The organism is Vibrio sp. 2-1-2a, from assembly GCF_032648565.1.
Lineage (GTDB): Bacteria > Pseudomonadota > Gammaproteobacteria > Enterobacterales > Vibrionaceae > Vibrio > Vibrio diabolicus.
This window is the reverse complement of record NZ_WBOH01000002.1, coordinates 1-57,671: the sequence shown is the minus strand read 5'-3', so window position 1 is coordinate 57,671 and position 57,671 is coordinate 1. Positions and strand designations below refer to the sequence as shown.

Below are 57,671 nucleotides of genomic sequence, written 5' to 3'. Positions count from 1 at the left end.
ACAACGTTGAGTTTGGTTGGCGTACTCATGCTGCGTACTTTCATTCTCTATGCTGGTCAAATGACCATCGTGTAAGGAGGCAAAATGGAGGCTGAGCTCGGTTTCTTTTTGTTGATATTGGTGGCTGTCGCATCGACATGTGCGACGCTGCTGCATTGGGTTTGCTTTACGCTGCGGAAGAAGGGAGTGTTGCCACACCAAACCGCAACGTCTCACATTATCAGCTTAGCCTCCTTAGTTTGTTTGGCGCTTTTGATAGTCTGTTTTATTCAGGATAATTTTGCGCTTGAGTATGTGGTTACACACTCGAACAGCCAGTTACCTATCGCGTTTAAGATTGCAGCTGCTTGGGGCGGCCATCAAGGGTCTATGTTGTTTTGGGTGGTTACGTTGAGCTTATGGGCCTCTTTTATTGCTATCAAGTCGCCAGTTTGCACTCAATATACAGGCGATTGCTTGGGTATCATGAACTTACTTATTGCTATTTTCGCTTGGTTTACCCTCACCACGTCCAATCCTTTTGAGTATGCTCAGACGCTAGCGTTGGAGGGACGAGATCTCAATCCGATGTTGCAAGATATCGGGCTTATTATTCATCCACCGCTGTTGTATTTGGGTTACGTTGGTTATGCCGCGATACTGGCGTTCGCTTTAGCTGCGTTATTAGCGAAGCGACCTATAAATGAATGGTATGGTGTTGCCCGTAGTGCCGCTTTCTTTGCTTGGGGTACGCTAACAATTGGAATTTTGATCGGTGCTTGGTGGGCATACAATGAATTAGGTTGGGGCGGGTGGTGGTTTTGGGACCCGGTAGAAAACGCGTCTTTGCTGCCTTGGTTAATGGGTACTGCATTACTGCATAGTGGTGTGTTGTCGAAGCGTAATAAAGGAGCAATTTGGAGCACCTACGCATTGGCTTTTGCGACGTTCAGTTTGAGTATTCTCGGCACATTTGTGGTGAGATCAGGTGTATTAACCTCAGTACACGCGTTTGCGGTTGATCCAACCAAAGGTGTAGTACTTCTTGCTGTTCTCAGCGTTTTGGTGGTTGTCACTTTTGGTGTGCTCATTGTGCGAGGGCTACATATTCCTCGTTTTACGCTCGATTCGTTAATAAGTCGTGCCTACATGGTATACATCGCTATTGGACTTCTCGTTGTTTGTATGGCGATTGTTTTCCTCGGTACCTTTTACCCAATGCTCTATCAACTGCTTGGCTTGGGTAATATATCCGTTGGGGCACCTTACTTTAACAGCCTCGTTTTTCCCCTTACATTACTTGCTCTGACCTTTCTCGCCTTTATGCCCGTGTTGAAGTGGACGAAAGGAGCCAGTCCTCATGCCGTTAAAACCATTGGGTTTGTCGGTATTCATGTTATTGCGGTTAGTACTATTTTCGTTTTTACTACAAAAGAGCTTCATATAACGACTTTGATTACTCTGGTATTAGCGACGTGGGTAGTGGTTTCTCATTTGCTTTTGCTGTTTTGTGCAGAAAACAAGAGCAAATTAATGCCTATGCTTCTTGCTCATATTGGCTTTGCGTTGGCTGCAAGCGGAGCAGTATTTAATAGTGACTATTCGTATGAATACAACTTACGGGCAGAGCCTGGTAGCTCGTATCAAAAAGCGGGTATCACCGTTGATTATCATGGAATTGAATGGTTAGTTGGGCCGAACTACACCGCAGAACAGGGAAGTGTTGATCTTTATTTGGAGAGCGGTAAGGCGTTGAACTTTCAACCCGAGAAACGGCATTACCCTGTACGCGTGATGAATATGACCGAGCCCGCTATTCGATCACTATGGCATGGAGACTACTACATCACTTTGGGTGACAAGCTCGACAACAGCGCCTACGCAATTAAAGTGCAATATCGCGCGGGCATATGGTGGATATGGTTTGGTGGCGCTTTAATCGTAATAAGTGCTTTGGGGAGTATGATGAATCTAAGGGGAAAAGGTAGTGAGATCGAAAAATACGCTTAAACTGATCGTTCTCATATTGCTAGTTGCGATTTTTTTTGTCACCGCGACAATGGCATTATCCGATAGACCAAACGTAGAAATACAACAAAATCGTATGTTATCTATCCCAGATTTTACCGCTTACTCACTCATTTCAGGCAATCGAATCACCGATGCAGTACTAGAAAATCAAGGTTATGTGCTATTGAATGTTTGGGCGTCTTGGTGCGGGGGTTGTAAACAAGAACATGATGATTTGCTCAACTTAGCTCGACAAGGTGTGCCCATCTTTGGTCTTAACTATCGAGATAAAGAGAGCGCGGCTAAACGCTATTTGAGCTCTTCACACAATCCATATACCGAAGTTATATCCGATCCTAATGGGCAACTGGCGGTTGAACTTGGTGTAATAGGAACGCCGGAAACTTACTTAATTGATCAAAATGGCAATGTTTTGATCAAATATAGAGGTAAGTTAACAATAGACAAATGGAACTCGTTATTTTCGGGGTATTTTAATGTCTCACTTTAAATATGCTTACTTCATTATTGTTTTGTTTTCTTTGTGTTCTTCTTGGGTCAAAGCAGAGCAAATTACGCAGCATGTTGATCTGTTTGAATTTCATTCCGTTGAACTGCAACAAAGAGCAAATGCATTAGCTAAGGCTTTGCGATGCCCACAATGTCAAAACCAAAACCTTGTTGAATCTAATGCACAAGCCGCTAAAGATTTAAGATTGAAAGTGTACTCGATGGTAAACGAAGGAAGTACGGATCAAGAGGTAAAAGATTATTTGGTTCAGAGATATGGGAATATCGTTTTGTATCAGCCACCATTTAATTATTCGACAGCAGCGTTGTGGATCTTTCCTCTATTACTTTTGATCTTTTTTATCCTATTTTCGATCAAAATGATAAAGCGTCAATAATGTGACCACTATTCCACTATGGGAAATAAATCGTGCAGATAACAAACAGAATGTTATCATTTTCCGAATTTATGAAGATTCCAGTATAAAGAAAATCAACGATTTGAGCTGGAGAAGTAATAAAAGAACTAAGTAGGTGCACGCAGTGGATTCAGTTATATTACAGTTAAAAAAAGACTTTTATTCGCAGATTCGTGCATTGCAAACCTCGAAACTGCCTCAAGTTACATCGTCTCTTGCCGTATTAACCGAAGAAGAAATTCAAGAACTCGAAGCGGTATGGATAGAGCTTACGGTTTGGAAACGTAGCCAAACACATTAAATCATCACCCCTACATACAACTCATTATCAACCCCAGACAAAATTTGTCTGGGGTTTTTTATTGTAGTTTTTCAAAATTGTTATACTATAACAATTCGTCAGCGCGGGGAGTTGTTCTCTTTGGCTGTCTTTAGGGGATAACTGCTCTCAATTGTGATCTCTATATTGAAAAATGCGGTATCAATCCCCATAGTTGAAGAGCAATGAGTGAATCCCATGAATGCAATAACGAAAACGCATCAAGCGCATCAAGCAATAAATCGAGTGAGTATAGATATGGCGGAAGTACGTGCCAGAGTAGATTTTAAAGTCGGGGCTAAAAGTAATATCGATGCTGAAATCCTGTCTTTTCGTGGCCTGAAGACAGATAAAGAGCATGTGGCAGTTATCTTTAGGCAAGCGGATCAAACGCAAGAAACGCCTTTGGTGCGTATGCATTCAGAATGTCTTACTGGTGATGTTTTTCACTCATCCCGTTGTGATTGCGGCGAGCAATTAGAAGAAACCATTCAACGCATGGGCGAATCTGGCGGTATTATTTTGTACCTACGTCAGGAAGGTCGTGGTATTGGTCTATACAACAAGATTGATGCGTACCGTTTGCAAAGCCAAGGTATGAACACCTATGAAGCAAACAACCATTTGGGCTTTGACGATGACCTTCGTGATTTCACTGAAGCAGCGCAAATGCTCGAAGCATTAGGTGTAAGTAAAATTCGCCTTGTGACCAACAACCCTAAGAAAATCCGTGAATTAGCAGAGTACGGCATCGAGATTGTTGAGGTTGTCAATACATCTGCACATATTAAAGATGGTAATGAAAGCTACCTAAAAGCAAAAGTTTCTCATGGTAAGCACAATCTAAAATTCTGATTTTATTTATTAAATTATCAGTTTTGCATGTTAAAAGCCTCACAATGATGAGGCTTTTTTTGTATCTAGAGTTGAAAATAAATTGTAAATTTGTATTATCTCGTGACTAATAGTGCAAATAAGAATAATTAGCACTACGAATAAAACAAATAAATTGCTCAACAAGGATGCTTCAGATGAATGCAAAAACAGTTTTAGTCCAATCTATTGCTGCATCACTCCTCATTGCCAGTGGTTCTACCGTTGCTGCCCAAGTAACGAAACAACAAGTCGTTGAACATTATGCAGACGTTGCACATGCAGTCTTTGCTGACTCAGTGACAACGGCGAAAACGCTCGACGTAAAAATCGACGAATTTCTAAAATCGCCATCAGCGGATAAGCTTGAAGAAGTAAAACAAGCGTGGCTAGACTCTCGCGTTCCGTACCAACAATCTGAAGTATTCCGTTTTGGTAACGCGATTGTTGATGACTGGGAAGGGCAGTTAAATGCCTGGCCACTTGATGAAGGCCTAATTGACTACGTGGCGACAGATTACCAATATGAACTCGGTAACGAAGGCGCAGCTGCAAACATCATCGCAAACACCAGTTTACAGATTGGTGCTTCTAAACTAGACGTTGCAAAAATTACTCCAGAATTGCTAGCGGATCTCAACGAAGTAGGTGGTTCTGAGGCAAACGTTGCGTCAGGTTACCACGCGATTGAATTCTTACTTTGGGGTCAAGACCTAAACGGCACAAACGCAGGCGCAGGTCAGCGCGCTTACACAGACTTCGTTGTCGGTCCTGAGTGTACGAATGGTCACTGTGACCGTCGTGGTGAGTACCTAAAAGCGGCAGCCGATCTACTGGTTCAAGATCTTGAGTGGATGGAAAAACAGTGGTCTGCGGAAGTGAAAGGCAACTACCGTGAAACGCTTCTTAATGATTCTGCGGATAATGGCCTACGTAAAATGTTGTTCGGTATGGGGTCATTGTCTTTAGGTGAGCTTGCTGGTGAGCGCATGAAGGTGGCGTTGGAAGCAAACTCGACAGAAGATGAGCACGATTGTTTCTCAGACAATACGCACAACTCTCATTACTACAACGAGCAGGGCATCTATAACGTTTACACAGGTCTTTACAAGCGTGAAGACGGCACATTGCTTTCTGGTCCGAGTATTGCTGACCTAGTGGCTCAAAAAGACAAACAAGCAGCTAAAGAGATCCAGAAGCAGTTTGATGTTACGCGTAATCAAGTTGGTAAATTGGTTACGTCTGCGGAGAAGAACAACCAACACTTCGACCAGTTAATTGCAGCGGGTAATGCACAAGGCAACACGTTAGTGAATGACACCATCATGTCATTGGTTGCTCAAACCGGTTCAATTGAACGTGCTGCGGGTATCATTGGCATTGATAGCCTAAGCCCTGATACTGCTGACCACGAGTTTTAATCAAAGTACAAAAAATAATTGAAAGGGCTCGTTTGAGCCCTTTACCGTTTTAACTCGCTGTTATCCCACCCCTCTTGTTGTGTTTTAGAGCAATGATATGAAGCCTTACTTAATTTCGGCCTTGGCCGTGATCTTTTCTTCTACTGCTATCGCGTATGATGTGAAATCTGGTGGACAAACGAGCGTCAAAAAAGAAGGCGCCAACGCGTATTCTCTTCCTGCCGCGAACCTTCCTATGAGTAAACGTCTTGATTTTAGCGTGGGCAATAGTTTTTTCCGCAACCCTTGGGTACAAGCGCCAGCGTCTACCGATGCCAGAGATGGTTTGGGACCTCTTTTCAATACAAATGGTTGTCAAAACTGCCACATCAAAGATGGTCGTGGTCATCCTCCAGAGCAAAATGATTTGCATGCGGTGTCCATGTTAGTGCGTTTGAGCATCCCTGCGATGACGCCAGAACAAAAGACAGCGTACATCAAAGATGGCGTTATACCTGAGCCGACTTATGGTGGTCAGCTTCAAGATTTCGCCCTGCAAGATCAAACGCCAGAAGGCAAAATCGAAATTACTTACACCGATGTGCCAGTAAAATTTAAAGACGGCACGACGGTGACACTAAGAAAACCTTATTTGAACATTACTGATCTGGGTTACGGCGATATGCACCCAGATACGGAATTTTCAGCGCGTGTTGCACCGCCAATGATCGGCCTTGGTTTGTTAGAGAGTATTCCTGACGAAACGCTACTTGCATGGGCTGATGCACAAGATGCAAATAAAGACGGTATCTCAGGTAAAGTAAACAAGGTTTGGGATATTGAGAAGGACGACTTCTCGATTGGTCGTTTTGGCTGGAAAGCCGGACAACCGACGTTAATGCAGCAAAATGCAGCAGCATTCAATGGTGATGTGGGTCTGACGAGCCATTTATTCCCCAATGAAAACTGTACCTCGAAACAAAGTATTTGTGACGACATGCCAAATGGCGGTAAACCAGAAGTGAGTGAAAATATTCTCGACTTCGTTGAGTTTTACAGCCAGCACTTAGCCGTACCTATTCGCCGAAATATGAACGATCCTAGCGTGAAACTCGGTCAGAAAATCTTTGCGGCTTCTGGCTGTGAAAGCTGCCATAAGACCAGTGTCAAAACGGCGAAGCGACCAGAGTTACCAGCGCTTTCTGAGCAGCTTATCCATCCATATACAGACATGCTTCTGCATGACATGGGGGAAGGTTTAGCCGATAACCGTCCTGAGTACTTAGCAAACGGCCGTGAATGGCGAACGGCACCCCTATGGGGCATTGGTTATACCGAAGAAGTAAACGGGCATAGTTACTTCTTACATGATGGCCGCGCCCGTAATCTGATGGAAGCGGTATTGTGGCACGGCGGTGAAGCGGAAACGGCCAAACAAAACGTGCTAGCACTGAACAAAAAAGAACGTGATGCATTGATTGCGTTTCTGAATTCTCTATAAGGAAGCAACCATGAAAAAAACACTGTTAGTGAGTGCGATTGCCGCAACGTTCAGTTTGGTTGGTTGTCAATCGACAGTCGGTTCTCGCTCTGCCAAGCCTGAGAGTACAAGTCATATTTCTCAAGCGGTCTATGAAGTTGAGTTTCAATCTGCGCAGACGTTTTTAGCGCAAACCACAGGACTAGAACAAAGCTTCGCGGATAACTGCACATCAGAGACGAAAGATGATGCGCAAGTAAAACAGCAATGGCACCAAACGATGCTGACGTGGATGGCATTACAAGGTCAAGAGCGTGGCCCTGCTACGGCGTTGGAGCAAAGTTGGAATGTCCAGTTTTGGCCAGATAAAAAGAACACCACTGGCCGAAAAATGTCTGTGCTGACGAAATCTGACCAAGTTTGGAGTGCGGAAAAGATCTCCACGCAAAGTGTTACTGTGCAAGGCCTAGGTGCACTAGAATGGCTGCTTTACGATAAAGCGTCGACCTTATCTAACAACAGCAATACCTGTGCGGCAGGTGTCGCAATTGCTGAAAACCTAGAGAACAAAGCGCAGATCATCGCAGATTCTTGGGCACAAAATCCTTGGAAGTCGTTAGAGATGACGGAATGGAAATCCGAATACATTTCGCTGCTCTCTAATCAGCTTGACTACAGTATGAAAAAGCTGAGCAGACCGTTAGCTAAAATTGGTCAGCCTCGTCCTTACTTTTCTGAATCTTGGCGTTCAGAGACGTCGCTTTCAAACTTAAAAGCAAACCTTGAAGCAATGGAAGCGCTGTATCTTGCCAACGGTAATGGTCTAGATACTCTACTAAGAGAGCAAGGCCATGCAGGTCTCGCAGACCGTGTTGTTCACCAGTTTGAAATGGCGTTGGAAACATGGCCGGAAGATAAGAGTTTGTTCACGGCTTTACAAAGTAAAGAAGGCTACCGCATGGTACTCGCTCAATACAATAAGCTAGAGCAATTGAAGTACTTGATCCATGAAGAGGTGGCGATCGAGCTTGGCGTGGTTATAGGATTTAATGCAACCGATGGTGACTGATCAAACCCGCCGAACCTTACTGAAAGCCGCACTCTTTGGTGCGGCCGCACCTATGATGCCATTTGGTTGTGCTTCAACACGTTCACGTCAACCAGCGTTGATTGGCTGCTCAATCATCGGCCGAGATAAATACGCAGCGGTAGTGGCCGATGAGCATGGTATGCCGCTATCTTCGTTGCCGATTCCTGAGCGTGGTCATGGTGTGGCGACCAACCCACAAGGTCACGCAGTGGTCTTTGGTCGTCGACCAGGAACTTTCTTCATGGTGTTTGATTATCGCTCAGAGCAGATGATCAAGCTGCAGCTAGCAAAACCGGATCGCCATTTCTATGGTCATGGTGTTTACTCCCATGACGGTATGTTGCTATTTGCTACAGAAGGGGAAAGGGGCACAAGCCGTGGGATCATCGGTGTTTATGATGTGCAAAAGCAATATCAAAAGATCGATGAGTTAACAGGTTTTGGCCTCGGCCCTCATGAAGTGATCATGATGCCTGATGGCGCATTAGCGATTGGCGTCGGTGGCGTACACACCAACGGCCGTGAACCGCTCAATCTAGATAGCATGAGACCAAGCCTGAGTTACCTTTCACAAGAAGGTGAGCTGTTGGATCAAGTCTCTTTACCAGATCATAAGTTGAGCATCCGTCATTTAGCGCATGATGGTGCAGAGACGGTACTGTGTGGTCAACAATATCGTGGAGAGCCGGATGAATACCCAGCTTTACTTGCGATGCACATTCGTGGAGGTGTAATGCAATCTTTGCATGCGGAACCCGAAGAGTGGGCGAGATTTAATCACTATGTCGCGAGTATCGCGGCGACGGATGAATGGATCCTTGCGACTTCTCCTCCGGGCAGTTGTTATGGGATATGGTCCAAAGCTACAGGGAAGTTGGTTGAGTTAAGTGCTTTGCCAGATGCATCGGGAGTGGTGACATATGGAAAGGAATTCAGGGTCAGCTCTGGTGCTGGCAAAGTGATTGAGCAAAGGCCAACGACACATAAAAGCGCTTCTTTTAGTGGTGTTCAATGGGATAACCATTGGTCAAAGATTGTTTGAACCCAAATAGATAAAGAAACTTGATGTTAATTTAGACATCAGATTCTTAATTTTAAACCTGCAAGCTGTGAGATATTTGCCATACTTTTCATTATGGCAAGTAGCGCAAGGATCGTTTCAGTGTTTGCTAGGGTTTTAATCATGACGGCACTTATGGTGCCGTTTTTCAGCTTTTCTACCGTCGTTTCTCTCGAAGCTTCTGCACAAACAGAGCAAGAGGGAGCGGTACAAAAGCTGTCTGTCGAAAAAATGATCCATTATCCAGAGGTGATTGACCAGCTTTATCAAAGTACCAATTACCGTTTGAACTGGGAAAATGAAAGCGATATTGAGCAGTTTCTTTTTCAAGTAAACTTGGTTGCTCTTGCTGGCGTCACGGACGAATTCGAGAATCAACTCCATCGTATAAACCAAGTTCGATGGCAGGGAGATAACCTCGACTTTGATTTGGTGATGACAGATTCACTGTTGATGTATCTCAGTTATCTCGAGCAGCTCCCTGAAGAAGGCATCAACTGGTTATTTGCTAACAAAACCCACGTGATTTTACCTGCTCCTAGTATCGATACTTTGTCCGTACTGAGTAACGAAATTACGGTTGGCAAACTTGGTCAATTCTTAGCAAGCCTTCGCTCTCCTTTACAAACGGACGAAGCTTTTTATTCCGCTTACTCCTCTTTATCCGAGCACGCTCAGTATCAATATCCAATCTATGAACAAACGGGCCTTGCCCGTGTCGGTGACCAATTAGAAAATAAACCGCTTCTGATTGAGCGTATGGAAGTGGTCGGTGTGGATGTATCGTATTTAGATATCACGACCCAACAGTATGATGAAGAATTAGAGTTAGCGGTGAAAGAGTTTCAGCGTATTCATGGCTTGAAAGAGGATGGGGTGATTGGCCCGAATACCATTCGATGGATCAACTTTTCTCCTCAAGAACGATTGCATCTATTGGCGCTGAACTCAGAACGTTCAAGGATTTGGTCCAAAGACAGAGATAATGTTGTCTTTGTAAATGTACCTGGATACGAAGTAACGTATTGGCACGATGGTCAACCGTTGTTCGAGTCTAAAGTTGTGGTTGGCAGAGCCTCAAGAAAAACACCAATCATGTCGGGGACTCTTGACTCCGTCATTCTCAACCCCACATGGAATGTGCCATGGACCATAATGGTGAAAGACATCATTCCTAAAGTGAAACGTAATCCGATGTATTTGATTAACCACAACATTCAAATCATCCGGTCTTGGACTTCAAACGAAATTATTGACCCTACAACCATCAATTGGGCGACGGTGAATCCGAGAACATTTCCTTATCGTATGCGACAGGCATCGGGCTTACACAATGCATTGGGATTGTATAAGTTTAATATGCCAAACCCCCAAGCTATCTATTTGCATGATACGCCAAGTAAAAACTTGTTCGAACGAGATAGACGCGCATTCAGTTCCGGGTGTGTCCGCGTTGAACATGCCGACCAACTGGCGGAGCTATTATTCAAAACTCAGGGATTAGAAGAACGCCTAGCGAAAAAACGGGAAAGTACGCGTCGCTCTAACACGTCGGTTCCTTTAGGAGAACGCATCCAAGTGCACATTATTTATCAAACCGCATGGCTAGAAGAGGGAACACTTTACTACCGAGATGATATCTATAAATACGATCACCGTAGTTGAAATCTTTAAATAAAATTTACAAAACTAAGAATCTTCTGTTTGCTCAATAATTAAGCGTCAATCACCACATCTTAAAATTAGGGTGGAGCGATTTATGCGTTTGACGTGACAAAGGTGTTTGGGTAATGTCCGCGACTTGTTTAGTTGTTGAGCATTATTTTTGAAATGGTAAGTCGTAATTTTTCCCGCCGAGATTTCCTTAAAATGGCCGCTGGTGGCGTGGTATTGGCATCTGCCTTGCCATCGATTTCATGGGCTTCATTCCCTGACGAGCCACGTGAGTTGGCGATGAATAACCTTAATACTGGAGAGCTCCTCGAAACATGCTATTTCGATGGTAAACGCTATCTTGATGATGAACTAGAAAAGCTGAATGAGTTTTGTCGTGATCACCGTCGAAACGAAGTTCATCCGATGGATCGACGCTTGTTCGATCAAATCAGCCAGATTCAAAAGCTGATCGGTACAGATGCAGAAGTCATTGTAATTTCTGGTTACCGTTCGCCTTTGACCAATGCGTCCCTGCGCAAAGGGGCTAGCGGAGTGGCAAAGAAAAGTCTTCATATGGAAGGTAAGGCCATAGACTTCCGTCTTGATGGAGTGAAATTGTCTACTGTACGCGATGCAGCAATTAGCTTGAAAGCTGGTGGTGTTGGGTATTATCCAAGTAGTAACTTTGTCCATATCGATACAGGTGCTGTGCGTTCTTGGTAAGTCAATAGCAAGCCTTGAAGTCGCATGGGGTTAGTGTCATAGTTGCGCCAGTTTTAACGCAAATTTGTTTGGTAATAGGTTTTCTATGGCTCTGAAATACCAAGTTGTCCCAGTGACATCTTTTTCTCAAAACTGTTCTATCGTGTGGTGTGATGAAACGATGAAAGGCATCGTTATTGACCCAGGCGGTGACGAAAAGCAACTTGCTATGCTCATTAAAGAGCTTGGCATCGAGATCGTCAACTTGGTGCTAACTCATGGGCACCTAGATCATGTTGGCGGAACAGAGCCGCTGGCTGCAATGCTTGGTGGTACTGAGATCATTGGACCTCATAAAGCGGATAATTTTTGGCTACAAGGTCTAGAAGGGCAAAGCCAAATGTTTGGTTTCCCATTGACTGAAGCTTTTGAACCGCATCAATGGTTAAATGAGGGTGACACTGTCACATTTGGTAATCAAGTATTAAAGGTATTCCACACACCAGGTCATACCCCTGGTCACGTTGTTCTTTATAGTGAAGAAGCGCGATTGGCGTTTGTGGGCGACGTATTGTTTAACGGTAGCATTGGCCGAACTGACTTCCCACAAGGTGATTTCAATACCTTGATTAGCTCTATCAAAGAGAAACTGTGGCCTTTAGGCAATGATGTCACGTTTGTCCCTGGTCACGGCCCTCAATCGACTTTCGGTCACGAACGTAAAACTAACCCGTTCGTTGCTGACGAGATGCCGCTTTACTAAAAGCGCGTGTAGTAAGCATTATTCTGGCTCGGCGGCAGCTAAGTATCGCCGAGTCAGTCCCACAAAATCCTCTGCTTCACGATCTAGGTCACTGGCTGATATAAACAGATCGTAGCCGTAAAATCCTCTTTGATATTTCATACGGTTGGCGAGCATCGCCAGCAAGCCTTTATACTCAACCCCGTTGCTGTTTATGTATGGCTTAGGATCAAGCACCATATCTTCAAACTTTTCTTCACACTGATTTTGCTTCGCACCTAAATAAAGTAGTGCGCGTTGGCTAAGGAGAATTTCTGTCGCTATACGAGGGCAGATCGAATCCAAATAAGGTGAGTAGTGTTTTAGACGAATACCAATCCAAGGTAGCGGCTGATGCCACCCTTCCTGCTGGTAGCTACAAATCCCTATTGACTCAATATTTCGCCATCGGACGACCCATCCGCCTTTAAAAAGATGTTGTTGGAAGTGAGAAGCTGTCAGCGTAAAAGTGACTTGGCTTTTTTTGATCATCAAGATGGCGAAACCAACAATTGCAGACATCAAAATGACCGACAACATGGCTTGCTTCCATCCCGGAGAAATGACAACCAAAAACAAGGTTATCAGTGCAACGAGCAACAAAAGTATTCTGTTGATAGGGGAGTCGGGTTTGAAATGTGAATTTGTTAGGTGCAGCGTTTCCATGCTTATAACCTCATCGAATACTTGATCAAAAATGCGTGGATGACTAAATATGCATTTACTTGCATTTGAAATAAAAGAAACCTCTGTTTTTATACCCAGTATTCAATAAATCCGTTCATAAAATATCTGATTAAATAGTAGACGTTCTATGCTTTGAGCGCATTTTTCATCGCGTTTCGCCGCTAAAACCTACAAATTGCTTGTGAATTTTGGTATAAAACGCGCTTCAAATTTTCATCCCTGCTGAGATGCAGTGAACTGGAGAAATATTCAATGAGACTTGCTCATAAGCGTAAAGTGCAGATGAAACTGCAAAAACGCATTAAAGCGACAGTAGCAAACTTAGCTGCAGCACCTAAAGCAGTGAAGCCTGTTGCCGAAAAAGCAGTAGCACCTTCTGTTGCTGAAAAAGCTGTTGCGGAGAAAGTAGTAGCTGAGAAAAAAGTAGCTGCAGTGAAAACAGTTGATGTTGCCCTTACTCCTAAGCAACAACAAGTATTAGACATCGTTGTAGCAAATGCTGAAGGTATCAACCCTAAAGGCATTGGTCTAGCTGCAGGTCAAGAAGATACTAAAGCGGCATCATGGGCTACTGGCGCACTGAAGAAGCTTCTTGAAGAAAACCTAGTTCAAAAAGAGCAGTTAGCAGGTAACAAAGTTATCTACAAAGCAGTTTAATTACCGCTACCGTTCTAGATTGAATACCTCGGCCAATGCCGGGGTATTTTTTTATCTTCGTATTGAAAGTAATCCATTAGGTATTGATTTTAACGCTGCCAATAAGTGCTTTGTCACATTTTCTTAAATACTATGTAAATTTTTTGGCAGAGAAGTACGTACGTATAATTTTTCTTTTTACATCGTTAAGGGAAAAGTAACTCATTAATTTTATGATGGTTAAACTTGTTGTATAACAGCTGTCCTACGTAGTTATACGTAATACCTAATGCTAATGTCTTATTGATGAATTACTCGCTTCCGTGTTCATGCCCATTTCGCATTCGACAACATTGTTACATCTTTTATACCGAATACAGCCAATCCTAATGAAATGGATGACAACAATAACCTTGGTGATAAAGGACGTGAACGATGAGTCTAATCCAAAAATCTTTAAAACGAGTGCTCAAAACAACCGCTGTCGTTGCCGCGATGACATTCGTTGTGACTTCTGCAAATGCTGCTGAAAAAGTCTATCGTTTAAAGCTTGCTGAAACTTGGGGACCTAACTTCCCGATTTTTGGTGATGCGACAAAAAACATGGCAAAAATGGCAGAGGAGATGTCCAACGGGCGTCTACAAATCCGTATTGATTCCGCAAACAAGCACAAAGCGCCTTTTGGGGTGTTTGATATGGTTAAGTCTGGCCAATACGACATGGGCCACTCGGCGTCTTACTACTGGAAGGGCAAGGTTCCAAACACACTTTACTTCACTTCTATGCCTTTCGGTATGTTACCAACTGAGCAGTATGCGTGGTTTTACTACGGCGGTGGTATGGAGCTGATGGAGAAAGTGTACTCTCCTCATAATTTGATGTCTTTCCCTGGCGGTAATACCGATACTCAGATGGGCGGGTGGTTCCAGAAAGAGATCAAGTCCGTCGAGGATTTGCAGGGTTTGAAAATGCGTATCCCAGGTTTTGCTGGTGAGATCTTGGCCGAGTTAGGTGCAAAACCAACGAATATCGCCCCTGGTGAGCTATATACCTCTCTAGAGCGTCGCACAATTGATGCCTTGGAGTGGGTTGGTCCATCATTGGACTTGCGCATGGGCTTCCACAAAATCGCGCCATACTACTACACAGGTTGGCATGAGCCAGCAACTGAGCTTCAGTTCCTTGTTAATAAGCGTACTTGGAACCGTCTACCTGATGATCTAAAAGCGATTTTACAAGTAGCAATGAAAACCGCCGCTTACGATATGTACACGCAATCGAAACACGAAAGTGGCAAAAACTGGGCATCTATCAAATCTGAATACCCAAATGTTGAAGTCAAAGACTTCCCGCCTGAAGTAGTGGCTGCGTTGCGAGAAGCAAACGATCGTTTGTTGAAAGAGCACGCAGAAAAAGATGCTTTGGCGAAAGAGATTCAAGAGTCGCAAGCGAACTACATGAATCAAGTTCGACCTTGGTCAGACATTTCACACCGAGCTTACTTAAACAGTCAAGCTCAACAATAACGTTATGACGCAGGCGACGCCGAGAGGTTTAGCCTGCGAACGAAGCCCAAGAAAACTTCATAATGAATGCTCCGCACCATAGCGGAGCGTATCCAAACGTTCCACGGAGTTCGGAATGAGAAGTCTTATTTATATTGAGCGATTATTTAACCGCTTTAGCGATTTTCTCGGATGGTTGTCCAGCATCCTGTTTATTTTATTGTTGGTGAATGTGGTTTACGACGTTGTGATGCGATATGTATTCAACGATGTATCCATTGCATTCCAAGAAATGGAATGGCATCTATTCTCCGCCGTATTTCTGCTTGGTGTGCCTTACGCGATTAAGTCTGGTGGCCATGTTCGCGTCGACATTTTTTATGAACGCTTATCTTACAAAGCACAATCCATCATCGACATCATAGGCACGCTATTTTTCTTATTCCCTTTTTGCCTACTGGTGGCTTGGTTTGGTATCGATTTCGCCAAAGAAAGTTACGCGCTAGGCGAGACGTCTGGTGACCCAGGCGGATTGCCATATCGTTGGATCATCAAAGCGATGATTCCGCTGTCATTTTTCTTTATGGCAGTCAGTGGCATTGGATTGCTGCTGCATTCGATCAACAAGATTGTTAACCCTCATCTTATCTATGCCGATAATAACGGTAAGTCGTAAAAGGAAGGCATTATGATCGGTATAGTGATGTTTTTTGTCGCGCTCTTTGCGCTTTTATTGGGATTCCCCGTTGCCTTTACTTTTGGCGGTATTGCACTGATTTTTGGTGTTTGGGCTGAAGGCATCGAGATGTTTGCTTTCATGCCATATCGTATTCAATCCATTATGGAAAATACGGTGCTAATGGCCGTACCATTGTTTGTCTTCATGGGACTAGTTCTTCAGAAGACGAAGCTTGCAGAGCAACTGCTTGAGTCGATGGGACGTCTGTTTGGCGGCGTCCGTGGTGGTATTGCTATTTCGACAGTATTGGTTGGCGCATTACTTGCCGCGTCAACGGGCGTAGTCGGCGCATCGGTTGTTGCGATGGGGCTGATCTCACTCCCTGTGATGCTTAAATACAATTACGACAAAGGCTTGGCGTGCGGGACTATTTGTGCGTCTGGTACCTTGGGACAAATTATTCCACCTTCTATCGTGTTGATCTTGTTAGGGGATGTACTCGGCGTTCCGGTAGGGGACCTATTTCAAGCTGCGATTTGGCCCGGTATTACACTTGTTGGCGCCTATGTGATCTACATTCTTATTTACGCAAAGTTGAACCCTCAAGCCGCACAGGCGATAGAGCGCGATGAGTCGATCAGTCGAAAGCAAGAAGTGTTCACCGCGCTGAAAGCCGTTTTACCGCCACTAGCACTGATCATTGTGGTATTGGGCTCAATCTTTGCTGGGATTGCAACGCCAACAGAGTCAGCGGCTCTGGGCGGCGCTGGTGCGATAGTTCTGTCGTTACTGTATAAGCAGTTTAGTTGGTCGATGATTTATGATGCATCGAAAGAAACCGTTAAAGTAACCGCAATGGTCTTTGCTATTTTGCTAGGGGCAACCGCCTTCTCAATGGCATTTACCTACACCGGCGGTGATTATCTAGTCGAAGAGTGGATGTTAGAATTGCCTGGAGAAAAGTGGGGCTTTCTCATCATTACTATGGTGGTGATTCTGATTTTAGGTTTCTTTATCGACTTCGTTGAAATCTGTTTTATCATCGTGCCAATTATTGCGCCGGTCGCTGAGTTGATGGGTATCAACATGACGTGGTTTGCGATTCTTATCGCAATGAACTTACAGACATCATTCCTAACACCGCCATTTGGTTTTAGTTTGTTCTATCTAAAAGGCGTCGCACCAGCAGGTGTCACTACGCGAGATATTTACAAAGGTGTAATGCCGTTTATCGCGATTCAAATTGTCGTGTTGGCTTCTTTGCTGTTCTTCCCTGGCTTTTATGGCATGAGTTGATCACTCGATAATAAAAGAGATTTTGTGAACTGAGAGTTTTTACCTTTTGAGACAAGTTGTTAAGCTGCTATTTATGTCTAGGCGGACGAAGTCGAGTTATTTGTGCTGCTAAGATAGTGAGCTGTAAAGCAGCGTTTCATGGAGGAAAGGGATGCCTCTCAAAGCAAAGTTAATTCTGCTGACATTGATACCCGTGGTATTGGTGTCAGCGAGTATCAGTTGGATTTCTATCTATCAAACCAAGACTCTTGGCAAAAGGGAGGTAGAGATCTTTCATCAAAACCTGATCCAATCAAAAGAGGCGGCGTTGAAAGATACGGTCGACGTCGCCTTTGACTCCATTTCTTATATCTACAACGATCCAACCTTAGAAGAGAGCGTTGCTAAAACACGCGTGAAAGCGATTTTAAACCGTTTAAGCTACGGAGCAGACGGCTACTTTTTCGCTTACGATAAATACGGTACCAACCTTGTACATCCTGTTCTTCCAGAGCTAGTCGGGGAGAACTTACTCTATCTTGAAGACGAGAATGGCGATCGTCTAATTGAAGCTTTGTTGTATCAAGCTCAATCAGGTGGTGGGTTTCATCAATACCTGTGGCAAAAGCCATCTACGGGTGAGGTCGTCCCAAAGCTTAGCTACGCCGCATGGCTCGATAAGTGGGAATGGATGATAGGGACAGGGCTCTATATTGAGGACGTCAGCCAAGAAGTTGCCAATATGCGTGCTGCGGTGAACAAAAATATCGAAACGACTTTTTTCTCGGTCGTCGTGATCTTAGCGGTGACCGTTGCTGTAATTATCGTTCTCACTTTAGCGATCAATTTGCATGAACACCGTCTTGCCGATAAAAACCTTAAAGAGTTGGCACATAAAACCGTCATGTTTCAAGAGGATGAGAAAAAGCATCTAGCGAGAGAGTTGCATGATGGAATCAACCAGTTGTTAGTTTCTAGTAAATGTCATTTGGATTTAATGAGTCATAGACTGGAAGACGAAAAACTCAAATCCCACTTAGATAAATCGCAACGCTCATTGGTCACCGCGATAAATGAAGTAAGGCATATTTCTCATCAACTTCGCCCTAGCGCCCTCGATGATATCGGCTTAGAGGCGGCACTGACCACTTTACTGCAAGACTTTCACTCTCACTCTGGGATTGATATCGAGAGTAATTTTGATACTCAGCAGTACAAACTGACGTCGGAGGTCGCGACGACCTTGTATCGTGTTGCTCAAGAGTCTTTGAACAACATCGAAAAACACGCAAGAGCGAAAAAAGTGACGGTTACTTTGCAAAAAATGGGCAATATGCTGCAATTACTCATACGTGACGACGGTGTTGGCTTTGTGGTTAACCAAGCAGTGCACCAACAAGGGATTGGGTTAAGGAACATGCAAGAGCGTGTAGAGTTCATTGGTGGTGAGTTTGAACTGATGAGTGAGCTTGGTTTAGGAACAGAGATTACCGTGCTGCTTAATTTGGATGAATTAGTTTATGGATAAACCGATTAGTGTGGTGATTGTTGATGATCATCAAGTGGTCTTAGATGGCTTCATGGCTCGCTTGGAGTTAGAGCCTGACATTGAAGTGGTCGGTACGGCAAGCAATGGGCTGGAAGCGATAGAAGTCGCAAAGCACCTTCAGCCTGATGTCATCTTGATGGACATTAGCATGCCGATAATGAACGGAATTGAAGCGACTGGGGTAATTAAAGAAGAGCGACCAGAGAGCAAAATACTTATGCTGACCATGCACGATAACCGTGAATACATCATGAAGGTCATGCAAGCTGGCGCCGTAGGGTACATGCTCAAGGAAATCTCGGCCGAGAAAATGGTGCAAGCAATAAAAACGGTAAATCAAGGTTCAACGTATTTCTGTGAGTCTGTCACACAAACGCTTTTTACCCAAGAGGTGGTGCCAGCCACTCAAAAAACGAATCCACTCAGCCGCAGGGAAGAGGCGGTGCTTAAATTAGTCGCTCAAGGAAACAGCAGTAAGAAAATCGCCACACTGCTCAACATTAGCTATCGAACGGTAGAAACGCATCGCCATAACATTAAGCACAAGTTGGATTTACATTCGACGGCGGAGCTAGCGAAATATGCGTTTGAAACAGGGTTAACGGAGTAGGAGAGTAGTGCCCGCAAAAAGCGAGCACGTGAGAGCGAAATTAATCGACTTTTGTAATGCTGCCAAGCTCGAGCATTGGAGCGACATCGATATCCTCTGCATTCATCATTGTTGAGATGCGCTGAACGGAAGATAGCAGCAGAGACTGCTCCCATTCTTCCAATTTTTGGAATCGATTAATGAAGTGTTCCTGCAATGGCGTTGGTGCTTGCTTTAGGGCTTCTTGGCCTTTGTTCGTAAGTACAGCATGCACTTTACGCTTGTCTTGAACACTGCGTTGACGCTCAACAAACTGGCCTCGTTCTAGTCTATCTAGAATGGTCGTTGCGGTCGCTTGGCTCATGTTAGTGTGGCTAGACAACTGTTTAATCGTTACGTTATCTAACTCATTGATAGCACGCATCAAAATCAACTGTGGAGCGGTCAATCCAGACTCTTTGCTCAGCTTTTTAGAATGTAAATCAATAGCGCGGATGATCTGACGAATCGAGACCAATACTTCTTCGTACTTTTCCAATTTATTCATCCAGTCTGTAGGGAACATTTATCGAGGCGACACTAACTTAAATGCGCCCTTATTTAAAGGGGTGGAATCAAAAATTACCACTACAATTTTAAGTAGTGTCTCCAATTTCATTTTGTCGCGTCGTGTAGACAAAATAAGAAGACCTAAAATTATTATAGCAATAAATGTTTGTGGTCTAACTATTGCGCTAGTGGTTTATCCTTTTAAAGGCGGAAATTGCTGAGTGAAAAGTAAGTTATTGGATTTTTTCATAGCAAAAAGATAGACAAAAACGTGTCAAATGATAGGATCTTGCGCCTTCACGGAATGTAAAACGTATCGTGTTCGAAAGATTTTTTTGTTTGGTACGTAAAAACAGTACAAAAATAGAGAGGAACGATGACAAAGGGTATAGATAAGTACAGTATCGATAGTACCGACTATACGGTAGGTCAAGACAACGTTCAAAAATGGGGTTTTGATGTTCATAACCCAGTTTTTGGTATTAGTGCAGGTTTAATTGCGCTGTTTCTTGTCGCTGCATTAGTTCTAGATGCACATACCGCAAAGACGGCACTTGATGGGCTGAAATGGAAGATCATTGGTTCATTCGATTGGTTGTTCATTATTGCAGGTAATATTTTCGTTATTTTCTGTTTGGCACTTATCGTTTCGCCTATGGGTAAAATCCGCCTAGGTGGTAAAGACGCTGTTGCCGATTACTCGTTCATGTCATGGCTTGCAATGCTATTTGCGGCTGGTATGGGTATCGGTTTAATGTTCTGGAGTGTCGCAGAACCTGTCGCTTACTTCACTGGTTGGTATGAAACGCCACTCGGTGTTGAAGCAAACACACCAGAAGCAGCGAGATTGGCACTGGGTGCGACGATGTTTCACTGGGGTCTTCACCCATGGGCAATTTACGGTGTTGTAGCACTTTCTTTAGCATTCTTTGCCTACAACAAAGGTTTACCGCTTTCTATGCGCTCGATCTTCTACCCGCTTCTGGGTGATCGCGCGTGGGGCTGGGCTGGTCATATCGTGGATATCTTGGCCGTTCTTGCGACCTTGTTTGGTCTTGCAACGTCACTGGGCTTAGGTGCACAACAAGCGGCGAGTGGTATTCATCACGTATTTGGTGTTGAGCCAGGCCTTGGCCTACAAATCGTCGTCATTACCGTTGTAACTTTGCTTGCTGTTGTTTCAGTCGTACGTGGTATTGATGGTGGCGTTAAAGTCATTAGTAACATCAACATGGTTGTGGCGTTCTTGCTACTGATTCTTGTTGGTCTTATCGGTTGGGCGGCGAGTTTAGGCTCGATTCCAACCACACTTATGGCATACGTAGAGAATATTATTCCGCTAAGTAACCCGTTTGGTCGTACAGATGAGGCATGGTTCCAAGGCTGGACAGTATTCTACTGGGCTTGGTGGATTTCATGGTCACCATTCGTAGGTATGTTCATTGCGCGTGTTTCTCGCGGTCGTACCGTTCGCGAATTCATTACAGCCGTTCTATTGGTTCCAACCGCTGTTACTGTTGTTTGGATGTCAGTATTTGGTGGTCTAGCGATCGAGCAAGTTGTTGATAAAGTAGGTGAGTTGGGCACGAATGGTTTGACTGACGTTTCACTTGCTATGTTCCAAATGTTCGATGTTCTTCCATTTGGTAGCATGCTTTCAATCATTGCTGTTGTGTTGGTACTTGTGTTCTTCATCACGTCTTCTGACTCTGGTTCACTTGTTATCGACAGCATCACAGCGGGCGGTAAAGTCGACGCTCCTGTACTTCAACGTGTTTTCTGGGCATTTATGGAAGGTGCAATTGCGGTTGCTCTACTGTGGATTGGTGGCTCAGAAGCAGTTCAAGCGCTTCAGGCAGGTGCAATTTCTACAGCACTACCGTTTACCTTCATTCTGCTTGCAATGTGTGTGAGCTTATTGATGGGTATGAGAACAGAACGTCAATAACTCAGGCATTTTATAAATCTGTCTGAGTGACAAGTAATCAAAAGGCCAGCATTTTTGCTGGCTTTTTTGTGCGGTTTTTATGACGGTGAGACAAAAAAATGACACGTGAAAGTTCATATTTTACAAAGAGTTAATGTGCTATTTTGTTTTTTAAAAATTAGTGAATAGTCGTGAAAAAGTGTGTAATATTCACACACCTTAACTGTTCTCCCAACTCAAAAACTATAAATATGAAATTATCATTAAAACAAAAGCTTATTGGCGCAAGCCTTTCTGCTGTTGTTGTGATGGCAACAGCACTTACTTGGTTGTCGGCTGGTCAATTATTTGATCAGACTCGTTCAGGTGTCTATTCACGTGCGCAAAGTCTAAGTACTACTGCGTCAGAAGGAATTTCTGATTGGGTCAATATCCGTAAAGATATTGCTACCGCATTCAACGACTACTCGACAGAGCAAGACGTTGTCCCTTTCCTACAACAAGCTCGCAAGGCTGGTGGCTTTGATGACATCTTCCTTGGTACACCAAACGGTGATATGTATCGCTCTCACCCTGAGCGTAACCGTGCTGATTACGACCCTCGTACTCGTCCTTGGTACAAAGATGCTAACGCCGCAGGTAAGCAGATCATCACAGCTGCATATCAAGATGCAATCACTAACGCGCTGCTTGTAACCATTGCTGAGCCAGTAATGAAAAATGGTCAGTTTGTTGGTGTTGTTGGTGCAGATGTACTGATCGATCAGCTTATCAGCGACGTGATTAACCTAGATGCAGGTGAAAATGCGCATGCGATGTTAATCGATATGAACGAAGGTACGTTCCTAGCGCATCCAGATAAAAGCTTAACGCTTAAGCCTATCACCAGTGTTCTAAAAGACTTTTCAGAAGAGGCAATCGAGCGCGCTGCAGATGAAGGTCGTATCGAAGATACGGTAATCAAAGGCAAAGAGAAGCTTTACTACTTTAATAAAGTACCTGGCACGCATTGGATGTTCGCGATTGAAATGGATCGCGCAACGGAAGAAGCAGGGCATGCGGTATTGCTACGTGACCTATTGATCACTGCAGTGATGATCACCATTGTGGTTATTCTTGCGGTATCTTGGTTGGTTGGTTTCTTGTTCCGTGACTTGAGCCGTGTATCAAATGCACTTGAGGAAATTGCATCTGGTGAAGGTGACTTAACGCAACGACTAGAACCACGTAGTGATGATGAAGTCGGTAAACTGGCTGAAAACTTCAACCGCTTTGTTGGCAACATGCACACGATGGTGACCAAGCTTAGCCACGTATCATCTGCGCTTTCAGAGCAAGCACGCACGACGGCACAGCAAGCTGAAGAGCGTAGTCAGCGTATCTCTTACCAGCAAGATGAAATCAACATGGTGGCGACGGCTGTGAACGAAATGGCTGCAGCGACACAAGAAATTGCAGGTAATGCAGATAGCACGGCAAGTAACTCAGAGGAAGCGGTTCAAGCTTGTTCACACGGTTCTAGCCAAGTGACTCAGACGCAAGGTTCTATCCAGAACTTGGCGCAAGAAGTTCAAGTTGCCACTGATGTGATTCAAGAGCTAGAAGCACACGGAAATAGCATCAATACGATTCTATCAACGATTCAAGATATTGCTGAGCAAACTAACCTACTTGCACTTAACGCGGCAATTGAAGCGGCACGTGCAGGTGAACAAGGCCGTGGCTTTGCTGTGGTTGCGGATGAAGTTCGCGTATTGAGCCAACGCACTCATGCTTCAACGCAAGAGATTCAAGAAACTATCGAGATGTTACAGGGCACAACAGCGAAAGCGGTTGGCATCATGGGTGATAGCCGTCGTCTGGCTGACACCAGTGTTGATGATGCAAACGCGGCTGCAGCGAGCTTGACGCAAATCCATACTGCTGTTGAGCGCATCAGTGACATGGCAACGCAGATTGCATCGGCGGCAGAAGAGCAAGCATCGGTAACAACCGAGATCACGCGTAATACTGAAGGCATTCGTGACGTTTCTAACGAGCTGTCGGTAGAAGCTCATCAAGCAGCAGAACAAGCTGCCCACCTATCTGAGCTTTCACACGAATTAGAGCAAGAGATTCAACGCTTTAAGCTGTAATCGGATACCGACCTAAATAAAAAGGAGCCATTTGGCTCCTTTTTTGATCGCTTATTAAGCTAGAAAGACGTTATAGCCAGAACTCACTGATCGGTTGGTCTTCGCTATAATGATGGGCGATTTGCGCTTGTAGCAGTTCTGCCGTAGCAATTGCATCGGTTAATGCATGGTGAGGGGTATAGTCTGGCAGACCATAACGGCGTCGAGATTGCGCTAGCCGAACCGATTCTGGCTTTTTCCCTTTTAAACGCTCCCAGAGTGAGCCAGAGCGTTTCTGTTGAATGGTTTCTTCAAGATGCAGCGTATCTATCACTGGAAACTCAATTCCTTCCCCTAAACGGCTTTTGAGTGCTTTATCCAGAAATTCTCTCTCGATACGACGATAATGCACAACAATGATTTTTCCGCTTAAGCATGGTAGTAGCTCGCTTAAGATGTCGCCCAAGTCAGGTGCATCGATCAATTCACTGTGAGTAATACCATGTATGATTACCGAGTCTTCATCGAGTGCTCGCTGCGGGCGAACTTTCCAATGACGTGAATTGCGCAAAAAAATCCGCTTCAAGTTAAACGGCACTAAACCAATGGTAATGATGTCATGTTTCTCGGGGTTCAACCCCGTCGTTTCGAAATCTAGCGCGACGAACTCCACCTCAGACAGGGGGGTCTCTGGTGCAGGTGGTTTATTGCTATAAAACGCAATTAAATTCTCATCTTTAGCCATCTCCAACTTTTGTTCAAATTTCGTTGGCCACTGAATGGTTGGCTTCTGAAAGAGCTTTTTGATCATGTTCAACCTCACTTAAAGCTCTTATTCGCTTGGTAGCGGAACTTAAGGAAGTTCTGACCATTGCTTAGGATTTGGAAAGCATCTTTTAGGTTGCGACGTTCAAATTCAGAGAGATTTTCTGGTTCGATATTGTTATCTGGGTCAATGCCTAATTCCACGTCCGTCGCTTGGTGACGAATACGCACCATGGAAATAAACTCTAGTGCGTCTTTTAAGTCTTGTGCACGACCTTTTGGCAAAATGCCAGCATCAATGATGTCGTCGAGACGCTCAAACGAGTTCTGTGCACGTGAGCCAACCGCCAGAGAGTGAACACGAATTAAGTCGACCAGAGGAGCCGTACCGCGACGTTTGAGGTTGATGGAGTTGTTGTGTCTGCCATCTTTCTCCATCACAAAGTCTTTAAAGAAGCCAAGTGGCGGCGTTCGGTTAAGTGCGTTGCGAGCCAGACAGGCTAAGAAGCGATTGTTTTTACGCGCACGACGAACAATAAAGCTGGTTAATTGTTCTGCCCATTTTAAGCGACCGTAAACGCCATCCAAATCGAAAAAGATGGACGCGTTGAGTAGCGCTTTCGGGTTCGGGTTATCAATCCAGTCAGCGAAGCACTCTTCCCACTCTGAACGAGTCATGCGCCATAATGGGTTGGTTGCCATAATATCGCCCGTACAATACTTGTAGCCACAGGCATCTAATCCATCACTGACGTATTTTGCTAAAGCTTCGAAGTACTTACCATGTTTCTCTTCTTGGTAGGTCTCATCTAGAATGATGGCGTTATCTTGGTCAGTCACCAACAGTTGCTCATCACGTCCCATTGAGCCAAGTGCAAGGAAACAATAAGGAATTGGTGGTGGGCCAAGCTCTTCTTCAGCCATTTCTAACAGACGCTGTTTGAAGCTTCGACCAATCACGGACATCGCACTGCCCACCATGTGTGAGTTGGCATCTTCGTTGACCAGGCGTACAAAGCTGCTTTTTACTTCTTCAGCAACAACTGCCAAATCTTCGATAGTCTGTTGTTGGAAAATGCTACTCACCAATAAGAGCGAGTTTTGTGATTCATAGCGAACAATGTCGGTTGTTTCGATAATACCAATAGGTAATTGGTTTTTAACCACAGGCAGATGGTGCACGTTGTAACGCAGCATGGTTAACATTGCTTCATAGATGTAGGCATTGTGATCAAGAGACATGACTTCAGTGGTCATCACACTTGATACATCGTCCTGTGGAGACAAGCCTTCGGCTAACACTCGGGTACACAAGTCACGGTCAGTAATAATACCAAGTACCGGAGACTGTGGGTCATCTTCGTCACGAACGAAATCTGGATCGACGATAAGTAGAGCAGATACGTTGTCATTCGCCATCTGCTGCGCGGCTTGTTGGATTGTCTGTCCTCGATCAATCGTATGAGCATCGCCAGTCAGCAAGGTTTTCACTTTCGATGTCGTCAGATCATTTGCATCTTTGTTTTCTGAAATGGCTTGGCGTAAACGAGCACTATTTTCCACTTCGACAAAGTCTGCAAAGGAATCAAAGTTGTCGTATATTTCTTGGAAAACGTCACCAGGAATACAGTAGAGAAGAGTATCTTCAATGGCTTTTACCGGAAAGCGTACTTTGTTGTTGGTTAGCATTCCCATCTGGCCAAATAAGTCACCTTCATCAAGACGGTTATAAAGCTCTCCTTTGCGTCGATAAACTTCTACGACCCCGCTTCGCACCACGTAGAGATCTTGGATATAGTCTCCAAAATGGATGATTGGGGTATCTTCTCGGTAGTACGAGATCTCGACACTCTCTGTCACCTTGTTTAGTGTTTCTTCAGGGAGTTCATTGAACGGGGGATACTTGGCGAGAAAGTTATAAATCTCGAGAAGTTCTGCATCCATCGAAGGTGCCTTTTAGTTCGCAAATAATAAAGTAATCTTAACTTAGTTTTAAAACAGAGTCTTATCTGAACCGTGATTTTCGTACTCAGTCATAAGATTCTGACATATCGCACGATAAGGAATCGGCATTTCTACTACTATATAGTCACTTAAAAGGTGAGCGAACGTGGTCGATATATTTGGGCCAATGCTTGATTTAGAGGCATAGCAGATTTCAAATCGTTACTGCGTCTGTAAACTAAGTTATTTTTGTTGAACTAAGCCACTCAAGGTGATTTGGGGGCGGTGTTTAAATAATTCTCATGAAAGGAAGTCGAATGGTGAGAAGTTTATTGCTTGCGTCTTTAGCTGCTTTGCCAGCAGTAACTAGCGCGGCGGTCATGGACCAAGCAGAAAAATTTGGGTACGAACACATTCACCTGGATGTGGGTGCCGGAACCACAAATGAAGAGTGGTTAGATAATTCGAACGCGACCACAATTGGACTCGGTGGTAATTACTTATTTACTGAGAACTGGTTGTTTAATGTCGATTACTCGGCGCAGTTTTTCCATCCGGACGACTTTACTCTTCGCATTGACCGTTTGTTGTTTGGTGGTGGTTATCGTTATGGGATTACGGATCAATTCGATATCTACGGTAAATATGGAATAGGTGCAATCAAAGCGAAAGCGAAGGACGACAAAACGGATGATACGTTATCTTCAGATAGTGAACTGCTTCAAGCCGTCACCATTGGCGTGAATTACTTATTCAGTGAAAAACTTATTGCGACGGCCGAGGTGGAAGTTAACCGCAGTGATATCGTCGATGAGAACAATTTTAAGATAGGTTTTAACTACCAATGGCATGATGTTATTGGTACTGGTCTTTTTTATCAGTTTAGAGATACCGATTACAGCGGTGAGAGCTCTGATTATGTCAATGAAGTGGGGCTGAGTTTGAAGTTTGTCTACTAGCGGACTGTTTCATTTATTTGCAATAAATAAAAACAAAAAGGTCAGCTTATGCTGACCTTTCCTTTTAATAAAGTATGCGACTATCGATTATAAAACCGCTGCAATGCCTTTACATAGAGGACCCATATTTGACTTCGTCATACCAGCAACACTGATTCGGCCTGAACCGACGATGTAAATACCGAACTCTTCTTTCAGACGGTTTACTTGATCTTTAGATAGGCCAGAGAAAGAGAACATACCATTTTGACGTTCGATGAAGCTAAAGTCTGCGTCCACACCTTCTGATTTTAGTGTCGCTACAAATAGTTCACGCATCTCTTGGATACGGTCACGCATTTCTGCTACTTCAGCTTCCCATTCCGCACGCATTTCGGCGTTGCCAAGAATGTGAGTCACGACCGCGCTGCCGTGTGCTGGTGGGTTAGAGTAGATAGAGCGAATAATGGCTTTAACTTGCGAAAATGCGGTTGTTGCGACTTCTTCTGATTCCGCTACTAACGTGAAGGCACCAACGCGTTCGTTGTATAGGCCAAAGTTTTTCGAGAAAGAGCTCGCGACTAGGATTTCTTTGTTGTACTTAGCAAAAGTACGAAGACCCGCCGCATCCTCTTCCACGCCTTTAGCAAAGCCTTGGTATGCGAAGTCAAATAGAGGAAGCAATTTCTTCTCTGCGACAAGTTTCGCCAATGTTTCCCATTCTTCAGCAGTTGGATCGATACCAGTAGGGTTGTGGCAGCAGCCGTGTAGAAGCACGATGTCACCTTCAGATGCAGATTGCAGATCGTTTAGCATTGCATCGAAGTCTTTATCTTTTGTTTCTGCGTTGTAGTAGCTGTATTGTGCCGTTTCGATACCAGCGGCAGTAAATACGCCGTTGTGGTTTGCCCAAGTAGGATTGCTGATCCAGATTTTTACATCGCCAAGTTGGCGCTTAATGAACTCACCAGCAACACGTAATGCACCAGTACCACCTGGAGCTTGAGCTGTTTTAGCGCGTTTTTCGTTTACAATTTCTGCATCAGAGCCGAAAAGCAGTTTTTGTACTGCAATGCCGTACTCAGCTGTGCCTTCGATAGTTAGGTAAGATTTGGTTTTTTCAGTTTCAACAAGTGCTGCTTCAGCTTTCTTTACTGTTGCAAGAACGGGGGTTTCGCCTTGCTCGTTTTTGTAAATACCTACGCCAAGGTTAATTTTGTCTTCGCGAGTATCTTTTTTAAACTCTTCAGTAAGGCCAAGAATAGGGTCAGCCGGAGCGGCAACTACTTTTTCAAACATAATCTTCATCCATGTTAATCGAAGGGGTGTGCTAACATTTATACCTTTCAGCAATATTGGTTACAACCGTTACTGAAAAGAAAACCTAAAAAAGTTGCGATTTGAAACAGAATTCTAACATAACTAAAGTTTTTGCCATGAAAACGTTTGGTAGGCACAGAGTTTGAAGGGGATTTATACCATGGTTGATGAAGTTTTGTTCACGTACCAATCGTTTGACTTCAGTGCTTTGCGTTAGTGATTTACGTGGAGTGGCGGTTACTCGGTGAGACAAAAACGCCCCACTAAAGGTGGAGCGTTTGCTCGTAAGAAGTATAGAGGCCGATTGATATTATTTCTTCAGATCGATTTCAGACTCAACCGCATTGGTTTCGATGTCTGGATTAGAAGAAAGCTTCTCAGTCGCCCAGTCGTTCATATGCTTTAAGATTGCTTTTAACGCGTGCTTCTCTGTTGGGACTTCCGCTTTTTCGACTTCAAGCTTTTGTTTCGGGTGTGTGCCCGTCGCATCTTCCGCTACGTGTAGCCAATCTGGGTGCCAGTAATAAGGTTGGCCGGAAGGAGAACTCCAAGAATGTACGCCGTTGGATTCACCTTTGTATTTAATGTCTTCTTCGTTGTATTTCGCCATTATTGTTTTCTCTCATAATTCATGAGTTGAGGTGTGCATCACCATTACTATCTAAATGTAACAGATGTAATGAAAATTAATGTGATAACTATCGACTTATTTTGTCATTCGATAGCTACAGACGATGCGTACTTCTCATTCAGAAGAATTTATTATTTGGCAGGTTTTGGCTTTATCTGCGTTTAAAGCATACGACGATGGATTCGCCTGCCTAACGCTATTCTTGAACGGTGATAGAGCCTAAACTACTCGTCATTCAAGTGTTTGAGAATCGCCGCTTTTGCATGCTCTTCTGTTGCGGCCTCTCCGTCAGGGACTTCAAGGTCAGCCTTTTTGTGTTCACCCAAAGCATCTTCAGCGATATGCAACCAATCAGGATGCCAGTAATAAGGGGTTGTGCCGCCAGGATGGTCCCAGCTATGTACACCTTTATGTTTCCCGCGATAAGAGAGATCGTCCATTGTAAATACTTTCATCGCTTCCTCCCGGCTTAAAAGATAGATGTCTAAGTGGATTTAACACTCTCAGCTCCGTGGAATGCCTTGCTTTTCGGACAAGGCAAAGATTTAAGACCACTCGGACGTATCAGTAAAAGTATGGAACATAAATTCTCACTTCGTCGTCGAAATTGCTATTAACAAGCTTGATAAATTACGTTGCTAAATTGACTACTGCCATATCAGAATGCTGGCGCGAAGTATGCTATGGTGCGGCTGCAAGTGAAATGAGGGATACATGAATCGATACCGTCAATTGGCCGAATTGTTTAAGGCACAAATTCAGCAAGATACTTGGAGAGCAGGGGAGAAGCTGCCTTCAATACGCGTCACCAGCCGCAATCATTCCGTAAGTGCAGGTACGGTATTACAAGCCTATCAATTGCTAGAGGCGCAAGGTTGGGTGATAGCAAAGCCTCAATCTGGTTACTATGTGACTGCCGATCTTGAACGTCTCACCAATACGAATGGAATTAAAAGTAACAATACGCCATGCACTAAGTTGAATGATGAGTTGTATTCGTTTTTGAAGCACCAAGCAACATCGGATGTTGTTCATTTAGGCTCGGCGTTTCCGGATCCGTGTTTGTTTCCTTTAGAGTCGCTTAACCGTAATTTGGCCAGCTCGGGACGAAAAATGGGGCCGGATAAGTTGCTAGACAACCTACCTCCTGGTGTTGAGTCGTTAAGGCGACTCGTCGCTCAGAGGTATATTCATCATGGGATATCATTAACCCATGATGATGTGGTTATTACTTCCGGTGCGCTAGAAGCATTAAACTTGAGTTTGCAAGCGGTCACCCGACCAGGTGATACCGTCGTTGTCGAATCCCCAACGTTTTATGGCGCACTTCAAGCAGTAGAACGGTTAGGCCTCAAGGCTATTGAAATCAGTGTCGATGATGAGAGTGGCCATTCGCTTGAACAAATCGAAGCAGCCTTTGCCAATGAAGACGTTCGGGCTTGTTGGTTAATGACGAACTTTCATAATCCAACCGGAGCTTCTTTGTCTGATGAACACAAACGATACATTGTTGAGTTAGCCAATCGATATGATGTGTATCTCATCGAAGACGATGTGTACTCTGAGCTGTATTTTTCTGACAAAAGGCCGAACTCATTGAAGACCTTTGATGAGCAAGAGCGTGTCCTTCATTGTGGTTCTTTTTCTAAGAGTTTATGCCCTGGATATCGCTTGGGTTGGGTGGTGAATAAGCGTTTTAACGAGACTATTCAAAAGCTCCAGTTAATATCGACATTGTCTGGGAGTGCCCCTATTCAGCAGGGGGTTGCACATTACTTACAAAACGACAGTTACGACAACCACCTGAGAAAGCTGCGTAAGACACTGCAACACCGTCAAGCTGACTTCGTGCATTTACTCGCAAAGCACATACCTAAAGAGGTTACCTATCAACGTCCTGGTGGTGGTTACTTTCTTTGGCTGAAATTGCCAGATGGAATATCAAGTAAAGCGGTATATCAAGCACTATTGTCTGAGCAGGTTACTGTCGCTTATGGCAAACTCTTTTCGATAAGTGATCAATACGAAAACTATTTAAGACTGAATACATCGCTTCCTTTAGAAACGAGTTTAGAACGTGCTATCAAAAGGTTAGGTGATTTGCTTCGCGAATTACTCAGAATTGAAACTCATTAAACTGCTTAGTGTTTTTTTGCTCCAACTGTATCAGCGCCATTTTTGCAAATTGTGCTTCAATCATTATTCAGGTCGAAAGACCTTGGATGATTAAGCAGGATTTAAGATGAAAAAGCAGTTGGTTAAGCATGAGTTAAGGTTAATCGCCGTTGCTATTTTTAGTGCGTTTTTACTGGTATTTGCGCATCTCATTTTGGCGAAATCTTTCTCTCATATGGCATGGACAGAGTACACCGCGGCCGTGATCCCTTTCGTAATGTTTGGCTTATGTATTGTGGGCGTAAAGTACGCTGAAAAAGCGGACAGAGATAAGGAAGAAGACTAACTCAAGCTTGAGTTACTTAGCAGATGGTATTGACGGTTGAGCACAAAATAAAAGACCTCCACTAGGGAGGTCTTTCTAATTCTGTCTCACTAAAAAGTGATTAGAAGTTCGCAGAGCGAGGCGTACGTGGGAATGGAATCACGTCACGAACGTTGCCCATGCCTGTTACGTAAGATACTAGACGCTCAAAGCCTAGACCAAAGCCTGCGTGTGGCACTGTGCCGTAACGACGCAAGTCGCGGTACCAGCTCATGTGCTCAGGGTCGATACCCATTTCGCGCATACGTGCATCCAGTACGTCTAGACGCTCTTCACGCTGAGAACCACCGATGATTTCACCGATGCCAGGTGCTAGAACGTCCATTGCCGCTACCGTCTTACCATCATCGTTCATACGCATGTAGAATGCTTTGATGTCTTTCGGGTAGTTCTTAACGATTACCGGCGCTTTGAAGTGCTCTTCCGCTAGGAAACGCTCGTGCTCAGATGACATATCGATACCCCACTCAACTGGGAATTCGAACTCACGGCCAGAATCTAGCAGGATTTGGATCGCGTCAGTGTAGTCAACTTGTGCGAAGTCAGAAGAAACAAAGTTCTCTAGACGGCTAACGGCTTCTTTGTCGATGCGCTGAGCAAAGAACTCAAGGTCATCGCGACGCTCTTCAAGTACTGCTTTGAATACGTACTTAAGCATGTCTTCAGCCAGTTTCGCAACGTCGTCCAGTTCTGCAAACGCAACTTCAGGCTCAACCATCCAGAACTCTGCTAGGTGGCGGCTTGTGTTTGAGTTTTCAGCACGGAAAGTAGGGCCGAAAGTGTAAACCTTGCTTAGTGCACAAGCGTAAGCCTCCGCGTTTAGCTGACCAGATACCGTAAGGAAAGTTTCTTTACCGAAGAAGTCTTCGTTGTAGTCCACTTTGCCAGCGTCTGTACGAGGCAGGTTTTCCATGTCTAGCGTAGAAACGCGGAACATTTCACCAGCACCTTCAGCATCTGAGGCAGTGATCAACGGCGCAGATACCCAGAAGTAACCTTGCTCGTGGTAGAAGCGGTGGATCGCTTGAGATAGGCAGTTACGTACACGAGCTACCGCACCGATTACGTTTGTGCGCGGACGTAGGTGCGCAACTTCACGTAGGTACTCGATAGAGTGACGAGTTTTTGCCATCGGGTAAGTTTCAGCGTCTTCAACCCAGCCAACCACTTTAACGCCAGTGGCAGCAAGTTCGAAGTCTTGGCCCTTTGCAGGAGATTCAACAATCTTACCAGTTACTTCAACAGAGCAGCCAGTCGTTAGCTTTAGTACTTCGTCTTCGTAATTATTAAGATTATTTGGGACCACGGCCTGAATCGGGTCGAAACAAGAGCCGTCATATATGGCAAGGAAAGAGATTCCAGCTTTGGAATCACGACGTGAACGGATCCAGCCACGAACAGTCACTTCGCTGTCTACTGCTAGCTGACCTTTCAATACGTCTGATACAGGCGCGTAAGTCATGTTTTCAATATTCTCCATTGAGGTAAAAATTCAACCCAACACTTATTAAAGTGCTTGTCTAATAACATTTTTGTTCAAAAAACAAGCTAAGTGCTGAGTTGGGTAGCATTTTACAGATTCAACGAGACATATTACCTGTCAATTCGCTCGCATCAACCTTTATATTCATTTTGATGGGGAGAATCTCTCTATTTATTCACTCTTTGATGCTCTGAAAGTGTGAATTGGTTAAGTAATTGCTCTAAACGTTCGGATAGATGCTCTAAATCAACACTAATATCACGCGTGTGCGATGCTGATTGCGATGTGTCGTCAGCATGCAGTGTGATCACATCAATTTTGGATTGAATACGCTGACTGACGTCGGATGTGGTTTGCGTCTGGCTTTGAATGTTTTCCGCATGTTTCAGAACTTGATGCATTTCATCGACAACGTTATGCATCGTGACTGAAAGTGTCTCGACATCGACTGAACGTTGGTGAGCAAACTGGCAGACAGTATCCACAGAGGCTAAGGACTCTTCACTCCCTTGCTGGAATTGAGAAATGATATGCTCAATGTTGCCTGTGGCTTCGGCGGTCCGAGAAGCTAGGTTACGCACTTCCTCCGCGACGACGGCAAAACCGCGTCCTTGCTCTCCGGCTCGGGCGGCTTCAATTGCAGCATTCAACGCGAGTAGGTTCGTTTGTTCTGCAATGCCTTTAATGACCCCAAGAATGGATGATACTTCTTCGGTTCTTTGGTTTAACGAACTGATTTTTTCCCGTACGCCGTCAATATTGCTCACCAAGTGTTTGATGTCTTCGCTCACGCTGTGTGCTTGGCTTGCGCTGTGAGTGGCAACATCAACGGTGTGGTTGACTAGAGCTGTGGCGTTATTGGTCGAGTCTTCAACGGCGGTTTGTTGTTGCAACATGTCGGTGATGTTGCTTTGTACGTCACTGGTTTCCAATTGTTGATTATTGGCCGCTTTGTCTGTTGATTGTGCAACATCCGTTAACTGACTGGCTGAATTGGCAAGAGAGTGGGAGGTGTCTTGTACACGCTCTAAACTCTCGGATACCGTATCCATAAACGAATTAATCGCGGTAGAAAGTTGGCCTACCTCATCTTTTTGGTGATGAACAAGTCGTTGAGATAGATCTTTACTATGGCTCACATTCGCCATGAATTGCGACGTTTTTTGTATTGGGCGAACAATGATTTTACGAATCAAACTCATCGTTATAATAAAACCAACAAACGCGATAACGGCCATTATTCCCATCGCAAACATTGCCTGTTTATTGATCATTGAATTGACGTGGTTCATGTTGTATTCCAAACGAATCGCGCCCAATACTTCGCCTTCTGGTGCTACATGGCAAGAAACGCAGTTGGTGCCACGATAATTTTCGCTTGATTTCATTGGTAGCGCGACAACCAGTCCGCTCCCCCAATCGGCTGAAATTGGCTCAATGACCAGTTCGCCATTTAAAGCTCGTTGGTCAATATCATCGACCGGTTGTTGGTTTACTTGTCCTGGTCCGTAAAGCTTGGTGACGGTATCAGCTCGCAACACGCGAACTTCTTCAATCCCTTCTTGAGCGAGTGCTTTTTTTCGCAAAGTTTCTTTTTGCGACATGGTGCCTGTTAGCATCATCATGTTTAGGCTATCGAAGTAATTACTAGCCTTATCATGAAGCTGTTCACTGAGAACATCATTGATTAAGGTTTTTTGTTGATGGTATTGATAAGCCGTAGAGGTAGCCAGAACACAGCTGAAGACGGCAATTAACGCGAGCAAGAGCTTAAAAGTGATAGTTGAGCGCATAAATTTATAAGTGTAATTGGAACGAACTGCACAATCTTAATGTGCACAAATGCACACTGCGATCAACGAAATGAATGATTGTGACCCCACTCATGTTGGGGATATGTAATTGTGATGTGAGTGCTGTGTAATCAAATGTTTGGCGCATGACAGAAATACGACGATCAGGACAAAGGTTTAATTATTTTCGCTGAGAACAAACGGCGTTTTGCTACGCTTGTATTGAGTAGCACTTGTCTGTTGGCAGTGAATTCCTTAGTATTGCGTGTCTTTTTAAAGCCTGAGAATCAAGATGAAAACAGAATTGTACAAAGAGTTTATGTTCGAAGCGGCACATCACTTGCCACATGTACCTGAAGGCCATAAGTGTGGTCGTTTGCATGGACACTCTTTCTTAGTTCGTCTTTATGTAGAAGGTGAGGTAGACCCGCATACTGGTTGGGTAGTGGATTTCGCTGAAATCAAAGCGGCATTCAAACCAATTTACAATCGTTTAGACCATTATTACCTGAACGACATTGAAGGTTTGGAGAATCCGACGAGCGAAGTGCTAGCAAAATGGATTTGGCAACAGCTTAAGCCAAGTTTACCGTTGCTAAGCAAAGTAGAAATCAAAGAAACGTGCACAGCCGGTTGTATTTACAAAGGTGAATAAGTCACTTTTTATTGAGCATTGAAGACAAAGGCAAGCCATGAGCTTGCCTTTGTTGTATCTGGATATTCCCTATTTTTTATAATTTTCTTGCTAGCTCAGTGGATGACGTAAAATCCACTCTTTTTCGTTCTCACCAAACGTTGTTTTCTCTGTATTGATGAATCCACACGCATCAAGAAAACTGATAGCGTATTGCTGACTCTGTGGCACAGTGACGCAAAGAGAGGTGCTTTCAGGGTCAATGGTATACGCATAAACGAACAGTTTACGTAACGCTTCACTCCCAACCCCTTGGCGTTGGAAGCGTCGATCAACCATCAAGTACTTGAGCCCCAGTTCGTGCCTTTTGGCAAAGGGCGCATGTTGGGAGAAGCCTTTATCGATAACAAGATAGCCAACTAATAGATCGTCAGAATAAATCGTAAAGAACGCTTCAGACTTATTGCGTTTTTGATAAGCCACTTCAAACGGCGTAGAAAATCCTTTCTGCTCTTCCTGCACATCCAATTGCATCAAACTCGAAAAATCTTTCAGTTTGGTGGGTTTAATAGCAATCATCGTTCAACCACAAATTGGCGGCATATCCTCATGCCGCCACGAACTTTAATAGAGTATTCCCTCTAGTTTAAGTAACTCACGAGGTTAAGAAAAGCTAGAAATGCAGAGGATAATAATAACCTTGGTGAATATAGGCGCCTAATGTTGTGAGTAAGTGAGCACTGTCTGCCGTTTCTACGCCTTCAACAATGACGGTACACCGATACGTATTTCCCATGGCGATTAACTGACGCAACGTTTCCACTTTCTTATCGTCCGACTTTAAACCAATCACAAACTCCCGATCTATTTTCAAATAATCTGGATTGATTTTACTGATGAGCGACACGTTGTTGTTGCCAGTGCCAAAGTCATCGATACTGATTTTACAATCCAGTGCTTTTAGTTTCGCGACATTGCCATAAATCTCGGAGGTATAGTACATCGATGCATTTTCCGTGATTTCAATCGTCAGCAAACGACAATCTCGGTTAGATAGTTCTCTGTGTAGGATTGAAAAGTTGCGTCCTCGCAGCAAAGAAGGACAAACATTAATGCTGATAGGAATAGGCAAGGCTTTGTGCTTAGTATAGATGGACTCTATCACCAGTAAGGTATGAGTTAGGAGCAGCCCATTGCGGATCAGTGTCTCAATAAACCGTTGCGTATTTTTTACCTTAAACCGCGAGAGCGCTTCGTAATGCACAATCTTTTGCGCTGAAGTGTCATAAATCGGCTCCAGTTTGATTTTAAATTGTCGAATTGCACACAAATAAGCCATAAAGGCTTGTAGAGAGCGATGACGCAGTATTATGAGAAACAGCAAGCTTAATAAAATGATGCTTTGAAACGGTCCAGAGATGTAATACACCTCTTTATAGCCGCTGTTCTTAACGTGATAGTTGAAAAAGCGTTCATTGGTGTTACCAATTTCTAAAGAGGTCCCTGTATTGGTTGATAGCTTCATGCCGGAAAGAAAAAAACGCGAAATATGATTTTCAACGTTGTCGGATAAGTTAATGTTTTTGACACGAACCAAAACGGTCGCGTTATTCAAGTCAAATGATTGGGTCGTATAATTGCTATTATTACTCCACTCTTCAAATGCTTTTTTGCTGACAGGGACAACGGTTTCTGGGGTGACTAAACACCGGATATTGAAACGGTCTAGCATCATGCTCGATTCGACCAGCTTTACATTATCAAAGAGCGACTTCAATTCTCTTTCATCAGCAAAGCAGCTCTTTTGGGAAAGGTTTTCTGCAATTTCGAAGGCGTTATCAAGATAATTATGTTTCACAATGCTGTTTATCGCGTAATAACAGATGGCAAAGAAAATGATCGCTGTGATCAAGACGACCCACAGCGTATCTGAATAGATCTTTTTATTACGCAGACAAATACGAAGGGCTTTGCCAAGGCTGTTTGTTGTGTACTGATTGATCTTGTGTTGATGGTCGATGCCATTCTGATGGTTGTTTTGCATAGTAAAAGGGATGAAGTATCCGGTCCGGTGAATATTTTCGATAATATTTTTTTTTGTGGTTACGTGTTCTTCCGTGAGCTTGCGAAATTTCTTTCTTAGAGCGGCCACCGCGTTTTTAAAGCCATTTTCAGGCAGTGTCATTTTGTATTGTTGAGTGATTTTGCTTTCTATCAGTCGCTGGCTAATTGGCGTATTTAAGCTGCCGTATTTGGCGATGGTTGACAGAATGGCGTACTCATTTGGGTTGACAGGAATGGAGTGGTGGAGTGATTGATTGAGCTCTAAAGATATTTCGTTTTCGGACAAGCAAACGCAGATTTGGTTTCCAATTTCAAACCTAATCATGTGTTGGTGTGCTCCAAGTTTAATTTTTGGCTACGTTATCAATAAAGCTAGGAGAGGGATGTGATTTTTTACGGGGATATCCATAATAATTGGATATATTCAAGGTTTTAGGTTTTTTTATGCTGGGCGTAGCAACCCATTATTCATAGTTAATGAGGTATAAAAAACCCGAGCGGCGGCTCGGGTTTCGTCGATATTCAGCAAGGCTTATTAACAGATAACTTTTACTGCTAGGCCGCCTTGAGAAGTCTCACGGTATTTCGCGTTCATGTCTTTACCTGTCTCTAGCATTGTTTCGATAACTTTATCTAGAGAAACAGTAGGAGCAGAAGAACGACGCAGTGCCATACGAGTTGAGTTGATTGCTTTTACAGCTGCAATACCATTACGCTCGATACATGGAACCTGAACCTGACCTGCAACCGGGTCGCAAGTTAGACCTAGGTTGTGCTCCATCGCAATTTCAGCCGCCATACATACTTGCTCTGGGCTACCACCCATAAGCTCAGCAAGGCCAGCTGCTGCCATAGAACATGCCACGCCAACTTCGCCCTGACAGCCAACTTCTGCACCAGAGATAGACGCGTTACGCTTGTAAAGGCCGCCAATTGCACCAGAAGCTGCGAAGTAACGGATGTAGTCTTTCTCAGTTACGGTTTGAATAAACTTGTCATAGTAAGCCAGTACCGCAGGGATGATGCCACATGCACCGTTAGTCGGCGCAGTTACAACACGACCACCTGCTGCGTTCTCTTCGTTTACTGCAAAAGCAAACATGTTTACCCAGTCAACAACAGACATTGGATCGTTCGTTGTTTTTTCAGAAGTAAGCAGTTGCTGACGAAGTGCTGCCGCACGACGAGGCACGCGTAGTGGACCAGGCAGAATGCCTTCTTCGTTCATACCGCGATCCATACATTCGCGCATTGTGCGCCAGATGTTTGCGAAGTAAGTACGAGTTTCTTCGTCAGAATGAAGCGCATGTTCATTTTTCATGGTTAGCGCACTGATAGATAGGCCGCTTTCATGACATTGTTTTACAAGCTCTTCTGCCGTTGTAAACGGGTAAGGAACTTTTACTGGGTTCTCAACTTCTTTACCGAAGTTTTCTTCATCAACGATGAAACCACCGCCGATAGAGTAGTAAGTTTTTGAGTACGCTTTTTCGTCATCAATCCAAGCGTGGATTTGCATGCCGTTTTCGTGTAACTCAAGGTTTGTTTTGTGGAAGTTCATTCCACCTTCACGTGGGAACGATACTGTGTGACAGTGCATGCCAACAGGAAGGCGTTCAGTTTCTTCTACGCGAGCGATAAAGCCCGGGATAGAATCGATATCAACTTTCTCAGGAGTGTTGCCTGCAAGACCCATGATGATAGCAATATCTGTGTGGTGACCTTTCCCTGTCAGTGATAGTGATCCATAAACGTCAACGGTGATTTTAGTGATGTCGCGCAGTTTTCCCATTGCGCGAAGATCATCAATAAACTCTTTACCCGCTTTCATTGGGCCTACAGTGTGTGAGCTTGAAGGTCCAACACCGATTTTATAGATATCAAAAACACTAATCATATCGATTACCTCAGAAGAAAGCCTCCCAAGGGGAGTTGGGAGGCTTAATTTTATCGTTATATTTTTGGATTAATCATACCGTGCTAGGGCAGGGATGATTAAAGAGCGCCGTAGATTACAGAACTAATGGCAGCAAGACCACAGATTGCTGTGAAAATTTGCACAGGTGCTGAAGTTTTGTACTTAGCCATCGCTGGAACTTTTTGCATTGCGAAGATAGGCATCAAGAATAGGATTGCCGCAATCATCGGTGCGCCCATTGTTTCAATCATACCTAGGATGCTTGGGTTAACGATAGCAACGATCCAAGTTGTGATTACGATGAAGATAAGAGACATCTTCTCGATCTTGCTTACTGGCGATTTTGAACGAGATTTCACTAGACCAACTAGACCTTCATGCGCACCTAGGAAGTGGCCGAAGTAGCTAGAAGTGATAGCCGCGAAAGCAACCAGTGGACCTAAGTAAGAGATCAGTGGAGACTCATGAACGTTTGCTAGGTAAGAAAGAACAGAGATGTTTTGCTCTTGTGCTGTTGCTAGTTGCTCTGGAGACAGAGAAAGTACAACAGAGAAAACGAAGAACATTACAAAGCCCATTAGCATCATCGCTGCGCCACCAGTGATAGCGTCAGTTTTCTTAACTGCGTCATCACCGTATACACGACGTTGTTCTTTAGAGAACTGAGAAATGATTGGGCTGTGGTTGAAAGAGAACACGATAACAGGGATTGCTAGCCATACGATAGCTGGCATTGCACCCCAGTCAGGTGATACTTCCATCATTGAAGTGTTCCAACCAGGAATTAGGTACACAGACAGCGCTAGTAGGATGAACACTAGAGGGTAAACCATCGCTGAAGTTGCTTTCAGCATAAGCTCTTTACCGAACACTACGCCCGCTGTCATTGCAGCGATAAGTGCACCGGAAAGTAGCCAGCGAGGAATAGATTCCATACCCATTTGGTTAACTAGGAAAGAGTCAACCGTGTTTGTGATACCAACACCGTAGATAAGTACGATTGGGTAGATAGCGAAGAAGTAAGCGAACGTAATAAGGTTTGCGCCAGTCTTACCAAAGTGCTCTTCTACTGTGTCAGTGATGTCCGCTTCTGGGTTTTTCGCAGAAAGAACGAAGCGAGCTAAAGATTTGTGTGCGAACCAAGTCATTGGTGCTGCGATTAGGGCTAGGATTACTAATGGCCAAAAGCCACCTGCACCTGCTTTAATAGGAAGGAATAGTACACCGGCACCTACTGCCGTACCAAAAAGGGACAGACACCAGGTAAAGTCTTTGTAAGAAAACTTACTAGACGATTGTGCGGTAGAAACCGCAGAAGTAGTTGTATTCATTTTTTAGTTACTCATTTTGGGAACAGGAAATAAGTCGGGAGTAATTTTGCAAGATTTTACACTAGGAAAATTAGATCTAAATCATTTATTGCTTACGCTTATTGAATGATATGTCAAAAACCTGCTTTTTATCACGAAAATGATGTGCTACTCGTGATTTCTGCTAATGAGTAAAATTAGAAAAACTTATCGATAGGGCTGTTTGTATAAATTTATTTCACCGCAAGCGTTTGCGGTGAAAACGGCAAATTAATCTAATGTGAATGAATGTTTATGAAGCAACGTTTTATTAATATTGATGCGCATGATGATCGCATCCATAAAAATACCGATATCAGAAGTTTTTAATGTGAAATGATATGTTTTTGCATTGATTCGATGATTTGTGCGGTCATGCCCCAGATGAAATGCTGTCTATATGGGATAGCAAATACACGATGACTGCTGTTTTTTAGGTCAAACTTGGTGCTGTACAACTTTTTCGGATTCAGAATGTGGTTAGCAGGAACTTCAAAAACAGACTCCACCTCATTTGGGTCAATATGCGTTTTATACTCAGGAGAAATAAAGGCCAAAAACGGTGTCACATTAAACTGACTAATCGTTGGCAATGTTGGAAGCTGGCCAAATACATGAATATGTTCATCTTCTATGCCGATCTCTTCTTTGGTTTCTCTTAATGCCGTATTGATTAGATGATGATCTTCCTGCTCAAACTTACCGCCGGGGAAACTGATTTGTCCCGGATGATGACGCAAGTGTGCTGCTCGCTTTGTCAAAATGACCTGTAGCCCCTCCGGGCGTTCTACAAAACCAATTAAGACCGCTGCGTCTCGCAGTGATTTTCCTTTCATCCATTTCAGTCGCGCGAGGGACTCTTTGTGGTAACCCGTTGGAAGCCGAAATTGAAAGTTTTGCAGTAATTGAATTTTGTCGATAACCAAACCAAATCCTTATTTATTGTGCCTAACCACTATTTATTATACTCAATGGCCGCAAGAGGCGCGGTGCTATCGCCGTTGGTATGGTATTAAAGTATTAGTACCGTACCAAAGCACGTCCATTGGTTCTTTCCCTGCTTTGTGTCGTGTGTCTCACTCTGCTTGGGTATAATAATTTGAAACTTATAAGGTTATAAACCATTCTTTATTTTAAGAGGTCACCACAGGGCAAGTATTGACTAATGAAAGGGATTATTTTCACCGAGTTCATGGAGTTAGTGGAAGAGAAGTTTGGTCTCGATGTGTTAGACCAAGTGCTCGATCTTTCTAATGACGAAGGGATTTATACGGCAGTTGGCAGTTACGATCATAAAGACTTGGTTAAATTGATTGTGAATCTCAGTAAAGTATCTGGTATTCCGCCTGAACAACTGCAAGAAGTATTTGGAGAGTGCGTTTTTTTGAATTTACTTCGCTCGATTCCTAGTCACGCCAGTTTGCAGCAGTGTGAAACGACATTTCAATTTGTTCGACATGTTGAAGATTTTATTCATGTCGAGGTCAAAAAGCTCTACCCAGATGCTAACCCTCCTCAGTTTGATTTTATCAGTGAGACTCAATCAAACATGGTGTTTGATTATCGGAGTGCGAGGTGCATGTCTCACGTATGTTTAGGTCTAATAAAAGGTTGCGCAGTGCACTTTGGTGAAGTTATTCATATCAAACACCAAAACCAGTCAGAAGATGGTAGCCAGGTTCGCTTTTGGTTAGAGGCACAATAAGAACGATATGACAGGAAGTTCCTCGCTAGAAAGGAAACTCAAACGAGAAATCGAATCAAGAAAAGCAGCTGAGCGGTTATTGGAGCAGAAGAGCTTCGAACTTTATGAATCTACTCAACAGCTAAGTGTTGCTTTGAAAAAGCTTGAGTTGAAATCAAAAAAGGATTTACGCAAGTTTGAGTTCGAAGAGAAAGTTGACGCGACGCTGATTAAGTTTGGTCGAACTTTTTTGTCGAGCACGTTTGATGAAGCCATGATTGCCAGTTTTATTGAACAGCTCACTTCGAACTCAATCATTTCTGCGGCTTACTTACATCTTGATTCCACAAAACTCTCTTCTTTGCGCCGACATCATTTTGGTCATTTACAGCTTCGCCATGAGAATACGATTAAGACTGTCCCCAATTGGCAGGGGGAGAACTTGCATTTGCCTATCATCATTGACAAGCAAACAGTAGGGGAGTTGATCTTCTCTGTTCAGTTGGATCAAATCGATCAGTCGTTTATTTCCAAACAGATGGAGCTGGTATCGGATTTGGTTCATGGGGTCATTGGCCGGCATTTGAGTTTAGAGCGAGAAGTGGAGCTGCGAAAGCGGGCAGAGGAATCGGAAAAAGCGACGAAAGAGTTTGTCGCCATGATTAACCACGAGTTGCGTACACCTCTTAATGGCGTGTTAGGTAGTGCTGAACTACTAAGTCGAACACAGTTAGGTGAAGAGCAACGCCATTACCTAAACAACTTGACTCAATCGGGAGACTTGTTGAGGGTCATCATTAACGATCTTCTCGACTTCAGCAAGATGAATGCCGGTATGATGGAAATCATCGATAAGGTCTTTGCTTGGGAAGAGCTTGAAAAAGCCATCATGGGCGTATTTTCAGCTAAAGCAGCAGAAAAGCGAATTCATTTCTCCATCGATAAAAAGCTCGGTATTCCCGAGTTTTTAGTTGGTGACTTAGAGCGAATTACACAGATCTTGGTCAACTTGGTGGGCAATGCTATTAAGTTTACTCATTTGGGTGGGGTGGTGCTGCGAGTGGAGTGGATAAACGGTATTGCGCATTTTGAGGTTGAAGACACGGGTATTGGCATCCCGATAGAAGCACAGCCCTCATTATTTGACCCATTTGTGCAAGTAGATCGCTCGGCGAAGCGCAGTTTTGAAGGCTCAGGTTTGGGCCTTGCGATTTGTAAAAATCTAGTGGATTTGATGCAGGGCGAGATTAGCTTTGAAAGTGAAGAACGCAAAGGTACCACCTTTAAAGTCTCTATTCCTCTAAAGGAGGGACAAGCCCAAGGCGCAGCTGAGGGGGAATTAGCTACCATAGAGCGAAGTGATTTGGCAGGACGCTCAATACTGGTGGTTGACGACATCAGAATGAACCAAGTGATAGTTACTCAAATGCTGAAAAAACTCGACATTACGCCTGATTTAAAAGCCAATGGGAAAGAAGCCTTAGAAGCGGTGAAAAACAAAGATTACGAACTAATATTTATGGATTGCCGAATGCCAGAAATGGATGGTTATGAGGCGACGATGTACCTAAGAGAGCGTGGTTTCACCCATCCTATTATCGCCTTAACCGCTGGCACTACCATCGAAGAGCGTCAAAAGTGCATTGATTCAGGCATGGACGACATCCTCACTAAACCGTACACCGCAACCGATATTGAACAGATCATGTGTAAGTGGCTTGAGCAGTAGACGCTGCCTCTTAAAAAACGGATTCTTGTTAGCCAACGGCTAAAAGCCAAAGTACCTGTAAATAAAACACACAAAAAACGCTCCACACTGGATAATGCCGATCGCTTAACGATGTTTCTTGTGTCATTCCAGCGAGCCTTGGCGAGACTAGGAATCTAATAGCAGCATGCTGAGCGGCTAATGAAACAAATTTGACCATAAAGTGCTCGGATAGAAGAGCCTGTATCACGCTCCTTCGTCGCGGTACAGGATGACGAGATACAGAAATATGCCACTCGCTGTTAAACGAGCGGCATTATCCGTAATGGAGGCGTTTTTGCTTGTTTTCGTTAGCAGGGTTCATAGACCGTTGCCATTTGGCGAAACCTACTATTGCAGCGCTGGCAAAATCTTTGAGAGCTTATCCAACGTTTCTTGATATTCAGAAGCGCAATCGCTATCTGCAACGACGCCGCCGCCAGCCCAAGCGTACAGTTTGTGATTCTCCGCTACGAGAGTGCGGATGGTGATGCTGGTATCCATACGACCATGGCGAGAAATGTAGCCAATACTGCCGCAATACGCGCTACGTCGATGTGGCTCTAATTCTTCAATGATCTGCATTGCGCGAACTTTAGGTGCGCCCGTAATTGAACCGCCTGGAAAACACGCTCGCAGCAAATCTGCAGGAGAGTATTGTTCATCCAAATTCGCACGAATGGTGCTCACCAAATGATGCACTGCGGGGAAGCTTTCAATTTCAAACAGCTTTGGCACGTGAACGCTCCCCGGTGATGCAACTCGACCAATGTCATTACGCAGCAAATCGACAATCATCAGGTTCTCTGCTTGATCTTTTTCTGCTGTCTGCAAGTCATGGGCATTAGCGTTATCTTGTTTTGAATCTTCGCTGCGTGGGCGAGTACCTTTGATTGGTTTCGTTTCAATGACGCGATCTTTGAGCTCTAAAAAGCGCTCTGGAGAGATACTCAAAATTGAAGACTCAGGCATACGGATAAACGCTGAGAATGGCGCTTGGTTGGCGGACTCCAATTTCAGATACGCTTGCCACTCACTGCCTTGATACGGTGCGTTAAAGCGCTGCGCCAAATTGATCTGATAGCAGTCACCGCTCAACAAGTATTCTTGCACCTTGTCAAAGCGAGTGGCGTAGCTCTCTTTCGTCATGTTTGACTGCCAATCACCAGACAGAGCAAAGTCAACGCTTTGCTCCGCTTCTTGTTTTTCTAACCATTGCCAAGCTTGCTCGATATTCTGACCGACTAAGCATGCTTTTTTAAGCTTGTGGTCAACAACGACGGCCCATTCATAAAGACCTACCGCCATATCAGGCGTGTTGAGATCCTTTTCGGCCAGTTCTGGCATCGTTTCTACGCGGCGACCTAAATCGTAACTGAAGTAACCGAGCGCTCCGCCGACAAAAGGCAAATCCAATTTTTTATTTAACTCAACGTGAGGAAGCCACTGTTCTTGCAACTGATGAAGCAGCGCGAATGGGTCATCTTGAGTTGAATAGGCATTAGATGGCGTTTCAACTTGTGTGCTGTCGGCAGTGGTTTCTAACGTTGCAATTGGGTTGGCAACCAACACATCGAAGCGACTATCGATATGCGTTTCTGATGCAGAACGCAGCAACATCGCCCAAGGCTGGTGTTGAATGCGAGAAAAGAGGTGAAGAGCAAACTCTGGTGCATATTCCAGCGCTTTAAAATCAATGAATTGATTGTCCATGTTGTTCATTTGTGTAATTTGTGACAAAGAGATCGTTCACTGCATGGCATGTCATGGGCAGCAAGAGTATCATATTCCTCTGTATAGCCAAACTCCCTCTATTCATAGGGTTTTGAGATGGTTTACAAGTAGGCAACTTCAGCATTTCGTGTGTCGATATCAGCCGTTCGACAATTGTTTATAAAAAACGAAGCTCAAAAGAGCAATAAGCTCAACAAACACGATTGAAGCCAAGCCAATAATGGAAGCATAACTATAACGAGGCATGTAATGACGGTAATACGCAAGCAGGATGTGATCAGCAGTGTCGCTGATGCGCTACAGTATATTTCTTACTACCACCCGCTAGACTTTGTTCAAGCTCTTGAAAAAGCCTATCACCGCGAAGAGAGCCAAGCCGCGAAAGACGCGATTGCTCAGATCCTAATTAACTCCCGAATGTCCGCAGAAGGTCACCGACCAATTTGTCAGGATACTGGTATCGTGACGTGTTTCGTCAACATCGGTATGGGCGTGCAATGGGACTCAACCGACATGACGGTTCAGCAGATGGTAGATGAAGGTGTTCGACAAGCGTATACTAACCCAGACAACCCGTTGCGTGCGTCAGTACTTATGGATCCTGCCGGTAAACGTATTAATACCAAAGACAACACGCCTGCTGTCGTACACATCAACATGGTTCCGGGCGATAAAGTTGAAATTCAGATCGCAGCGAAGGGCGGCGGTAGTGAAAACAAAACTAAGATGGTGATGCTAAACCCATCTGACGATATTGCAGAATGGGTAGAGAAAACGCTACCAACAATGGGCGCGGGCTGGTGTCCACCAGGCATGCTTGGCATTGGTATTGGCGGTACGGCTGAAAAAGCAGCGGTATTGGCAAAAGAATCTCTAATGGAACACATCGATATTCAAGAGCTTATTGACCGTGGCCCACAAAATGCAGAAGAAGAGCTTCGTCTTGATATCTTCAATCGCGTGAACAAACTTGGTATCGGTGCGCAAGGCCTTGGTGGTTTGACGACTGTTGTCGACGTTAAGATCAAAACGGCGCCAACGCACGCGGCTTCTAAGCCTGTTTGTTTGATCCCGAACTGTGCGGCGACTCGTCACGTACACTTCACGCTTGATGGCAGCGGCCCAGCAGAGCTCACGCCACCTAAACTAGAAGATTGGCCAGACATTACTTGGGAAGCGGGAGAAAACACGCGTCGCGTAAACTTAGACACGATTACTAAAGAAGAAGTACAAGAGTGGAAGACAGGCGAAACCGTTCTTCTATCAGGTAAAATTCTGACTGGCCGTGATGCAGCGCATAAACGTATTCAAGGCATGCTAGATAATGGCGAAGATCTACCAGAAGGTGTAGATCTCAACGGTAAGTTCATTTACTACGTAGGTCCTGTCGATGCAGTTGGTGATGAAGTCGTTGGTCCTGCTGGTCCAACAACATCAACGCGTATGGATAAATTCACCGATATGATGCTAGAAAAAACAGGCATCATGGGCATGATCGGTAAAGCTGAGCGTGGTCCTGCAACGGTTGAATCTATCAAGAATCACAAAGCGGTTTACCTAATGGCTGTTGGTGGCGCGGCGTACCTTGTAGCGAAAGCGATCAAGAAAGCTCGCGTTGTCGCATTTGAAGATTTAGGTATGGAAGCGATTTACGAATTTGAAGTTGAAGATATGCCAGTAACAGTGGCTGTAGACTCAAATGGCGTTAACGCGCACCAAATCGGTCCTGACACTTGGAAAGTGAAAATCCAAGAGATGGAAGCGTAAGGCAAACGGTAATCTTACATTGTCTCAGTAGAGAGAATGTGACAAGGTGCTGATTTACCTAGCAAACATTTGACAAAAGTGCAGCGAAAACTGCACTTTTTGTCTATATAATGTAGATATAAACCTCAGGGCATAGCAATCAAACGTTATGCGAACAATAATTAGGAGACGGCATGCCTCGTTTTATTCAGATTCTACAAATTATTCTTGCTGTAGTGGTAGGTGGCTTTGTTGGCTACGACTTGATCCTTCACGGCATCAGCATCTTTGATGAGAAGTACGTGACCATCACGTGTGTATTGTGGCTGATTTTAGAAATCGCTCTATTTGTTATCTATAAATTAATCGAAGACGACTAGACTCAAAGAAAGCAGGTTTCTGTTCAACACAGTAATCAGCATAAATAGGGTCACTAATGCTTTAGTGTTGATTAAGTAAGCCTCTGAACCACTCAGAGGCTTTTCTTTTTTCATCCTGCTTTAAGCGAATGTTTTGTTCATCTTTTATTAAGGTATATAAAGTTAGACTCATAGAGTTCAGTATTGAAAGGTAAGTATTCATAGATTAATACCCGAAGTGGCTGATAACGTTGTTTTAGAGCGGAGTAAGATAAAGAAGCGCAATGAAAAGAATAAAGAAAGAAGTCAATGACTTTATCAACAGAGGTATGGACTCCAATGTTCGAATTGCCGTCACCGGGCTTTCTCGTGCCGGTAAGACGGCATTCATAACGTCATTAGTGAATCAGCTTCTCCATACCGCTACCCATGATAATTTGCCTCTTTTGACTGCAGCCAGAGATAAGCGTCTTATTGGAGCGAAGCGTGAACCTCAAGCGAATATGATGGTGCCACGTTTTGCTTACGATGAGGCGATGAGTCAGATCCATGCGATCCCACCTCAATGGCCAGTACCAACACGGGATGTGAGTGAGATTCGCTTAGCGCTTAAGTACAAACCAAATAAAACCACGAAAAAGCTGTTGAGTAAAACCGCAATTTTAAATGTTGATATTATCGACTATCCGGGAGAGTGGCTGCTCGACCTGCCGTTATTGGACATGGACTTTGCGACGTGGTCGCAAACTCAGTTTGATGCACTTAAAGGCCAGCGTGGCGATTTAGCCAAAGCTTGGCTGTCTGAATTAGAAAAGGTGGATCTTTCTGCTGAAGTGAACGAGAAACTACTCGAGAAAGTTGCGCATACATACACCGAGTACCTTCATGCCTGTAAAGACGCAGGTCTTCATTGGGTACAGCCTGGCCGCTTCGTATTACCTGGTGAGCTCGGAGGCGCGCCAGTGCTACAGTTTTTCCCGTGTCGTGCTGATTCGGAAAGCAAGGCGCTTAAGGGCAGCAACTTGGCGATGCTCGAAGCGCGTTTTCAGGAATACCAACAGAAAGTAGTGAAAGCGTTTTATAAGCATCACTTTGCGACCTTCGATCGCCAGATTGTACTTGTGGATTGCTTGCAGCCTCTCAATGCCGGCGATGAAGCGTTTTACGACATGCGCCAAGCGCTAGAGCAGATCATGCATAGCTTCCGTTATGGTCGTAGTAGCTTTTTGCGCCGTTTATTCTCACCAAAAATCGACAAAGTGCTGTTTGCTGCCACAAAAGCGGATCACATAACGCCCGATCAGCATCCCAATTTAGTGTCTTTGCTACAACAAATGGTGCATCCAGCGTGGCAAACCGCAGCCTACGAGAATATCGAGATGAGTTGCATGAGTATCGCTTCTATCCAATCAACCACGACGGGATTTATTTCTTCTGGAGATAAGACGATTCCGGCGTTACAGGGTACGACGTTGGATGGTGAGCCGATGACGATGTTCCCGGGAGAAGTGCCGAAAAAGCTACCAAATGCGGCTTATTGGCAAAACAACGGGTTTGATTTTACGTCATTCCGTCCAATGCCCTCAACGAATGATGAGCCAGTGAAGCACATACGCTTAGACAAAGCACTGGATTACCTGATTGGAGATAAATTGAAATGAGTGAGTTGAAGCAAAAACAAGTTTTCTCTGAAAAGGCAATGGAAAAAGAGCAGCAATCGAATCAACCGGAGTTAACGGCGCAGCAAACATTCGGCGAAAAAGAAACATTCGTACCTGTTGAAGTTAAAGAAGAGCGCCAGGAGACCGAACAGGAATTGCAACTCGAGCATGTCATTCGTCCGAAACCGGGCAGAAAGTGGCTCGCGACTGGCACATTTGCCACCTTCGCTGGTTTGGTTGGCTGGCAAGCGGTGGACTCGGTTATAACCGCAATTCAAACTTCTGATTGGCTGGCTTTAAGCTGGACGGGGTTTATTGCTGCGATCGCTTCGCTTGGTTTAGGAGCGATGGGGAAAGAGCTTTGGAAACTGCGCAAACTACGAAATCATTTTAGTGTTCAAGAAGAAGCAGAAGCGCTTGTTAATAGTGAGAGTGTGGGGAAAGGGAAAGCCTTTTGCGAAAATGTGGCAGAACAAAGTGGTGTGATGGCAGAGAACCCGGGCTTTGATCGTTGGCAGAACAGCATTAACCCAGCTCATAGTGATGCTGAAATCCTTGATATGTATGACTCGATGGTTGTGAGCCAACAAGACAAATTGGCAACGAAAATCGTATCGCAGCACGCAACCGAGTGTGCGGCCCTAGTCGCGGTGAGCCCTCTGGCTGCCGCTGATATGTTGCTGGTGGCGTGGCGAAATTTCAAAATGATCGACAACCTCTCCAAAGTATATGGGGTAGAGCTAGGTTACGCCTCTCGCATCAAGCTACTAAAAGCGGTATTTGTCAATATGGCGGCGGCTGGTGCCAGTGAGCTGGCTATTGATGCTAGTATGGACTTGATGTCGATGGACCTTGCAGGCAAAGTTTCTGCTCGTGCGGGGCAGGGGCTAGGCGTTGGTATTCTCACTGCACGTTTGGGCTTGAAAGCGATGACCTTATTGCGTCCACTACCTTGGTATCCTGACCGTCAGGTTAAATTGGGCACCATACGCAAGGCTGTGGCGGCGAAAGTTGCATCAATTACGATGAAACCGTAACGAATATCAACTTTGATGGATAGGATTGCTTGACGCCATTCCAAGCATGATAGAAACTACTGTCAACTTTTCCTGACAGTCGTGAATTGGGATATTTTCAGTGCGTCTTGAAGTCTTATGTGAAGATCGACTCGGCTTGACCCGAGAACTGCTCGATATTTTAGCGTCTAAAAGCATCGACTTGCGTGGTATCGAAATCGATATTAGCGGTATTATCTATTTGAATTGCCCAGATATTGATTTTGATACGTTTAGTGAGCTGATGGCTGAAATCCGCCGTATTCCGGGGGTGAAAGACGTACGTAAAATCCAGTTTATGCCGATGGAGCGCCACAATACGGAGTTGCTCTCGCTAGTTGATAACTTGCCTGATCCGGTTTTTGCCATCGACCTTAAAGGTGCCGTAGACATGGCAAACATGTCTGCACTTTCACTGCTTGGTCTTCACAAGCAAGAAGTAATTGGTACTCAGATCGGAGCTTTGCTGCCAAGTGTTCGTTTTTCTCGCTGGTCTGAAGGTGTGAATGGCAGAACGCGGGAAAACCTTGTGATTGATGGCTTGGACTATGTTCTTGAGTTGATGCCAGTTTATATCCGAGACGAAGCGCAAAACTCGACTCTAGCGAGTACTCTAATGACGATTCGCTCTAGTCAGCAAGTTGCCAGAATTGAAGAAGCGCTGCCACTGCATAATCCCCTGGGTTTTGAGCACTTTGTTGGAATATCGAACCGCCATAAAGCGCTAATGAATCAAGCTAAGAAGCTGTCTGTGCTTGACCAGCCACTGTTGATTGAAGGCGAAACGGGGACCGGTAAAGAAATGCTTGCTAAAGCTTGCCACAGCCGTTCTAGCCGTGCGAGTAAGCCATTCTTAGTTTTGAGTTGTGCTTCGATGCCTGACGATGTAGCAGAAACCGAACTTTTTGGTCACGCGCCGGGTTCATTTAATCATGAACAAGGTCACAAAGGCATCTTTGAGCAAGCAAATGGCGGGACGGTATTTCTTGATGAAATCGGTGAAATGAGTTCGCACCTTCAAATCAAGCTGTTACGTTTTCTACAGGATGGTAATTTCCGTCGTGTCGGTGCAGAAGATGAGATGCATGTCGATGTTCGTATCATCGCTTCAACAAAACATAACCTTGCCGAACTTTCTGAGGCAGGAATGTTCCGTGAAGATTTGTATTATCGTCTCAACGTACTTACGCTCAGCATTCCTCCGTTACGTAAGCGCTCAAATGACGTTGCGCCATTGCTTGAGTTATTTGTGGCGAAACATGCTCAACAGCTTGGGATTGATAAGCCAGAGTTTGATGATGGTCTAGTTGATGCCCTTGCAAATTATCAGTGGCCAGGAAACATGCGCCAGCTGGATAACATGGTTCTTCGAGCGCTCACAGAAATGGATGGTGGTATACTAAACGCGGAGCACTTCAATTTACCTCAGCCTCAATCAGTCGGCGCAGGTAGTGCAACGCTTAACATCGACGGTTCATTGGATGAGATCATGCGTGACTATGAATCTCAGGTTCTGGAGCGTTTGTATCAGTCATTCCCATCAAGCCGTAAGCTTGCTAAGCGCTTAAATGTATCGCATACCTCAATCGCTAATAAACTGCGTGATTACGGTATCCGCAAGAATTAATCGAATTGAACGAAAAGACGGAATTAATCATTTGTAATGGAAGATAACAGCTCATCTATCGCCGTTCATAAGTTGGACGGTGACTTGCTTCTTCGTACCGCTGAAATCGGTGACGCAGATATGATTGCCGAGTATTTTCAAGCGAACCGAGAATACCTGAAACCGTTTGAGCCGAAACGTGAAGAGGCTTTTTTCTCAGTTAACGGTTGGTTGCAAAAGCTTATCAAGCTCAATGAGCTGCATCGAATGGGGTTGGGGTATTATTGCCTCTTGGTCAGAGCCTCTTCGGGTGAAATGCTAGGTACGATATCCTTTAGTAATTTGAGTCGTTTCCCTTTTTATTCTTGTAACGTCGGATACTCTCTCGCTGAAAAAGCGCAAGGGCATGGTTATATGCGTCGTGGATTAACCATGGCTTGCGACTACATGTTTAACGTGCAGAAGTTACATCGTATTCAAGCCGGCTACATGCCTCACAACAAACGTAGTGAAGCTGTGCTAGAGCATGTAGGGTTCAACCGAGAAGGGTATGCAAAAGATTACCTTTTGATTAATGGTGAATGGCAAGACCACGTTCTAACGTCACTTATTAATCCGAATTGGCAACCAGAAGGGCGATAGTATGGAGCGATTGGAAAAGCAATTAGCACTTGTAATCGAGCTCGATAAACTCAAAAGTATTTTGCGCCGAACCCGAGTTAAAAGTGCTGAAGGGCGTCTCGAAAATAGTGGTGAGCATAGTTGGCATGTCACACTGATGGCAATATTGATGGAAGAGCATGCGAATGCACCAGTAGATATTTGCCGAGTGATGAAAATGTTATTGATACATGACGTAGTAGAGATCGACGCGGGGGATACCTTTGTTTATGATACTGCCGCGTCTCAAGAGCAAGTAGAAAAAGAAATTAGAGCGGCAGAACGCTTGTTTGGTATGTTACCCAGCGATCAGGAGCAAGAGTTATTGGCGCTTTGGCATGAATTTGAAGCCGCGCAGACCGATGATGCTAAGTATGCAAAAGCACTCGATCGGTTAATTCCAATGCTCTTGAACTACCATAATAATGGTCAGAGTTGGAAGGAGCATGGCGTCTCTCGTGAACAAGCACTTACCATTAATAAACGAATTGAATTTGGCTCTGTTACCTTATGGGACAAAGCGAAAGAGTTGATAGAAGAAGCCACAGAGAAAGGTTGGCTGAAATCGTAATAAAGGAGACTGAATGTCTTATTTGCCTTTGGATGAATACCAAAGAAAATGGATTTTTACGCATCAGTCGATGCCTGTGCCAGAAGAAGATTTGGCTTTTATTAAGCCGATGAGCCAAGCTCGTTCAGCACAATTTTGGAAAGAAAATATTAGTGCTCAAAGCCCCGATATGGATCGACTTAGCTCCCAAGATTGGCCAATGAATGAGGCGAACTGGTCTGAAGTCGTTGATTGGATGGCTGCGTGGGAGTTGGATGATCCGGATATGCCAGCGGAAGTAGAAGCACATATCGATTGGCAAGACGATGTGACCGTTTACTTTTGCTACGAGAAGTACAATGTCATCGAAACTAAGTGGTCGATTTTTAAAAAGCATTGGAAGAACTTTCTCTTTTATGATGATGGTCCAATATTGATTGGACGTCGCCGTTCACAAGCGCTTTGGTTTGATTCAAAAGGCAATGTGAAACTCGGTGTTCGTCAATAGCGAGTTATACAGCAAGCCACCTTTTCGAGGTGGCTTTGTTTTTCTAAAGGCTGGATAATGGACTCAACACGCCACCAGCCCCGCGCTCGATAACGTGAGTATAAATCTGGGTAGTTTTTACATCGGTGTGACCAAGCTGCTCTTGTACTGTTCTAATGTCAGCACCAGACTCCAATAAATGTGTGGCAAAGCTGTGCCTGAGTGTATGGCATGTTACTGTTTTCTCGATACACGCATCCGTTGCAGCGCGCTTTACCGCTCTTTGTATTGCACTTTCATTGATATGATGTCTTCTGAGCTCTCCGGTGTCCCGATCTGTACTTAACTTTGTTGATGGGAATAAAAAGTGCCAGTTAAAATCTAGCTCCGCTTTTGGGTATTTACGTCGTAAACCTTCAGAGATGTATACGCCCGCATAACCAGGCATGTGTCTATCTTTAAAATAGTAATCTCTTGCTAAATTAACTTGAGCTTTGAGTGGTTCATGCAGTTCTTTGGCTAATGTGACTGTACGATTTTTACCTCCTTTTCCTTGCCAAACGCGAACTGCACCATAATCATAATCGATGTCTTGAACTCTTAAGCGCAAGCACTCCATGACTCGAAGCCCTGAGCCATAAAGCAGCTGAATATGGAGTTTATACCTCGGGTCGATATGTTGAACGAATCGTCGGATCTCCTCCCTGGTTAACACAACGGGAAGTTTCTTTTCGGTCAGAGATTTCTGAAATCTCATATCAAGTGATAGTGGAGTTTTGAAATAATCACGATATAAAAATGATATTGAGTTCAGTGCCAAAGCTTGCGTTTTTACCGCAACTTTTTCTTTTACCGCTAAGTAACTCAGGAACTGAACGACATCATCTTCTGCTAGTGTCGAAGGGTGTGCAAGCTGGTGGAAAGTGATAAAGCGTTTTATCCAAAATAGATAACTTTCGATGGTTTTATTCGCATAATGACGAGTAAGCATGTGCTCTTTTACACTAAGTAAAAACTGACTTTTCATGATAAAATTGACCTGTTTATTTATACAGACCCTTCAATCTATCAGCTCTTTTGTAATTAGCGTGCATTGCGCCGTCTAATTGCGCGCGCGACCACACATATTCATACTGTTTTTCTATTTGTTTCATGCATATAGGTGCTACGATTTATAGCGCTTTTGATCAGAAAGAGGGCGGTAGCTTGCCAGAAAGGAGGCAAATTGCCGTATAGAAAGCGTTAGTTCCCCAGAGGAAGCAATCAATCCGTAGGGAATTTTTGTTTCTGGTGGAGTACACGCATAACTCGGATGATATCTCCCTCGACCCAGTAAGAGATAATCATCGAAATCTCAGGAATAATGAGTAATCGTCCGCGGATACCATCTCGTTGTACGCCCATTAAAGGTTGTTCAAGCAAGTTTTCTACTTTTGCTTCAATGAGGTTGTCAGTTTTTTCTGCCGCATCAGGGTTGAAGTCATAGAGAAACTCGAAGATCTTTTCACGATCATTAAGTGACTCTTCTTCCCATAAAATCATTGCTTACCTCGATTACGGATTCTGGCTTTGCGCTCTTCCATTCGAGATTTAGCATTTTGGTGCTCAACGAAAACGGACTTTCCTGAGTCAAACTTCTCAAATGCTAGATTTACTTGTTCAGTTAGCCATGCATCGTGAGACAATGTTTTTCTTTGTTGTTCAGCAAGTTGCTCAGTAAGTTCACGGCATGCGTCACTCAGAGTGCGACCTTGGCTCTCAGCCATTTGTTGAGCTAGGCGTTTTGTTTCTTCATCAACACGAAATTGAATTCTAGTGTCCATGATTTATTCCTTTGTTGGTGTGTGTACAAATGTTAGCACTAGGCTTTGAGATGGGCAACTAACAAACAATTTAAGAGTGATTCGGCACGCGTGGCATTTTTACTATGCGTTGGTTTAAGTGAATAAGGTGGTATGCGGGGGCATCGTATTGCGTGCCTCACACCTTAATTGGGCGTTATGCGACCTAAAGGAAATTGATATTTATGGATAAATTTGGAATGCTGCAAGAGCTTGGTGCGAGTGATTTTCAGCACCTCAATGGCTCATTGGAAGCACACCTAAAAGGTACTGAGAAAATTCTAATTAACTGGGGTAGTAGCGAGTTACTTCAAATCGCAGGTCTCTTTCATGCCGCGTATGGAACAGCGGGTTTCGATGAAAATATGGTGTCGTTAAGCCAGCGCCAAGAAATAGCGCGAATTATTGGTAATGATGAAGAAGCATTGGTTTATTTGTATTGCTCATGCGACCGAGACTATGTATTCCCTCAATTTGGCAAAGTGCTAGAAATCCAATTTAAAGACAGGTTTACTGGTTCAACATTCACACTAGACAATGCAATGGCTAAATTGTTTTGCGACTTAACCGTCGCTAATGAGCTAGAGCTTGTTTATAGCAGTGAAAAGTTCAAACTCAAATATGGTGCTGAGCTATTTGAACTGTTCCAAGGTATGGACAGTTACTTAAGCCCTGAGGCTAGAAATGCGTATAAATCAGCCTTGTCGAATTTCGCATAACAAGCAATTTAAGAGGGATTCTCAACGCTTGGCATTTTTGCTTCTACTTCAAATTTAGTGTTTATGGCACAATGCTTTATGTTTGGGTGTAGGCGTTGTTCACCCCTTAATTGGGCGTTAGGCAATTCGAACAACATAAGGGATACATATGCCAAATAAAGAACATTATTCAAGAGCTCACGAGGTGTTTTTAGCGCAAAATCCTCATGTAGAGCAAAGATTGAACAGCTTGGATTCAAAGGTTAGTGATTCTCTTGGAATTACTATTGAACAGTATCGCGACCAAGAGTTAAAAGAAGAGTTTCGAAAATTTGCGAAAGTAAGCGGTTTATCGGTTCAAGACTTAGTCATTGAACTCGCGTGTGAAACAATTGAAGAAAAGGATAGCCTACGAGCACAAGCTAAATTACAAATTGAGAAGGCATTGGGAATTCAATCTAGCTAATTTCACATGGATAGAACTTGCCTAACAAAGCATTTAAGAGTGATTCGCAACGCTTGGCGTTTTCGCTTCGCTCAAGTATAGCCAAGCGTCGCTCACACCTTAATGCGGCGTTATACGCTTAATGGAAAATGATACAAAAAGGACGTTATGAAGTTATCTGAGTTACAAAGTCATATAAAAGAATTCGATTATGCGCCAGAGCAATCTGAACACTATTTTTTAAAACTAATCGAAGAAGTTGGCGAATT

55 protein-coding genes and 1 pseudogene (1 of these 56 running past the window's edge) are annotated in these 57,671 nt (G+C 44.1%); 38 read left to right on the top strand and 18 right to left on the bottom strand.

Going from position 1 to position 57,671, the window contains the following annotated elements; translation table 11 throughout:
• The 13 genes from nrfD to F7Y48_RS04875 form a co-directional block, all read left to right on the top strand.
• Positions 1–75: the 3' end of a cytochrome c nitrite reductase subunit NrfD gene (gene nrfD / locus F7Y48_RS04935; RefSeq protein ID WP_258506563.1), read on the top strand. 897 nt of this gene lie to the left of the window's left edge; the window shows 75 of its 972 coding nt (coding positions 898–972); the start codon falls outside the window, past its left edge; its stop codon occupies positions 73–75.
• Between the two features lie 9 nt (positions 76–84).
• The gene (locus F7Y48_RS04930; protein ID WP_258506561.1) at positions 85–1,989 is read left to right on the top strand and encodes a heme lyase CcmF/NrfE family subunit; all 1,905 of its coding nucleotides are present in this window, start codon (positions 85–87) and stop codon (positions 1,987–1,989) included.
• The gene (locus F7Y48_RS04925; protein WP_258506560.1) at positions 1,967–2,500 is read left to right on the top strand and encodes a DsbE family thiol:disulfide interchange protein; all 534 of its coding nucleotides are present in this window, start codon (positions 1,967–1,969) and stop codon (positions 2,498–2,500) included. The genes F7Y48_RS04930 and F7Y48_RS04925 overlap by 23 nt, the downstream gene beginning before the upstream one ends.
• Complete coding sequence (nrfF, locus tag F7Y48_RS04920) at positions 2,487–2,897, top strand: heme lyase NrfEFG subunit NrfF (RefSeq protein ID WP_005394762.1); 411 nt, start codon at positions 2,487–2,489, stop codon at positions 2,895–2,897. The genes F7Y48_RS04925 and nrfF overlap by 14 nt, the downstream gene beginning before the upstream one ends.
• Before the next feature lie 145 nt (positions 2,898–3,042).
• Positions 3,043–3,219: a hypothetical protein gene (locus F7Y48_RS04915; RefSeq protein ID WP_005394761.1), complete on the top strand. Its 177-nt coding sequence runs from the start codon at positions 3,043–3,045 to the stop codon at positions 3,217–3,219.
• 216 nt (positions 3,220–3,435) lie between these two features.
• On the top strand, positions 3,436–4,092 hold the full coding sequence (locus tag F7Y48_RS04910; RefSeq protein ID WP_005394759.1) for a GTP cyclohydrolase II: 657 nt from the start codon (positions 3,436–3,438) through the stop codon (positions 4,090–4,092).
• Between the two features lie 176 nt (positions 4,093–4,268).
• Positions 4,269–5,531, top strand: a complete 1,263-nt coding sequence (locus F7Y48_RS04905; RefSeq protein WP_005394757.1) for an imelysin family protein — start codon at positions 4,269–4,271, stop codon at positions 5,529–5,531.
• A 97-nt stretch (positions 5,532–5,628) separates the two neighbouring features.
• Positions 5,629–7,011: a di-heme oxidoredictase family protein gene (locus F7Y48_RS04900; protein WP_258506557.1), complete on the top strand. Its 1,383-nt coding sequence runs from the start codon at positions 5,629–5,631 to the stop codon at positions 7,009–7,011.
• Positions 7,012–7,021: 10 nt separating this feature from the next.
• Positions 7,022–8,059 carry an imelysin family protein gene (locus F7Y48_RS04895; protein WP_316681900.1) on the top strand — a complete coding sequence of 346 codons (1,038 nt, stop codon included), beginning with the start codon at positions 7,022–7,024 and terminating at the stop codon, positions 8,057–8,059.
• A complete protein-coding gene (locus tag F7Y48_RS04890) occupies positions 8,040–9,122 on the top strand; it encodes a DUF1513 domain-containing protein (protein WP_176319980.1) in 1,083 nt (360 codons plus the stop codon). Before F7Y48_RS04895 ends, F7Y48_RS04890 begins: the two co-directional genes overlap by 20 nt.
• 141 nt (positions 9,123–9,263) lie before the next feature.
• The gene (locus F7Y48_RS04885; RefSeq protein ID WP_257896797.1) at positions 9,264–10,805 is read left to right on the top strand and encodes a murein L,D-transpeptidase; all 1,542 of its coding nucleotides are present in this window, start codon (positions 9,264–9,266) and stop codon (positions 10,803–10,805) included.
• A gap of 165 nt (positions 10,806–10,970) precedes the next feature.
• Complete coding sequence (locus F7Y48_RS04880; RefSeq protein ID WP_167426430.1) at positions 10,971–11,519, top strand: DUF882 domain-containing protein; 549 nt, start codon at positions 10,971–10,973, stop codon at positions 11,517–11,519.
• 85 nt (positions 11,520–11,604) lie between these two features.
• Positions 11,605–12,261: an MBL fold metallo-hydrolase gene (locus tag F7Y48_RS04875; RefSeq protein WP_048625699.1), complete on the top strand. Its 657-nt coding sequence runs from the start codon at positions 11,605–11,607 to the stop codon at positions 12,259–12,261.
• Positions 12,262–12,279: 18 nt separating this feature from the next.
• On the opposite strand, the gene F7Y48_RS04870 is transcribed toward F7Y48_RS04875, so the two are convergent.
• Positions 12,280–12,945: a DUF2982 domain-containing protein gene (locus F7Y48_RS04870; protein WP_048625698.1), complete on the bottom strand. Its 666-nt coding sequence runs from the start codon at positions 12,943–12,945 to the stop codon at positions 12,280–12,282.
• A 273-nt stretch (positions 12,946–13,218) separates the two neighbouring features.
• Between F7Y48_RS04870 and F7Y48_RS04865 the strand changes: the two genes are divergently transcribed.
• From F7Y48_RS04865 to F7Y48_RS04840, 6 genes are all read left to right on the top strand, one after another.
• The gene (locus tag F7Y48_RS04865) at positions 13,219–13,623 is read left to right on the top strand and encodes a hypothetical protein (RefSeq protein WP_005394736.1); all 405 of its coding nucleotides are present in this window, start codon (positions 13,219–13,221) and stop codon (positions 13,621–13,623) included.
• A gap of 414 nt (positions 13,624–14,037) precedes the next feature.
• Positions 14,038–15,129, top strand: a complete 1,092-nt coding sequence (locus F7Y48_RS04860; RefSeq protein WP_005394734.1) for a TRAP transporter substrate-binding protein — start codon at positions 14,038–14,040, stop codon at positions 15,127–15,129.
• A 115-nt stretch (positions 15,130–15,244) separates the two neighbouring features.
• Entirely contained in the window at positions 15,245–15,784 is a 540-nt protein-coding gene (locus F7Y48_RS04855; protein ID WP_316681891.1) for a TRAP transporter small permease subunit, read from the top strand.
• 12 nt (positions 15,785–15,796) lie between these two features.
• Positions 15,797–17,083 (top strand): TRAP transporter large permease subunit, encoded by a 1,287-nt coding sequence (locus F7Y48_RS04850; RefSeq protein WP_005394731.1) that lies wholly within the window; start codon positions 15,797–15,799, stop codon positions 17,081–17,083.
• A 151-nt stretch (positions 17,084–17,234) separates the two neighbouring features.
• Positions 17,235–18,590: a cache domain-containing protein gene (locus tag F7Y48_RS04845; protein WP_005394729.1), complete on the top strand. Its 1,356-nt coding sequence runs from the start codon at positions 17,235–17,237 to the stop codon at positions 18,588–18,590.
• Positions 18,583–19,221: a response regulator gene (locus F7Y48_RS04840; protein WP_005394727.1), complete on the top strand. Its 639-nt coding sequence runs from the start codon at positions 18,583–18,585 to the stop codon at positions 19,219–19,221. The genes F7Y48_RS04845 and F7Y48_RS04840 overlap by 8 nt, the downstream gene beginning before the upstream one ends.
• Before the next feature lie 40 nt (positions 19,222–19,261).
• Here F7Y48_RS04840 and F7Y48_RS04835 read toward each other — a convergent pair whose 3' ends face one another.
• A complete protein-coding gene (locus F7Y48_RS04835) occupies positions 19,262–19,738 on the bottom strand; it encodes a MarR family winged helix-turn-helix transcriptional regulator (RefSeq protein ID WP_316683335.1) in 477 nt (158 codons plus the stop codon).
• Between the two features lie 387 nt (positions 19,739–20,125).
• Between F7Y48_RS04835 and F7Y48_RS04830 the strand changes: the two genes are divergently transcribed.
• Positions 20,126–21,697, top strand: coding sequence for a BCCT family transporter (locus F7Y48_RS04830; protein ID WP_005394723.1), 1,572 nt, complete (start codon positions 20,126–20,128; stop codon positions 21,695–21,697).
• Between the two features lie 230 nt (positions 21,698–21,927).
• On the top strand, positions 21,928–23,811 hold the full coding sequence (locus F7Y48_RS04825; protein WP_193447724.1) for a methyl-accepting chemotaxis protein: 1,884 nt from the start codon (positions 21,928–21,930) through the stop codon (positions 23,809–23,811).
• Positions 23,812–23,881: 70 nt separating this feature from the next.
• Here the strand turns inward: F7Y48_RS04825 and F7Y48_RS04820 are convergent, their stop codons facing one another.
• Together F7Y48_RS04820 and F7Y48_RS04815 are read right to left on the bottom strand one after the other, a co-directional pair.
• Positions 23,882–24,601: a 3'-5' exonuclease gene (locus F7Y48_RS04820; RefSeq protein ID WP_080936826.1), complete on the bottom strand. Its 720-nt coding sequence runs from the start codon at positions 24,599–24,601 to the stop codon at positions 23,882–23,884.
• An 8-nt stretch (positions 24,602–24,609) separates the two neighbouring features.
• Positions 24,610–26,499, bottom strand: a complete 1,890-nt coding sequence (locus tag F7Y48_RS04815) for a DUF294 nucleotidyltransferase-like domain-containing protein (RefSeq protein WP_005396868.1) — start codon at positions 26,497–26,499, stop codon at positions 24,610–24,612.
• A 317-nt stretch (positions 26,500–26,816) separates the two neighbouring features.
• On the opposite strand from F7Y48_RS04815, the gene F7Y48_RS04810 reads away from it, so the two are divergent.
• Positions 26,817–27,458, top strand: coding sequence for an outer membrane beta-barrel protein (locus F7Y48_RS04810; RefSeq protein WP_316681886.1), 642 nt, complete (start codon positions 26,817–26,819; stop codon positions 27,456–27,458).
• Between the two features lie 87 nt (positions 27,459–27,545).
• Here the strand turns inward: F7Y48_RS04810 and F7Y48_RS04805 are convergent, their stop codons facing one another.
• From F7Y48_RS04805 to F7Y48_RS04795, 3 genes are all read right to left on the bottom strand, one after another.
• Complete coding sequence (locus tag F7Y48_RS04805; protein WP_193447722.1) at positions 27,546–28,736, bottom strand: amino acid aminotransferase; 1,191 nt, start codon at positions 28,734–28,736, stop codon at positions 27,546–27,548.
• 331 nt (positions 28,737–29,067) lie between these two features.
• A complete protein-coding gene (locus F7Y48_RS04800) occupies positions 29,068–29,367 on the bottom strand; it encodes a hypothetical protein (protein ID WP_005396873.1) in 300 nt (99 codons plus the stop codon).
• Positions 29,368–29,612: 245 nt separating this feature from the next.
• A complete protein-coding gene (locus F7Y48_RS04795) occupies positions 29,613–29,843 on the bottom strand; it encodes a hypothetical protein (protein ID WP_005396877.1) in 231 nt (76 codons plus the stop codon).
• Between the two features lie 259 nt (positions 29,844–30,102).
• Between F7Y48_RS04795 and F7Y48_RS04790 the strand changes: the two genes are divergently transcribed.
• Positions 30,103–31,524, top strand: coding sequence for a PLP-dependent aminotransferase family protein (locus tag F7Y48_RS04790; RefSeq protein ID WP_316681884.1), 1,422 nt, complete (start codon positions 30,103–30,105; stop codon positions 31,522–31,524).
• A gap of 106 nt (positions 31,525–31,630) precedes the next feature.
• Complete coding sequence (locus F7Y48_RS04785) at positions 31,631–31,849, top strand: hypothetical protein (RefSeq protein ID WP_012841649.1); 219 nt, start codon at positions 31,631–31,633, stop codon at positions 31,847–31,849.
• A 100-nt stretch (positions 31,850–31,949) separates the two neighbouring features.
• On the opposite strand, the gene asnS is transcribed toward F7Y48_RS04785, so the two are convergent.
• The gene (asnS, locus tag F7Y48_RS04780; protein WP_046876186.1) at positions 31,950–33,350 is read right to left on the bottom strand and encodes an asparagine--tRNA ligase; all 1,401 of its coding nucleotides are present in this window, start codon (positions 33,348–33,350) and stop codon (positions 31,950–31,952) included.
• Positions 33,351–33,538: 188 nt separating this feature from the next.
• Complete coding sequence (locus F7Y48_RS04775) at positions 33,539–35,164, bottom strand: methyl-accepting chemotaxis protein (protein WP_316681882.1); 1,626 nt, start codon at positions 35,162–35,164, stop codon at positions 33,539–33,541.
• 292 nt (positions 35,165–35,456) lie between these two features.
• Between F7Y48_RS04775 and queD the strand changes: the two genes are divergently transcribed.
• Positions 35,457–35,819: a 6-carboxytetrahydropterin synthase QueD gene (queD, locus tag F7Y48_RS04770; protein ID WP_005376896.1), complete on the top strand. Its 363-nt coding sequence runs from the start codon at positions 35,457–35,459 to the stop codon at positions 35,817–35,819.
• Positions 35,820–35,909: 90 nt separating this feature from the next.
• Here queD and F7Y48_RS04765 read toward each other — a convergent pair whose 3' ends face one another.
• From F7Y48_RS04765 to F7Y48_RS04745, 5 genes are all read right to left on the bottom strand, one after another.
• A complete protein-coding gene (locus F7Y48_RS04765) occupies positions 35,910–36,377 on the bottom strand; it encodes a GNAT family N-acetyltransferase (protein WP_046876185.1) in 468 nt (155 codons plus the stop codon).
• 94 nt (positions 36,378–36,471) lie between these two features.
• A complete protein-coding gene (locus tag F7Y48_RS04760) occupies positions 36,472–38,187 on the bottom strand; it encodes an EAL domain-containing protein (RefSeq protein ID WP_167426437.1) in 1,716 nt (571 codons plus the stop codon).
• Between the two features lie 210 nt (positions 38,188–38,397).
• Positions 38,398–39,759 (bottom strand): L-serine ammonia-lyase, encoded by a 1,362-nt coding sequence (locus F7Y48_RS04755; protein ID WP_005396900.1) that lies wholly within the window; start codon positions 39,757–39,759, stop codon positions 38,398–38,400.
• Between the two features lie 98 nt (positions 39,760–39,857).
• The gene (locus tag F7Y48_RS04750) at positions 39,858–41,111 is read right to left on the bottom strand and encodes an aromatic amino acid transport family protein (protein ID WP_005396901.1); all 1,254 of its coding nucleotides are present in this window, start codon (positions 41,109–41,111) and stop codon (positions 39,858–39,860) included.
• A 344-nt stretch (positions 41,112–41,455) separates the two neighbouring features.
• Complete coding sequence (locus F7Y48_RS04745; RefSeq protein WP_316681868.1) at positions 41,456–42,055, bottom strand: CoA pyrophosphatase; 600 nt, start codon at positions 42,053–42,055, stop codon at positions 41,456–41,458.
• A gap of 239 nt (positions 42,056–42,294) precedes the next feature.
• Here F7Y48_RS04745 and F7Y48_RS04740 point away from each other — a divergent pair, with 239 nt between their 5' ends.
• Entirely contained in the window at positions 42,295–42,834 is a 540-nt protein-coding gene (locus F7Y48_RS04740) for a heme NO-binding domain-containing protein (RefSeq protein ID WP_182020150.1), read from the top strand.
• Positions 42,835–42,841: 7 nt separating this feature from the next.
• Positions 42,842–44,542, top strand: coding sequence for an ATP-binding protein (locus F7Y48_RS04735; RefSeq protein WP_114323198.1), 1,701 nt, complete (start codon positions 42,842–42,844; stop codon positions 44,540–44,542).
• Positions 44,543–44,911: 369 nt separating this feature from the next.
• Here the strand turns inward: F7Y48_RS04735 and pabB are convergent, their stop codons facing one another.
• On the bottom strand, positions 44,912–46,273 hold the full coding sequence (gene pabB, locus F7Y48_RS04730; RefSeq protein ID WP_258624124.1) for an aminodeoxychorismate synthase component I: 1,362 nt from the start codon (positions 46,271–46,273) through the stop codon (positions 44,912–44,914).
• A gap of 270 nt (positions 46,274–46,543) precedes the next feature.
• Between pabB and F7Y48_RS04725 the strand changes: the two genes are divergently transcribed.
• The 8 genes from F7Y48_RS04725 to F7Y48_RS04690 all read left to right on the top strand — a co-directional run bounded on the left by F7Y48_RS04725 (position 46,544) and on the right by F7Y48_RS04690 (position 54,439).
• Positions 46,544–48,061: a fumarate hydratase gene (locus F7Y48_RS04725; protein ID WP_316681861.1), complete on the top strand. Its 1,518-nt coding sequence runs from the start codon at positions 46,544–46,546 to the stop codon at positions 48,059–48,061.
• A gap of 173 nt (positions 48,062–48,234) precedes the next feature.
• Positions 48,235–48,420: a hypothetical protein gene (locus F7Y48_RS04720; protein ID WP_012841654.1), complete on the top strand. Its 186-nt coding sequence runs from the start codon at positions 48,235–48,237 to the stop codon at positions 48,418–48,420.
• A gap of 263 nt (positions 48,421–48,683) precedes the next feature.
• The gene (locus F7Y48_RS04715; RefSeq protein WP_316681857.1) at positions 48,684–50,060 is read left to right on the top strand and encodes a YcjX family protein; all 1,377 of its coding nucleotides are present in this window, start codon (positions 48,684–48,686) and stop codon (positions 50,058–50,060) included.
• Positions 50,057–51,097, top strand: a complete 1,041-nt coding sequence (locus tag F7Y48_RS04710) for a TIGR01620 family protein (protein WP_316681856.1) — start codon at positions 50,057–50,059, stop codon at positions 51,095–51,097. The genes F7Y48_RS04715 and F7Y48_RS04710 overlap by 4 nt, the downstream gene beginning before the upstream one ends.
• A 100-nt stretch (positions 51,098–51,197) precedes the next feature.
• Positions 51,198–52,742 carry a transcriptional regulator TyrR gene (tyrR, locus tag F7Y48_RS04705; protein ID WP_005396927.1) on the top strand — a complete coding sequence of 515 codons (1,545 nt, stop codon included), beginning with the start codon at positions 51,198–51,200 and terminating at the stop codon, positions 52,740–52,742.
• A gap of 36 nt (positions 52,743–52,778) precedes the next feature.
• The gene (rimJ, locus tag F7Y48_RS04700) at positions 52,779–53,363 is read left to right on the top strand and encodes a ribosomal protein S5-alanine N-acetyltransferase (RefSeq protein ID WP_005396929.1); all 585 of its coding nucleotides are present in this window, start codon (positions 52,779–52,781) and stop codon (positions 53,361–53,363) included.
• 1 nt (position 53,364) lies between these two features.
• A complete protein-coding gene (locus F7Y48_RS04695; protein ID WP_005396932.1) occupies positions 53,365–53,952 on the top strand; it encodes an HD domain-containing protein in 588 nt (195 codons plus the stop codon).
• 13 nt (positions 53,953–53,965) lie between these two features.
• A complete protein-coding gene (locus tag F7Y48_RS04690; protein WP_012841656.1) occupies positions 53,966–54,439 on the top strand; it encodes a DUF2947 domain-containing protein in 474 nt (157 codons plus the stop codon).
• A gap of 43 nt (positions 54,440–54,482) precedes the next feature.
• Here the strand turns inward: F7Y48_RS04690 and F7Y48_RS04685 are convergent, their stop codons facing one another.
• The 3 genes from F7Y48_RS04685 to F7Y48_RS04675 all read right to left on the bottom strand — a co-directional run bounded on the left by F7Y48_RS04685 (position 54,483) and on the right by F7Y48_RS04675 (position 56,241).
• Positions 54,483–55,445 (bottom strand): integron integrase, encoded by a 963-nt coding sequence (locus tag F7Y48_RS04685; protein WP_012841657.1) that lies wholly within the window; start codon positions 55,443–55,445, stop codon positions 54,483–54,485.
• 236 nt (positions 55,446–55,681) lie between these two features.
• Positions 55,682–55,960, bottom strand: coding sequence for a type II toxin-antitoxin system mRNA interferase toxin, RelE/StbE family (locus F7Y48_RS04680; RefSeq protein WP_005377065.1), 279 nt, complete (start codon positions 55,958–55,960; stop codon positions 55,682–55,684).
• Positions 55,957–56,241: a type II toxin-antitoxin system RelB/DinJ family antitoxin gene (locus F7Y48_RS04675; protein WP_005487956.1), complete on the bottom strand. Its 285-nt coding sequence runs from the start codon at positions 56,239–56,241 to the stop codon at positions 55,957–55,959. Before F7Y48_RS04675 ends, F7Y48_RS04680 begins: the two co-directional genes overlap by 4 nt.
• Before the next feature lie 203 nt (positions 56,242–56,444).
• Here F7Y48_RS04675 and F7Y48_RS04670 point away from each other — a divergent pair, with 203 nt between their 5' ends.
• From F7Y48_RS04670 to F7Y48_RS04660, 3 genes and pseudogenes are all read left to right on the top strand, one after another.
• Complete coding sequence (locus F7Y48_RS04670; protein WP_316681835.1) at positions 56,445–56,978, top strand: DUF6817 domain-containing protein; 534 nt, start codon at positions 56,445–56,447, stop codon at positions 56,976–56,978.
• A gap of 148 nt (positions 56,979–57,126) precedes the next feature.
• The gene (locus tag F7Y48_RS04665) at positions 57,127–57,423 is read left to right on the top strand and encodes a DUF6388 family protein (RefSeq protein WP_316681833.1); all 297 of its coding nucleotides are present in this window, start codon (positions 57,127–57,129) and stop codon (positions 57,421–57,423) included.
• A gap of 147 nt (positions 57,424–57,570) precedes the next feature.
• A pseudogene (locus tag F7Y48_RS04660) lies at positions 57,571–57,671 on the top strand (nucleotide pyrophosphohydrolase); the annotation flags it as partial.

Coding starts and splice junctions, on each gene's coding strand:
- F7Y48_RS04930 (WP_258506561.1), top strand. CDS start 85: ATGGAGGCTGAGCTCGGTTTCTTTTTGTTGATATTGGTGGCTGTCGCA.
- nrfF (WP_005394762.1), top strand. CDS start 2,487: ATGTCTCACTTTAAATATGCTTACTTCATTATTGTTTTGTTTTCTTTG.
- F7Y48_RS04910 (WP_005394759.1), top strand. CDS start 3,436: ATGAATGCAATAACGAAAACGCATCAAGCGCATCAAGCAATAAATCGA.
- F7Y48_RS04905 (WP_005394757.1), top strand. CDS start 4,269: ATGAATGCAAAAACAGTTTTAGTCCAATCTATTGCTGCATCACTCCTC.
- F7Y48_RS04900 (WP_258506557.1), top strand. CDS start 5,629: ATGAAGCCTTACTTAATTTCGGCCTTGGCCGTGATCTTTTCTTCTACT.
- F7Y48_RS04895 (WP_316681900.1), top strand. CDS start 7,022: ATGAAAAAAACACTGTTAGTGAGTGCGATTGCCGCAACGTTCAGTTTG.
- F7Y48_RS04890 (WP_176319980.1), top strand. CDS start 8,040: ATGCAACCGATGGTGACTGATCAAACCCGCCGAACCTTACTGAAAGCC.
- F7Y48_RS04885 (WP_257896797.1), top strand. CDS start 9,264: ATGACGGCACTTATGGTGCCGTTTTTCAGCTTTTCTACCGTCGTTTCT.
- F7Y48_RS04880 (WP_167426430.1), top strand. CDS start 10,971: ATGGTAAGTCGTAATTTTTCCCGCCGAGATTTCCTTAAAATGGCCGCT.
- F7Y48_RS04875 (WP_048625699.1), top strand. CDS start 11,605: ATGGCTCTGAAATACCAAGTTGTCCCAGTGACATCTTTTTCTCAAAAC.
- F7Y48_RS04870 (WP_048625698.1), bottom strand. CDS start 12,945: ATGGAAACGCTGCACCTAACAAATTCACATTTCAAACCCGACTCCCCT.
- F7Y48_RS04865 (WP_005394736.1), top strand. CDS start 13,219: ATGAGACTTGCTCATAAGCGTAAAGTGCAGATGAAACTGCAAAAACGC.
- F7Y48_RS04860 (WP_005394734.1), top strand. CDS start 14,038: ATGAGTCTAATCCAAAAATCTTTAAAACGAGTGCTCAAAACAACCGCT.
- F7Y48_RS04855 (WP_316681891.1), top strand. CDS start 15,245: ATGAGAAGTCTTATTTATATTGAGCGATTATTTAACCGCTTTAGCGAT.
- F7Y48_RS04850 (WP_005394731.1), top strand. CDS start 15,797: ATGATCGGTATAGTGATGTTTTTTGTCGCGCTCTTTGCGCTTTTATTG.
- F7Y48_RS04845 (WP_005394729.1), top strand. CDS start 17,235: ATGCCTCTCAAAGCAAAGTTAATTCTGCTGACATTGATACCCGTGGTA.
- F7Y48_RS04840 (WP_005394727.1), top strand. CDS start 18,583: ATGGATAAACCGATTAGTGTGGTGATTGTTGATGATCATCAAGTGGTC.
- F7Y48_RS04830 (WP_005394723.1), top strand. CDS start 20,126: ATGACAAAGGGTATAGATAAGTACAGTATCGATAGTACCGACTATACG.
- F7Y48_RS04825 (WP_193447724.1), top strand. CDS start 21,928: ATGAAATTATCATTAAAACAAAAGCTTATTGGCGCAAGCCTTTCTGCT.
- F7Y48_RS04820 (WP_080936826.1), bottom strand. CDS start 24,601: ATGATCAAAAAGCTCTTTCAGAAGCCAACCATTCAGTGGCCAACGAAA.
- F7Y48_RS04815 (WP_005396868.1), bottom strand. CDS start 26,499: ATGGATGCAGAACTTCTCGAGATTTATAACTTTCTCGCCAAGTATCCC.
- F7Y48_RS04810 (WP_316681886.1), top strand. CDS start 26,817: ATGGTGAGAAGTTTATTGCTTGCGTCTTTAGCTGCTTTGCCAGCAGTA.
- F7Y48_RS04805 (WP_193447722.1), bottom strand. CDS start 28,736: ATGTTTGAAAAAGTAGTTGCCGCTCCGGCTGACCCTATTCTTGGCCTT.
- F7Y48_RS04800 (WP_005396873.1), bottom strand. CDS start 29,367: ATGGCGAAATACAACGAAGAAGACATTAAATACAAAGGTGAATCCAAC.
- F7Y48_RS04795 (WP_005396877.1), bottom strand. CDS start 29,843: ATGAAAGTATTTACAATGGACGATCTCTCTTATCGCGGGAAACATAAA.
- F7Y48_RS04790 (WP_316681884.1), top strand. CDS start 30,103: ATGAATCGATACCGTCAATTGGCCGAATTGTTTAAGGCACAAATTCAG.
- F7Y48_RS04785 (WP_012841649.1), top strand. CDS start 31,631: ATGAAAAAGCAGTTGGTTAAGCATGAGTTAAGGTTAATCGCCGTTGCT.
- asnS (WP_046876186.1), bottom strand. CDS start 33,350: ATGACTTACGCGCCTGTATCAGACGTATTGAAAGGTCAGCTAGCAGTA.
- F7Y48_RS04775 (WP_316681882.1), bottom strand. CDS start 35,164: ATGCGCTCAACTATCACTTTTAAGCTCTTGCTCGCGTTAATTGCCGTC.
- queD (WP_005376896.1), top strand. CDS start 35,457: ATGAAAACAGAATTGTACAAAGAGTTTATGTTCGAAGCGGCACATCAC.
- F7Y48_RS04765 (WP_046876185.1), bottom strand. CDS start 36,377: ATGATTGCTATTAAACCCACCAAACTGAAAGATTTTTCGAGTTTGATG.
- F7Y48_RS04760 (WP_167426437.1), bottom strand. CDS start 38,187: ATGATTAGGTTTGAAATTGGAAACCAAATCTGCGTTTGCTTGTCCGAA.
- F7Y48_RS04755 (WP_005396900.1), bottom strand. CDS start 39,759: ATGATTAGTGTTTTTGATATCTATAAAATCGGTGTTGGACCTTCAAGC.
- F7Y48_RS04750 (WP_005396901.1), bottom strand. CDS start 41,111: ATGAATACAACTACTTCTGCGGTTTCTACCGCACAATCGTCTAGTAAG.
- F7Y48_RS04740 (WP_182020150.1), top strand. CDS start 42,295: ATGAAAGGGATTATTTTCACCGAGTTCATGGAGTTAGTGGAAGAGAAG.
- F7Y48_RS04735 (WP_114323198.1), top strand. CDS start 42,842: ATGACAGGAAGTTCCTCGCTAGAAAGGAAACTCAAACGAGAAATCGAA.
- pabB (WP_258624124.1), bottom strand. CDS start 46,273: ATGGACAATCAATTCATTGATTTTAAAGCGCTGGAATATGCACCAGAG.
- F7Y48_RS04725 (WP_316681861.1), top strand. CDS start 46,544: ATGACGGTAATACGCAAGCAGGATGTGATCAGCAGTGTCGCTGATGCG.
- F7Y48_RS04720 (WP_012841654.1), top strand. CDS start 48,235: ATGCCTCGTTTTATTCAGATTCTACAAATTATTCTTGCTGTAGTGGTA.
- F7Y48_RS04715 (WP_316681857.1), top strand. CDS start 48,684: ATGAAAAGAATAAAGAAAGAAGTCAATGACTTTATCAACAGAGGTATG.
- F7Y48_RS04710 (WP_316681856.1), top strand. CDS start 50,057: ATGAGTGAGTTGAAGCAAAAACAAGTTTTCTCTGAAAAGGCAATGGAA.
- rimJ (WP_005396929.1), top strand. CDS start 52,779: ATGGAAGATAACAGCTCATCTATCGCCGTTCATAAGTTGGACGGTGAC.
- F7Y48_RS04695 (WP_005396932.1), top strand. CDS start 53,365: ATGGAGCGATTGGAAAAGCAATTAGCACTTGTAATCGAGCTCGATAAA.
- F7Y48_RS04690 (WP_012841656.1), top strand. CDS start 53,966: ATGTCTTATTTGCCTTTGGATGAATACCAAAGAAAATGGATTTTTACG.
- F7Y48_RS04685 (WP_012841657.1), bottom strand. CDS start 55,445: ATGAAAAGTCAGTTTTTACTTAGTGTAAAAGAGCACATGCTTACTCGT.
- F7Y48_RS04680 (WP_005377065.1), bottom strand. CDS start 55,960: ATGATTTTATGGGAAGAAGAGTCACTTAATGATCGTGAAAAGATCTTC.
- F7Y48_RS04675 (WP_005487956.1), bottom strand. CDS start 56,241: ATGGACACTAGAATTCAATTTCGTGTTGATGAAGAAACAAAACGCCTA.
- F7Y48_RS04670 (WP_316681835.1), top strand. CDS start 56,445: ATGGATAAATTTGGAATGCTGCAAGAGCTTGGTGCGAGTGATTTTCAG.
- F7Y48_RS04665 (WP_316681833.1), top strand. CDS start 57,127: ATGCCAAATAAAGAACATTATTCAAGAGCTCACGAGGTGTTTTTAGCG.